Source organism: Brevibacillus sp. HB1.1 (assembly GCF_013332445.1).
GTDB lineage: Bacteria > Bacillota > Bacilli > Brevibacillales > Brevibacillaceae > Brevibacillus > Brevibacillus porteri.
This window is the reverse complement of the sequence record NZ_JABMIV010000003.1, coordinates 57,672-115,342: the sequence shown is the minus strand read 5'-3', so window position 1 is coordinate 115,342 and position 57,671 is coordinate 57,672. Positions and strand designations below refer to the sequence as shown.

Here is a 57,671-nt window from a genome sequence, read left to right as displayed (position 1 = left end):
CGTGGTCGATTATAACAACCGAGTTTGGCTCGGTGTACCAACAAGCAGAGAAAATTACTATAGGCACCTTTACCTTGGCTGTATTAATAGCGACGGAAGTTTCCATAAGGACTGGGTATTACACCATTCCACAAGTGGTGGAGAAGTATTCTATAAGTCTACCTCTCTTTGTGTAGACAAAAATAATCACATATGGTTCGGTTGGACATATGGATACTATGGCCTTTATATTGCCAAATTCGATAGTGAAATGAATACTTTGATACCAGCATTTCTTCTACCAGGAACAAACAGTAATGGTCTTTTGACCAGCCTTAGCCTTTTTTACGATAGTGATCAAGAGGCAATTGTATCCATACATCATACACAATATATAAGTGGAGTCTTCCTCACAAAAATAAGCCTTACTGGATCTCTCTTACAGTCTCCAAAGCAACTTACTATACAACGCTTCAATGACTCCCTAGCTACTTATTTTGACCCAGATACACGTAGAATTATTATTGCCGCCGTACAAAGTGCCAGTCCTAGCTCTATTTACGTTTGCACGATAGCTCCCCTCTCAGGTACCTTACTCCAAGCAAAAGCACTTCCCAGAACTGCCGATCGTATCAACAGCTTAGTCAAAGACGGAAACACCTATCGTTTCACCTACGATACCCAATTAACAGGAAAAATCTGCTCCTTATCAGTAAATGAAGACACCTTAGAGATCGCCGATGACGAGACTCTCGTGACGAATTTTAACGGCAGCCTCTCCTATGTATATAAGGATTCCAATCAAAAAATTCGCTGTGTCTACGCATCTACCGCCTACAGCAAAAATCTGACAATGATGCGGAGCGATTTTGTGTCTACCTCTTCGTCATTCACTATGGAAATTTCTCCAGACCATGGGGCACAGTGGCTACCTGCTCAAAATGGTCAAGAGATAAAGTTTTCATCCCCAACCGATACGATCACCCTTAGGATGAAGCTTGTAACGCCAACAGTAACCATGACCCCAGAGATAACTAAATTCAGCCTGACAATCGGTGGAGAATCAGGCAATCTCACACAAGAATTCGTCAGTAATCGTCTGCCAGCTGTATCTCCCATTCTTAATGCAGTGTTAACAGCGGAAGAGGATCAGAAGCATGGTACAATCAGTTGGTTTATTACCAATGACGGGGGATTTAATTGGATTCCCGCAACACTCAGTAATCAAGTTACCTTCCCGAATCCAATCAACTCAGATCTGCGAGTAAAAGCTGTTATTCATTCTCCGGATGGTGTTTTCGATAGTCCTGTCATCCAGAGCTTCACTATCGTCTCCTCTAATCTCGTTACCAATTTTACGGCAAAAACAGCCACAAACTTAACCGTCACTATGTCCGCCGACCAAGCCCTAACCGCCCCCGACACCTTTACCAAAATCAATTTCAACACACCCATCCACGACGAACTGCAACAATTCGATAAAAACCTAAATCGCTTTATCGCAAAGACACCCGGCGACTACTTAATTGTTGGCTCAGCACGAATCAAAAGCCCAACCACCTCACCAAACGGACTGCATTTAGAAATCCGAATCAACGGTGAACTCCATAAAGTACTCAGCAGCATCGTCTCCTATTCCAACCATGCCTGGTGTTTAAACGGTTCAAGCATCGTCCAGCTAAAGCCTGGCGACTACGTGGAGCTTTTCGGCTACTCGTTTTCTGCCAATGGCGTCATAGAAGCCCTCCCCGCTTATTCTTACTTCCAAATCAAGCAGTTGTGGTAGCATTTTCACTCAAAACACCGTGAGAAATCTCCCAAACTGTCTACTCTATATATAGACCTCACAAGAGAAAGCGGGTGAATAAACGGATGATCCAAACACTACTCAACTCTTCCACTCTCCCTTTGGTAGTATCCAGTGTACTGACAGCAATCGTCACCTATCTGGTTGCCCGCCACAACAACAAGAAAGAGTTGATGATTACAGACAGGCAGCAAATCTCGCAGGAAAACCAGCAAATTCGTCAGGAGCTTCGTCAGGAAATGGACAAGCTTCGGGAAGAACTCCACGTTTGGCGCAACCGTTGCATGGAGCTTGAAACCATCGTGCAGGAGTGGCGAGATAAATACACGACGCTGGTAGTAGAAAGACAACAGCTGGAGTACCGTGTCAAAGAGCTAGAAACCGAACTCAAAACGTACATGCAAGCGAGGATTTCCTAGATGTTGCATCGTTAACCACAAAGGTGACACCTACCTTCCTTGGGGCGAAATCTCGCCTCGCGAATTAACTCCCTTCCCAATGAATGACGGCTGGATGTTTGTTTATCAGCCTTGATCGCCTCTGACTCCCCGAAACACGCCCCGCTTTACTAACAAAAGGAGGAACAACCTTTGATTGACATGGACCAGTTCATTCACAGCCTGAGTTTGCTTACTTTTATGGCGATCTTGATCGAAGCCGTAACCGAAATTTTAAAGAATGCCTTCCCCCTATTAAAAGATCGCTCCACTTACATCCTCTCTATCCTCATTGGCATTTCGCTCTCCCTCGCTTTTCAAGTCAACCCCTTTGGTCTTGAAGGCAGCGGCTACTACGTTTCTGCCGTGCTGGCTGGTATCCTCACCAGCCGCGGAGCGAACTACCTCAACAGCTTTGTGAAAAAGCTGAATACATCCTCGAAACAATAACCTCTTCTTCCTCACACAAAAACAAAAGCACCTGCTCCGATGCAATCTCTTTCGCATCAGGGCAGGTGCTTCTTCTCTTTTTTCTCTATACTTCCTCTATCAACCGCGCCAACAAAGTAGCCCGCGTCGATATTTCTCCCAGTTCGATCCATTCATCCGGTGAGTGGGCGTAGCCACCTTTTACACCAAGTCCATCCAGTGTCGGGACTCCACAAGCAGCAGCGAAGTTGCCATCGCTTACTCCACCTGTACCCGATTCTTCCAAAGCCATCCCTAGTTCATTGATGCTAATCGATTGTGCAAGGGAAAATAATTTGCCTGTCTCTTCGGTACGCTCCATTGGCGGTCGGCGAATGCCTCCCTTTACGCTGATGTTTGTTCCCGCGAGCACTGGCGTGAGTTCACTCATTACCTTCTCAATACGTAATGCCTCTTCCATCGAGATAAACCTCACGTCTACTTCAGCTTCTGCCGAGTCGGCTACAACATTGGAGCCAATCCCGCCCTTGATGACGCCCACATTGACCGTGGTTCCTTTCTCGTAATCGGTCAGGGCATGCAGAAATTGCACCTGTCTCGCCAGCTCTTCAATAGCAGAGACACCTTTTTGATGATCGACACCAGCGTGTGAGGAAATACCACTGACTGCCACGGTAAAATGGGCGCTTCCCTTCCGCCATGTTTTGAGTGCGCCGCTCGGTTCGGTTGGTGGCTCCAACACAAAGCTTGCCACCGAACACGCGGCTTCTTCTTCTACAAGTCGGCGAGAAGTCGGGCTGCCGATCTCCTCGTCACTGTTTAATAGGAGCACGATTTTTTTATCTGCAGGCAGGCGATCCAGCTTTACCAATGCCCGCATCGCAAACATGGCTTGCAAAACGCCCGCTTTCATATCGTATACGCCCGGCCCGTACGCTTTCTCATCCCGGATCGCAAATGGTCGGCGAGCTGCCTCTCCTTCTAGCCATACGGTATCGTAATGGCCGATGATGAGGATTTGCTTTTCCCCGTTGCCCAGCGTACAACGCACCTGATCGCCATACGTCTTATTCGGGATCAGCTCTGCTACTCCCCCTGTCAGCCGTTGAAACTGCAAAGCGAACCAGCCCGCCATGCGGTCGCCCAGCTGTTTGTCACGAGAAGGCGAGTCCATGTTGACGGCCTCTTCGAGTAGCTGTAGATAGTGGGACATATTCTCTTGTACATAAGTGTGGATTGACATAGTGCCTCTTCCTTAGTGAGATTGTGAATTGAGTCCGAACAGGCGCTCTAGTCCGTACACTTTTTCCAACAAGACGATGAACACCAGACTCAACAGGATGACCACCGAGGAGATCGAAGCCACCAACGGGTCAAGTGTTTCCTGCATATAGGTGAAAATCGCGAGTGGCAGCGTCGTCGTATCCGGTGCCACCAAGAATAAGGAAACCGTCACATTGTCAAACGACGTCAAGAACGAAAAGATCATCCCCGACACGATGGCCGGACGCAACAGTGGCAACGTAATATCCCAGAACACCCGAAACGGATGGGCCCCCAGCATGTATCCCGCTTTTTCCAACGTATAATCGAACGAGCTAAGCCCTGTAAGCACCAGCCTTACGACATACGGAATCGAGATCAGCATGTGCGCCAGCAAAAGCCCCGTAAACGTCCCCGCGATACCAATTCGCGTGAAAAACAGCAGCGCGGAAATCCCGATAATGAGCGAAGGAACGGTAAGCGGTGAAAGCATCAGAGCGTTGATGATGCCGCTCCCACGAAACTTGTATTTGGACAGCGCGAATGCAGCCAATGTCCCTATGAGAGTCGCCAAAATTGCCGTTACCGTAGCTAGCTTAAGACTGAACCACAGCGAATCGATGAACTCCGGTCGATCCAAAATCATTTCATACCACTGCCACGAAAACCCTTCCGGCGGAAATCCGAGATATCCTGCTGCGGTAAAGGAGCTCGGGATGATGACCAGAAACGGCAGATTGACCAAAACAAGCACAAAGAATGTGATGAGTCCGAGTACGTTTATTTTTTTCATGACGCAAACACCTCTTTATACCGCTTGGTTTCAATCAGCTTCGTATACAAAGTCACCAATAGAATCGTGCTGCCCAGAAGCAGGAAGGCAAGTGCCGCACCCAAAGGCCAGTTCAGTGTCGCCATGATTTGCTCATAGGCAATGACAGGCATGACCTTCACGGACGTTCCACCCATCAAGGCAGGTGTTACAAAAGCACTCATCGACAAGCTGAACACCAGTGTCGTACCAGCAATCATCCCCGGCAAACACAAGGGCAATGTCACACTGAAAAACGTACGTGCGCGGGAAGCCCCCAAAATCGATGCCGCCTTATTCAGGGACGGATCGATGGCATACAAGCTGGTTGCAATCGCCAGAACCATGTAGGCAATAAAGGAATCCGTCAGACCGATCACAATACCCAGCTCGTTGTACAACAGCCGCAATGGTTGATCGATCAACCCCAGACTCATCAATGTTTCATTGATCCACCCTTTTTCCCCCAATACCACTACCCAACCGAAGTTGCGAATAACAACACTGATGAGGTGAGGGGCTAGGATCAGCATCGTGACGATTCCACGCATTTTCCCTGTAGCCTGCGCCATGTACATCGCTACAGGAAATCCAAGCAAGAGGCACGCCAGTACCGTCCAGAGACTCACGCGAATTGTCCGCCAAAGAATCTCCAAGTAGTACGGATCTTGTATAAATAATGAATAATTGTGAAAAGAGAACGCCTGATTCTCATCCTGAAAGCTGAGCAAAAGCATCATCAGCATCGGGAGGATGAATACGCCAAGCAGCAAAATCATCGCAGGTGCTGTCAACAATGTAACCGAGAGACGCTTGCTCATCCGTCATCCCCTTCCTGCGGGCATGACCAGTACGTCGTCCGCGTTCCATTGACAGTAAACCGTTTGACCTTCTTGGCGGTCCACCGAACTATCGGTCATTTGGACTTTTACCGAAAGCGTATGCTCCCCGACCTTGACCTCACATTCTGTGTACGAACCCAGGAAGGAGGCAAGCTGCAAATGTCCTTTTACCCGATTCGCTTCTTCACTGACTGCTGTATCAGTCAGCTTGATTTTCTCTGGTCGGATAAAAATGATCACTTTTTCATGGAGTGCCACTGTTCGCTGTTGCTTTGCCGCCTTCACGAGCATTCCACCAGTCGTCCGCAGCGTAAGTACATCCCCGTCAATTCCGATGACTTCCCCTTCCAAACGGTTCGTCTTACCGATGAAGGTATGTACGAATTCAGATGCGGGTTGATTGTAAATCTCCAGCGGTGTACCGATTTGCTCCACGAATCCGTGATTCATAACCACGATGCGATCAGAGAGCGCGAGCGCCTCTTCTTGATCATGTGTAACGAAAATAGTCGTAACGCCGATTTCGTGATGTAAGCGCTTTAACTCATCGCGCAGCTCTTCCCGAAGTTTGGCATCCAAGTTACTGAGCGGCTCATCCAAAAGCAGGAGCGACGGCTCAATAACAAGCGCCCGTGCAATCGCAATCCGCTGACGTTGTCCGCCAGAGAGCTGTTTCGGGTAGCGGTCTGCTACGTTTGGCAGCTTGACCAGGCCAAGTACACGATTCACACGCTCTTGCATCTCTTGCTTGCTCACTTTGCGTAATTTCAAGCCATAGGCGATGTTTTCCGCCACAGTCATATGCGGGAACAGCGAGTACGTCTGAAACACCATTCCCAGTTCCCGTTTGTACGGAGGCACGCCATTCATTCGCTGCCCCTTGATCAAGAGGTCTCCGCCATCCGGGTCCAAAAAACCGGCAATCATATTCAAGGTCGTGGTCTTACCGCAACCAGATGGGCCGAGGAACGAGATGAATTCGCCTTGCTCCACCTGCAGGTTGAAGTTTTGAACCACGACATTGCTTTGAAATTTTTTCATGATGCCGCGCAGTTCAACGTCAATCACCTTGGTCACGTGAATACCTACTTTCCTGTTTTAGGTGCGATTTCTTTGTTAAAGCGATCCAACCAAGCAGATGTTTCCTTGCTCACTACGCTATAGTCGAAGTCGACTACCTTTGTACGATCGAATTCCAATGTTTTCGCTACATCGTCTGGCAGCTTCACGGATGTTGCCGGATTGTAGTACAGCTTCGTTGCGTACATCGTTTGAATTTCATCTGTCAAAAGGAAATCGACGAATGCTTTAGCGGCTTTTGGACTCTTCGAACCTTTTACCAGCGTAGCTACGTTCGGTACGATGTTTCCGCCCTCTTCAGGGAAAACGAACTCCAATGGTACGCCTGCTTCTTTTTGTGTTAAGCTACGCGCCATTGTCCAAGTGGTGTACGCTGCGCTCTTGTTTTGCAGATTTTGCTGAAGCTGTGCTGCACTCTTTGCAAAGGTCGGCATGTATCCTGCAATCGTTTCCATTTGTTTGAAGCCCTGTTCCATATTTTTCTCGGACCCGCCATTTGCGTACGCCAGCATGATCATCGCAGAGCGTCCGAAGTTGCTCGCTACGTCTGTCATCGTGATGTAGCCTTTCACTTCCGGCTTCGCCAGATCATTCCAGGACTTCGGTACAGGCAAGCCTTTTTCTTTTACCAGGTCCGCATTGTAGGAAATCCCCATCGGCGTGAAGTTTACGACTACACCGCTATCCTCCGTCACATGCAAATCTTCCGGTACGTTTTTCATGTTCGGAATATCTGTTGCGGATACGGTTTCCCACAAGCCCTCTTGACGACCCTTCTCTTGCTCGCCGCCCTCAACGATGGTCAAGTCAATTTGCGGAGCATTTTTTTGTGCCTTAACCTTCGCTACGATGTCCGTAGAAACCCCGGAAACATAGGTCAGCTTTACATTCGGATATTTCTCGTTAAACTTTTTGAAGACTTCATCCTTCATCATCTTTTCAACGGTTGCGCCGTTTCCTGCTACTACCAGAGTGTCTTCCAGCTGAGCTTGTGCTTCGGTGCCGCTATTGTTGCCAGCAGCCGGTGCAGGAGCAGATGTTTGTGGTGCGGATGAGCCACATCCAGCCAGCAAGGAACCAGTCAAAGCGAAAATGGACAAGACGGATAATGCCTTTTTCTTCATGTAAGTTCGACCCCCGATTGTCTGTATTGTTCACGAATAGAGAACGTTGTTTCCTATTAGAGAACGATAATGTTATACTAGCATAAAGATACAGACTATTCAAGGTAGTCGTAATAGCATCATCATTGCCCGAATTGCGAGATTGTCAGCATTGTTTCTTACACGTAAAATAAGGCTAATGTAAGCAAAGGAGACGTTTGTATGGACCAAGTATTGTCTTCTGTTCGAAATGGCTGTCGGCTGTTAAAAATATTTCTCGATTCGCCAAAGGAACTCGGAGTAACGGAGCTCAGCAAAAAGCTGCAGCTGTCCAAGGGAGCCGTTCACAAGCTCCTGTCCACGCTGGAGTCTGAAGGCTTTATCCGCCAAAATGAAAAAACCAAGCAGTATACGCTTGGCTACACGCTTTTGGAGCTGGGCACTAAGGTGCTCACGAATCACGATATCGTTGATTTTTCCAAACCGTTCTTAGACCAGCTTGTCTCACGGACAAACGAATTGGCGGTCTTATGTGTACAGGATTCCAAGGACGCGATTTATGTAGCCAAAGAGGATTCACTTCACCCTGTTCGGTTTACCGTAGAATCCTTCCGGCGTTTTCCCCTTTACTCTACCTCCGCCGCCAGGGTTTTGCTCGCCTATCAGCCGGAGGAGTTTCAGGACGAGATATTGCAGGAACATCCCCTGAAAAGCTACACGCCTCATTCGTACACGTCGGTCGAGCAAATCAAAGAGGACTTGGTGACGATCCGTGAGAGAGGTTATGAAATCAGCTCGAATCGACGTAATACAGGGGTGACCGGAATCGCTGCCCCGATTTTTGATTCGACTGGACACATAACTGCATCCGTCAGTGTCATCGGTCCCTCTGACCGCGTGATGCCGAAAAAAGACGAGATTTTACAAGAAACGCTAGCGACGGTACGTGCAATGTCTGCTCAGTTAGGGTATCGAATGTCTTGAAATCTGCTTGAACTGCCATGAAAAAACCTCCTGTTCATCAGTCTGTTCTGATGACAGGAGGTTTCTCTTTGTGCTGACTCGCTTGTTTTGCCCATTGTAATGGCGCAGATCACCAACAAAAATTATGTAAAATTTTTCATCTTGAGGCGAAACGGTCTTATTCGTTTTTCGTCTTACTAATTATGAATCGTATTACATGTAATTAGAAAGGAAGTGACACCCTGTTATGAGAAAAACATATTTGCTGCTTACCTCTTTGATATTCTGTACATTGTTTGGTACTGACGCTCATGCAGGTTCACCCCAAGGAATGGCTGCACCTGTTCCTCCCCAAGTAATGGTTCCAACAAGTAGCAAGGACAAACACGGAAATACCATTGAAAAATCAATGGCATATGTGAAATCGCTACAAGTGAAAAATGGAAAACTAATCGTCTCGCTTGACTATGTTCAATGGTTTTTCGGTGAGGCAGGAGCAAAAGCTTATCGCCAAGATCATCCATTAGAAAAAGAGGACTATCCAATGCCCTATTACATTCGTAATAACAGTCCTAAAATTAGAACGTTTGAAGTTTCTCCAAAAGCTTCCTTTACTCTTCAAACCAACTCTATAAAAGATGACAATTTCAATTGGAATGAATCAGTAAACACCGATACTTTTAAAAAGTTCATGTTATCCAAGGGAATTCCTTATCATCTACCATTCCACATTGAAGTAACGAATGGAATCATCACAAAAATTACAGAACAGTACGTCCCTTAATTATTAGCAGCATTCCCTTTCTGGGATGCTGCTTTTCATTTTTTCTCTTTTGTTAAACCGGGATCGTTTGATCGCCGTTTAATAATCGATTAGCGCACGATTCGCGACTCTCCCTGTTCTATTCCTCGCCCATGTCCTTGTGCAAATAAGGCTCCCATGCACGTTTCAACAGACGAACGCCACCCTCAATCTCCTCGATGGTCTGCCCCCCGAAGCCGAACTGAAAAGCCGGAAGTCCATTTTCCTGCGGCTGAACCCATTTATGTGCGGTTGGATAGACACGAACGCCTGATGCAGCCGCAATTTGCTTCAACTGTTGCGGAGTGCTCTCACTTTTCACTTCTACCGTTACGGACAGCCCGGCATCCTGACCTTTGATCCGGATGTACGCCCCGAAGTGTTCCTGCAAGCACTGAAGCAGCGCCCCATGCTTTTTGCGGTAAAGCGTCCGCATCTTGCGTATATGCCGCTCCCAATCGCCATTTTTCATGAACAAGGCCAGCGTCTCCTGATGAATTCGTGATGCCGACTGGTCAAAATCCGCCAATTTCTCCTGAAACACCGCCAATAAAGTTTGTGGCAAAACCATATAGCTCATCCGAATCGACGGCAATAACGCCTTGGAGAACGTCCCCAAATAAATGACGCGTCCCTGCGTATCCAGCCCTTGAAGGGAAGGAATTGGCTTGCCATGATAGCGAAACTCACCATCGTAGTCATCCTCCATGATGTAGCTCCCTGTCTGATTCGCCCAGTGTAGCAGCTTTAGCCGTTTGGCATACGGCATGACAATTCCAGTCGGGTCCTGATGAGACGGCGTGATATAGACCAGCTGCGCTCCACTCTCATTGAGCGCTTCCACATCAATCCCATCCTCCGCCAGCCTGATCGGGCGTACATCATAGCCCAAATGAGAAAACACGGCACGAACACCGTGATAGCCCGGCTCTTCCATCGCAACAGCCTGTCCTCGTGTCCCGAATAAGAACCCCAATAAGCTGATCATCACTTGCGTCCCCGCACCGATCACTATTTGTTCCGGCGTAGCTTGTACACCTCGAGCACGTCCGAGATAGTGTGCGAGCTCCTCCCGCAGCTGCGGCTCGCCTTGTTGGTCACCGTAGTAGAGTACATGCTTGTTTTCTTCCTGCATGCATTGGTTGGTGTACTTGCGCCAACGGTCAAAAGGAAAATGCTCGGCATCTACGCGTGCTTGGTGAAAATCATATTGAACCGGGACTGGTGAGGTCGTAGGTGGAGGCGTTTGGACGTGAACCGTTTTAACTGGTGGCTGACCTTTCCCTGTGGATACAGGCATTGGCCCGTCCCAGTCCACATCGACCACATAAAATCCGCTGCGCTCCCGACTCTCGATATAGCCTTCTGCCATGAGCTGGTGATACGCGCTTTCGACTGTCGTTTTACTTACATGCAAAAATCCACTCAATGCCCGAACAGAGGGCAGACGCGTCCCGGAGATCAAGCGCCTCCCTTGTATTTCTGTACAAAAATAGCGATAAAGCTGTAGATAGAGAGGCTCGCTCCCTTCTACAAAGCGGGGACTAATATCTAGCAAGCTACATCCTCCTCGCTGACGAAATGAAAAACCGACGGAGACAAAAATCCCCATCGGTACTCACGTTTCTATTACGCCAAATACGCCTCTCTTACCTGTGGATTCATCAATAATGTCTGGGCGTCGTCTTTCAAAATAATTTCGCCTGTCTGAATCACATAACCGCGATGCGCGACAGACAGTGCCTGATTCGCATTTTGCTCGACCAAGAGAATCGTCATGCCTTCCTTGTTCAGCTCCGTAACGATGTCAAAAATCTGCTCCACCAGAATCGGCGCCAATCCCATCGACGGCTCATCGAGCATGAGAATTTTGGGCTTCATCATCAGTCCACGAGCAATCGCCAGCATTTGCTGCTCGCCCCCGGACATCGTGCCACCTTTTTGATTTACCCGTTCCTTCAGCCGTGGAAAGTAAGCAAAGGCACGCTCGATTCCTTCTTCGATCACCTTTTTATCAGATACACTGAAGGCACCCATCTCCAAATTCTCGCGTACGGTCAGCTTAGGAAAAATGCGGCGACCTTCCGGAACGTGGGCGATTCCTGCTAAGGCAATATCATGGGTACGCATCTGCGTAATATCTTTGCCATTAAAGATAACTTTTCCTTCTTTGGCACGGGTCTGCGCACATATCGTTTTCAACGTGGTCGATTTACCTGCCCCGTTGGAACCAATCAGTGTCACCACTTCGCCCTCGTTTACCGTCATGCTCAATCCTTTTAATGCGTGGATGCCGCCGTAATACGTATGAACGTTAGTCAGCTCTAGCAATGCCATCGATTTTCCTCCTTCTACGACACGTCCGACGCACTTTTTCCGAGATAGGCCTCAATGACGTTAGGGTTATTGCGGATTTGTTCGGGTGTTCCTTCTGCAATTTTTCTCCCGTAATCCAGCACGTGAATGTATTCGCTAAGTCCCATGACCAACTTCATATCATGCTCGATCAAGATAATCGTCAAATCGAGCTCTTTTTTCAGCCGACGAATAAAATCCGTCATCTCAACCGTCTCGCGAGGGTTCATCCCTGCCGCCGGTTCATCGAGCAAAATGATTTGCGGATTGGTCGCCATCGCCCGAGCAATTTCCAATCTTCGTTGTAACCCGTAAGGCAGACTCCCTGCTGCTTCATTGGCAATATGTGAGATCCCGACATACTCCATGAGCTGATAAGCTTCGACGCGCGTCCGCTCTTCCTCTTGGCGTACCCGTTTGGAATTGAACAGGATTCCGAGAATTCCAGCCGATAAGCGGCTATGCACACCCACCATGACATTTTCCAATGCCGTCATTTCTTTGAACAGACGAATGTTTTGAAAAGTACGGGTGATACCGCGACTCGCGATCTGATCAGGACGAAGCTTCTTGATGCTTTTGCCGTTCAGCAGGATTTCTCCCTCGTCTGGCTCGTAAAATCCGGTAATCATATTGAAAAAAGTCGTTTTTCCAGCCCCATTTGGTCCGATGACAGCCGTAATGCTACCTTTTTCGATCCCAATCGAGACGTCTTGATTGGCTACCAAGCCACCAAAGCGCTTCGTTAAATTTTTTGCCTCTAACAATGCCATGCCCATTTCCCTCCTCGTCCGCTATGACTGTTTTCCAGAAGCCAATTGGGACAGTTTACCGAGAATCCCCAGCTTTTCTTTGCCAAACTCGCTATTTTTGATCGCATCGAGATCGTTTTTCTTCCGTTTGGCCGGAATCAATCCGTTAGGGCGATACAAGGCAACGAGAATGAGCATAATTCCGAAAATGAGTCGCTGGAACTTGGATGGGTCCAGCTGGTTAGGCAAACTGATGATCCCCGCATTTTGCAGACCGTGCAGGAAGTTGGAGAATTCTTTTAACAGCTGTACCTGCAAGATTGTGACAAAAGCGGCACCAAGCACAACCCCTGGTATGCTGCCACTACCACCCAGAATGACCATGACCAATATCCCGATCGATTCCATCAGTGTAAAGGAGGTCGGATCGATAAACGTCTGCTTGGCCGCAAAGATAACACCGACAACACCAGCGAAGGAAGCACCCAAGGCAAATGCAGCCAGCTTGGTATTCAACAGGGAAATCCCCATAGACTGGGCAGCCAGCTCATCCTCACGTACCGCAATCCATGCACGGCCCAAACGAGAATGCTCAAAGCGTATATTCGCCAAAACGATAAAGGCAATCACAAACAACACGATGAAGTAAAAGTAAAACGGTGTCCCCATTTTGATCCCAAACAACTCTGGAGACGGAATCGGCGTGATTCCCTGCGGACCGTTGGTGATGTTGATGGGCTTATCCAGGTTGTTGAAAACAATGCGAATGATTTCACCGAAGCCCAAGGTCACGATCGCGAGGTAATCTCCTTTTACTCTGAGAACTGGCAATCCTAGCAATATTCCGAAAACAGCAGCCACAATCAAGCCGACTATGAGAAATGGCCAAAACCACTCACCGGATAGCGGGAACAGGTTCCCTGCAATAAACTCATTCGCTTGCGAAGTCGAGAAAATCGCGTACGCATAAGCCCCAGCAGCAAAAAACGCGACGTAACCCAAGTCAAGCAGACCAGCAAAGCCTACTACGATATTCAGGCCCAAAGCCATCGCTACGTAAATGCCTACCTGTGATGCTACCTCCATGTAGTAACGGTTTTCACCGGCTACCAACGGAATGATCAGGAGGAGAACGATAGCGCCAATCACCATCTTGATCGTCTTTGAGGTATTGGTGTAATAGACAAGCACAATGGAAGAAAGAATACCGAGAAACGCAATGACCGATTTATCCATAAGGTACAACGCGGCAGAAAAAGCTACAATCCAAATCAACGTGAATACCAGCGGAATGCCTTTAAACGATTTCCAAGCGAGATTTGCCATTTATTTCACCTACACTTTCTCTTTTACAGCTTCGCCAAACAGTCCTTCCGGCTTGAAGAGAAGCACGAGAATTAAAATACTGAACGCGAACACGTCTTTGTACTCTGCACCAAAGGCTCCGTTGGTCAACGGCCCCATAAAGGCACCGGACAGGGATTCCAGAAGACCGAGGAGTACGCCACCGATCATCGCACCACGCAGGTTCCCAATCCCGCCGAGAACGGCAGCTGTAAATGCTTTTAATCCAAGAATAAAACCGATATACGGATCGATCGTCCCGTAGTTTTGCGCAAACAGAACACCTGTAGCGCCACCCAGGCTGGAGCCAATCAAAAACGTAAGCATGATTACTTTGTTTACATTTATGGTCATCAGCGAAGCCGTACTCTGATCTTGTGCGACGGCGCGCATGGCGATTCCCCATTTTGTTTTATTCACAAATAACGTCAACGCAATCATCATGACGATCGCAATTACAATTACGATCAATCCTTTTGTTGGAATCGTAGCAATACTTCCTAATGGAATCGAACCTGTAAAAAGAGCGGGACTGTTCAGATAAAACTCATTACGAGCCAGTGCTTCTGTAAAACGTACGAGGTCTTGCAGCAAAAACGATACGCCAATCGCCGAAATCAACGGCACAAGACGAGGTGCTCCGCGCAATGGTCGATAGGCAATCCTCTCAATTCCTACCCCCAAAGCACCAGTTAATACCATGGCAATTATGAGTGTTATGAAAAGTGCGACAAATGGATTCATACCTTCAAGTGCCCCTAGCGCATCAGAGATCAATAATACCTCTGTACCAATAAAGGCTCCGACCATGAAAATGTCTCCATGGGCAAAGTTGATAATTTCCAAAATCCCGTAAACCATTGTGTAGCCTAAAGCCACCACTGCGTACATAAATCCAAGTGTCAATCCGTCAACCAACACCTGCGGCAAAATATTGATCATGCTTTCCCATCCCTCATTTCTCTTGTAGACTTGTACAAATTTTCTGCATCCATTCCGTTGACTGGACTTGTTTTCTCGTGGAAAAGGGGCCAACACCGGCGTGCAGCCCCCTATCCTGATATGAGGCATGGGAGTGTGTGCGCGTTGTGTGGTGTGATTACTCGGCCTTGCCTACGAAAATGGATTTGTCCTTGTCGAACTTATAAATGAATACATCTGCATTTGTGTTGTCACCTTTTTCATCAAAGGTAACCTTGGTGAATTGACCCTGAAAATCTTTGGTTTTGTGTACTGCATCGAGGACTTGCTCGCGGGTTGGTTTTTTGCCTCCGTTCGCTTTGGTCGCTTCCAAAACACCATTGAGGATGACGTTCATGGAGTCAAAACCGTAGACGGAATAGGTTTCCAGAGGCTTGTTTGTGGCTTTTTTGTACTCTTCAGCCCATTTCTTGCCCTCTTCGGTTTGCGTTACGTCCCCTGCTACTGACGTAAAGACTACACCTTCGACAGCATCACCGGCTATTTTTATCATATCAGAAGAATCCAAGCCGTCGCCACCCATAAAATAACCCTTAAATCCTTTTTCACGAGCTTGCTTGACCATAATTCCACCTTCTGGATAAAGACCGCCGAAGAAGATGATGTCCGGTTTTTTCACCGTTACCTGGTTAAGTACCGCGCTGTAGTCCTTTTCGCCCTGAGTAATGCCCTCAAAGCCAAGGATTTGGACTCCGTCCTTTTCGAATTGCATCTTCACTTGATCGCTCAGACCTTGGCCGTATGCTGTCTTATCATGGATAATATAGGCCGTTTTTACACCAAGTGTATTTTTTGCATAAAGAGCAGCCTTTGGTCCTTGTGCGTCATCGCGAGCACAAATTCGATGGACAGTTTTCTTGCCTTCCTCCGTGAGCTTCACCCCTGTATTGGCTGGGGATACCATGGTCAGCTTGCCTTCCTCGTACTTCACAGACGATGGAATCGCAACACCTGTGTTATAGTGCCCAACTACACCGTACACATCGGGATCAGAGATAAGCATCTCCGCATTGGATACCCCAATTTTCGGGTCGCCTTGATCATCCTGAGGGAAAAGCTGGAGATCAAAGCCAAGTGCTTTAAACTCTTCCTTGCGCTTTTCGAGAGCATAACCCGCGCCAGTCTTAATCGCATCTCCGACAGCGGAATTGCTCCCAGACAGAGGGGATTGTGTGGCAATTTTGATGAGACCACCCTCTGTCGTTCCGCCACCGCTGTTGCCTGGAGTTGATTGACTTTGCCCCCCGCTTGCGTTACTTCCGCCGCTTGAATTACTGTTTCCTGCGCAACCTGTTAATGCCATACTCGCCGCCAATACCGCAGATAAAACCCCGACATAAGAACGCTTTTTCATTCAGAATGAATCCCCCTTTTATCATTCTTTGTTCTTGTTACCCAGTCCATCTACCTCGTTAGCCAGGTTGCGACTTTCAAAAATGATGACTCTTCGGGGATAAAGATAGATGAGGCTTGGTTGCTTTTATTTTAAAATAAATCTGATAATTTACAAGAAGTAAAATATTTTTTATGTACATATATCATTGATGTACAAACAAAAAAACCCAAAAAAATACTCCCTCAAGGTAAAGGGAGTGCCGGAACGACAATTTGCCCACTCTTAATGTCGACAATGCCATCTGCCGTCAGACGCGCATATGGCAAGTGAGTAGCGGTAAAAAACAGAATTGAATAAATTGGATCGAGATGGACATGGCCTTTGACACGGAGCTGATTTACCAAATTTTCACCCATGCTGATCACTTCGTCCATCGGCGCAGACGTGTATTTTCCAGCAAGAGGCAATGGGCATTCGCATATCATTTTTCCTTCATCGATCAGGACGACTCCGCCTTTTATTTCCCGAATACGCTCCAATGCTTGCGCCATCGCTTGGGGATTGCGTCCGATTACGATCCAATCGCCAGACGCGGAATAGGTGCTGGCCAGCCCTTCAAGCTGCTCACCGAAGCCACGAAGCACTGCCAATGTTCGCTTGCCGCCAGTCGCATCGATGATGGCGATCAGCGCCAACTGCGGATCATGCTGCAAAGTTACATAACCATCCTTATCGACGGGCATGTCCTCTAGCGACAACCGCGTGATAACGGCATTCAGCATTTCCAAGACCGGGGCCTTCCTGTCTTCATCTGGCCGTAGACGGAACCATTCTGGATTGGCTCTCTTCGCCAAGGGATCTTGCAATCCCAACGAAGCTTCATCCCATTGTGGCTGAACCGTTGGAACAAGCAAGTTTCCATTTTCTGCTGCCAGTCGTCCATTTGCAATCACGATGGATGGTGTCGGTTGATCCTTTGCAGTCAACAACAGCATATCCGCGATTCGGCCTGGCGCAATTCCGCCGACCTCAGCGTCCAGCCCGTAATAGACAGCCGGGTTCAGCGTCGCCATGGCATACGCTTCCTCTGGTGGCATCCCCGCTTCGATGGCCACACGGATCGTACTATTCATGAACCCGTCACGATGCATCGGCGGCGTACTTCCATCCGATGTCAGCATCATCCGTGATGACCACGGCACCCCCAACGCAAGCCACCCTTTCACCAGCTCCGGCAGATCAGGGCGAATGGAGGAATGGCGCAGTGTCGCATACATGCCTAAACGGATGCGCGACAACAAATCTGCTGCATGGATGGCTTCATGACAAGCTGTTACGCCAGCTGCTGCGGCAATGTTCAAGGTCTCGTAAGAAGCTCCCGGATGATGCCCTTCCATCCTTTTGCCTAAATCCCGCGCATGCTTCAAACCAAAAAGCAGCGTCTCATCCTCTTGTAAAACCCCGCCCCAATTCGTCAACTCCCCACCCTGGATCACTCTTGGATGCTCCAACATTCGCGCCAAGCTTTCCTTGGTGAACGCCGGATGGGCCCTCCCTGTCTGCGGATCGAGTCTGCCCCAGAAAAATTGCTTCACCGGATGAGCTGCCAGAGAATCCATGATCGCTGCCGTTTGCGAAAAAGGAAGATGCATGAGCATCAGTGAGTCCGACACCATTCCAGTCGTTCCCGTTTGCAGTGCAAAGTCAGCCAACGTGTAAGGGTTATACCATTGAAACGGATGCGCGTGTGGCTCAATGTATCCTGGCACGAGATACTGCCCAGCCGCCTCCATGATCACGGTCTGGTCATCGATCAATGGCTCTTTTTCTCCTACATAAGCAATACGTTCTCCTGCCACTACGACGTGATGCTCTTGCCATTCTTTTGTGTACACATTGAGAACTCTTGCACCCTTTATCCAGAGGCTTGCCGGTGCCTGACGTCTGCTCACGCGAATCATGTTCAAGTAATCACGATCTGATATGGCTCGTACGCGCATCATTTCTTCTCTCCTTGCTGGTCTGCCGATGTTTTCAAAAAATGAACGATCATTCATTGCTCTTTACAGCTTCGCCGCCCATAAATCATTCCCCTGCAAGCTTGGTGATGGTAGTAACAATTCCCACGGGTGTCTTGTCGTCCTTCATCGCAGACTATCGAATAGAAGTCATTGCGACAGGAGGACAACTCTCATGCATAAAAACGTAGGTAGAACGGATGCCATGATTCGTATGACTGGCGGTCTGTTAGGCTTGGCATACGGCATCGGAAGAATGAGTCGCCGCCCATACAATGCTCCATGGCTGCTCATGGCATTTTCAGCAATGAAAGTAGCAGAAGGGGCTACGCGCTTTTGTCCGATGTACGCAGCGATGGGCATCAATACGACAAAAGGGAATGGCATGCAGGGCATGATGGATCAGCTCAAGAAAAAAGGCGTGCAGATGGCGGTCAATCAGTTCACGCGCTCCATGAATATTGCGCCCATCAAAGACTCGAACAATAGCCAAGATGATGCGAGCAACACTTCAGCGACAACGAATAAGGCAAACATACAGTATTCTGCAAGCCCACAATCATCAGCGAACCAGGAAAAACAACCTATCGACAATCAGCAAAACGCGCAGCTTACTCCCGAGGATCAACTTCTCGAAAAGGCGGCAAGAGAGTTCATTTCATTTCGTTCCCAAGATAATAACAACAGCAGCAATCGCTACCCCACGTACACATAAGGAGAGGAGGCACTGCATATGCTTGTCGGCTCCCAGATGTATGAATGGATGTCGCATAACTTCTTTGTCATTGCCATGATCATTGGCGTCATCGGCGTGATGGGATATTACTTCTTTCGAACGTCGAGAAGAAAAGGAAGGTATCGTCAGTAAAGGAGAAGCAACCAACCGCCTGTCATCGGGCGGTTTTTTCCATTTACACAATTACTTGTTATACATATAATTGTCATTGCAAGTATTTTTGAACGAAAGAGGGTCATTCCCCTGATCGATCATTGGCAAAAAGAACCGGTTGGATTTCTCATTGGAAATACATACCGGAGAATGATTCATTATGTCTCTCTTTTTTTAAAGGAGTTTGATTTGACCACGGAGCAGTTTGCCGTCCTTTATCGGTTACGAGAAGAAGAGGGCATCAATCAAAAAGAGCTGGCCCAGCGCTCGGCCAAGGATCAGCCTTCCATGACACGCATTTTAGACACACTCGCCAAAAAAGGCTTTATCGAAAAGACATTGAGCGAACAAGACCGCCGTGCCTACATCATTACCCTTTCCCCGAAAGGACGGGAATGGATTGAGCAGGCGATTCCCGTAGAGGCTCATGCCGTTGCAGACATTTTGGAAGGGATCTCTCCTGAAAAGCTGGCCTTCTTGCGGGAAATCTTGCTGGAGATTAACGAGAACATCAATAGAAAAACGACAGACTAGGAGTGACAGCATTGGGAGAGAGTAGAGAGAGACTGTGGACGAGAGATTTTGTCCTGTTAACGGTGTGTAATTTGATGTTGTTTCTCACTGTTCAAATGCAGACCCCAACATTCCCTGCCTATGTGAAGGAAGCGTATCAGGCCAATGATTTTGTCGTCAGCCTGGTCATTAGCTTGTTTTCACTTTCAGCAGTGGTCGCAAGGGTGTTTACTGGGGAAGCATTGAAAACGAAAAACAGTAAGATCTTGGCGATCGTAGCACTTGGATTCGTCGCGATTTTTAGCGCAGGCTATTACTGGGCGGGAAGCATTATTTTCTTTCTTCTGTTGCGAATCTTGGTCGGCATCGGCTTTGGGATGGGCAGCACGACCTTTCCAACGATTGTCTCCAATGTGATTCCTGCCAAACGGATCGGCGAAGGCATGGGGTATTTCGGCTTATCGACCAGCTTGGCTATGGCGCTCGGCCCGATGATTGGACTTGGACTGTTGAACTCGTTTGGGTTTGGCTGGATGCTCATGGTTCTCGTGCTACTCGTTTCTATTATTTTTCCGTTGATGCATTTCATTCGTGCGTATAATCGACTTCCTGTGTCGACCGAAAACACGCCATCCGTCACAGGCATTCGCCGGTTCTATGATAAAAAGCTGCTGCTTCCAGCTGGATTGAATTTTTGTCTATCCATTACGTATGGCGGGATTCTCAGCTTTTTGGCCTTGTATGGAAAAGAAGCCCACATTGAGAATGTTGGCTGGTTTTTCCTTACGAATGCACTGGCGATGGTGTTGATTCGTCCTTTTTCCGGCAAGCTGTATGATCGCAAAGGGCACATTGCTGTCCTGCCTCCTGGTGCGATTTTCGTCGGGGTCAGCCTTTTGCTCCTGTCCCTAACAACGACAGAGTCCTTGCTTCTCGTCTCTGCTGCCTTCTACGGGCTTGGCTATGGCATGATTCAGCCATCTATCCAGGCGTGGATGGTGAAGGTCGTCACACCTGAGCAACGCGGCATGGCGAATGGACTGTTCTTTAATTCCATCGATCTGGGTATCGCGGTCGGCTCTGTGCTCCTCGGTGTCATTGCGACACATTCGAGCTACTCTGTCATGTACCGCTGGTCGGCAGCGTGCTTGCTGTTGTTCCTCATCGTTTATTTCCTTTCGCAGCTGGCTGCTGCCAAGGCGAAAAAGGCGGCGCTGACGAGTGAAAACGTTGGTGTGTAGTTGAAACAACCTATTTTCCCCATAAAAAAGCTGCTCCCTATGAACAAATTTCTTCATGGGGAACAGCTACTTCGTTATAACACCTATGGACTAGTAACCAAACAACATTTGTAACCTTCTGCATCCGGCTCATGATGAAAAATAATCGTCCAGGTCAATGTAGAGTCAAAGATATACAGATCAAAAGTAAAGCGGGTGTATGATTGTAATAATCGCTTGGTACTCAGCCTGAATACTTTATTTCGAGTGAAGTCTCTTCCAATCGAACTAACAGAATCCCAGAAAAATAATACTTCTTCTTTGTCATGAAGATAATCCATCGCTTCTGAAACTGTTAACCCTGTGGTTCTGTCTCCCTGGATAAATCCCCATAAATAGCCTTTGTCTAGTTTTACGTACCGTTTGTAAAAAAACTCCCTTACACAATCACCCTTGACGTTAAAAAATGTATGAATGTATTGCTCTCTCAATTGGATTGACACTTCTTTAGAAAGGACAGGTATGTTACGAATGTTCAATACATCTTCTCTATACTCAACTGGACGATACATGTGCACAACAGTTGCCGTCTCGTCTTTTAGCATGAGAGTTCTAAATTCAATCTTTTCGATATCCTCATAATTCGTCATTGCAAACAGATCGTGTTCATTATTGGTTTGGCTCTTATGGATCATTGCAAAGGGACCAGTGGGAATGGTCACCACGACACACCCGTCAGGAACATGAGTGATGATACTTACTCGTCTACCTATCATTTTCTTTTCCGAAATCGAATTCCAAACTTCATAGTATAAATGACTGTCGACGACATTATTAATTTCACACAATCTGGAATCTGGCGCTTGCAAGAACTCGTCCCGATCATAGTAACAATCCACTTCAATACCAACTATAAAAAATGCTTCAACGTCAACAACCTTTAGTCGCATGGTATCTCCTTATTTTTCAGCAATCATATCAAGAAAGGGCGTAACAGAAAATAATGTTACGCCGAATCAGTTAACCTATATTTTTACCAAGGGAAGAAATGATGTCCGTCTAATCTTACCCACTGTCCACTAACCTTCTTTGTTAAATGGAAATGAGGAAGATTAGCTACCATCAATCTACCATGCCTATCAAAATAATGGGGATCTTCGTATTCAAATTTATAGTTCTCCTGTGTTACAACTTTTTCTGCATAATTTTTGCTAACACTGAAGGTTTCCCCTCCCCTTCTTGCTTCTAATTGAGCCTGACTGAGAGTTAAAGGTTCAGAAATTATTATTCCACCGTCTGAGTTTAAATAAGCCTTGAAATGTTTTACTTTTTTCTTTTTAATTTGATATTCAACTTCTTCACTCATTGTAACACTTTTAGTCACAAATTTAATAAAGGACCTGCCAAAATATTCCCCTATTTCCTTAGCAAGGGCACCCTGGTTTGCAACATAATCGCCTACAAATTCACCTGTTATTACCGCTCCTGTAACAAGAGCTATAAAATCCCCAACAGGTATTGGGCCATCAATCGCAGCAATAACCCCCAATGCTGCTAAGCGTTTAAGTAACTGTTTCTCAGTTATTTTAATCCCTATATCTTCTAATACTGTTAGAGCGTGGCTCGTCGTTATACTTCTGATCTCCACCTCTTCTGGGAATTCATTGTGGATCTGATAGTAATCATAATATTCTTTAGCAAGCGCATCTATTCGCTCAAAGTCCCTCTGTAAGGCTTCTTTATCTATTACCGGCATATTATTATCGTTGTTCTCAGACTGCGTTGTATTATCTGCATACTCATCAACAATTAAAGCAATTTTCTTCGAACAAGTAATATTCGTTATTTTCCAAGTACTTATCTAACTCAGCACTCAATTTTTTGGAATTATCTGTACCCTCTTCTGACAACATGTTTATATACTGTTCAATTTCATTTCGCTGAATATAGCCGTCATTCTCATCGCTCGTTTTTGCAAAAATACCACTAGCATTTCCAAATAACAATGCGATGACCATAAACACCGTTATCCACCTTTGATTCTTAAACATAAATTCAGTTGATACTACATATTGTAGCAATCAACCTTCCGCCCCCTTCAATAAATATTTTTGGTAAATATTACATATATTACCATAAACATTTATACTACATTCACTATCTTCGGTAAATAGATTCTATAACTTTTGGAAAATTAAGTTATTTAATTCAAGGATTTGAATAAATAAAAGTGAATGCTAACGTGAACTCACTTATCTTTCAAAAAAAACTGTTCCCTAGTAGAATTTCCCACTAAGGAACAGTTTCTTTTGCTGTTACGACTTTTGCTGATACTTCATCGCTCGTGCCGCAATATCCGTGCGGTACTGCGCCCCATCAAACGAGATCCCTTGGACCTTCGCATACGCTGTCTCACGCGCTTGCGCCAAATCCGCTCCGGTTGCCACGACGCCAAGCACACGGCCACCGCTCGTAACGATGCCTTCCTCGGTTGCCTTCGTACCTGCGTGAAACACCGTAGCTCCCTCGTTTGCCTGACCCAGTCCCTGAATCAACGCACCCTTTGGATATTCTCCCGGATAACCCGGAGCTGCCATGACGACACAGACAGCACTTCCTTTTTGCCATGTCACATCAACTGCATCAAGCTCACCATTGATCGTTCCGACAAAAATATCGAGCAAATCTGTTTCGAGCAACGGCAAGAGCACCTGTGTCTCTGGATCGCCAAAACGCGCATTGAATTCCACGACTTTCGGGCCTTGCTCCGTAATCATCAGACCTGTGTAGAGAATGCCTTTGAACGGAATCCCATCCTTGGCCATCCCTGACGCCATCGGCTGGACAATCGTTTTGACGATCTCGTCTACCAGCTCAGCAGACATTTGCGGTACCGGGGCGTATGTTCCCATGCCGCCTGTATTGGGGCCTCGGTCATCATTGAAGATTCGCTTATGATCCTGAGAAGTAATCATCGGCTTAACTGTCTCTCCATCGACGAAAGACAGCAGCGACAGCTCTTCGCCGAACATGCACTCCTCAATGACCACGCGCGCTCCCGCTTCACCAAAGACGCTTTCCTGCATGATCTGACGGAGTGCCTCTTCCGCTTCCTCCACTGTTTCTGCGACAACGACCCCTTTCCCCGCTGCCAAGCCGTCCGCTTTGACAACGATAGGAGCTCCCTGCTCTCTCACGTACGCACTCGCGGATTCGTAATCCAGGAACGATTCATAGGCAGACGTCGGAATCTCGTAGCGTTTCATTAAATTTTTCGCAAAAGACTTGCTGCCCTCGATCATTGCCGCTTTTTGGTTCGGGCCATAGATCGGCAGATTGCGCTCCTGGAAAAATTCCACAATCCCCGCCAGCAAAGGATCTTCCGGGCCAACGACTGTCAGATCAATTCCCTCATCTTTGACGAATTGAGCCAGTGCAGCAAAATCGAAAACGCCAATCGGCACGTTTTGTGCGATTTGGGCAGTGCCCCCATTTCCTGGCGCACAGTATACCTTTGTCACTTTAGAGCTCTGCAACAGCTTCCAGGCAATCGTGTGTTCTCGACCGCCACCGCCGATCACTAATATTTTCATCGTATTTCCTCCTGTGTGAGAGGTAATCCACTCGTAAGTACGTGATAAAAAAGCGAACGTTACTCCCAAATAGCCTCTTTTAGTGCTTGAAATGACGAGTGCCGGTAAAGATCATCGTAATGCCCGCTCGGTTGCAAGCATCAATCGATTCTTGGTCGCGAATGGAGCCGCCTGGCTGGATGATAGCGGTAATCCCTGCTTTGGCTGCCGCTTCCACGGTATCTCCCATCGGGAAAAAGGCATCCGAAGCCATAACCGCGCCACTTGCCAATGCACCTGCTTGCTCGATGGCGATTTTCGCTGCCCCAACGCGGTTCATCTGACCTGCACCCACGCCGATGGTCATATTGTCTTTTGCCAAGAGAATCGCATTCGATTTGACGTGCTTGACGACTTTCCAGGCGAATTTCAGCTGTGCCAGCTCCTCTTCCGAAGGCTTACGGTCTGTGACCACTTGAATCTCGCTTTCTTCGAGCTGCTTGTAGTCGAAGTCTTGAATGAGTGCCCCGCCTGCAACAGGAGCCACGCGGAACAGATTGTCCACTTTTTTGGCTGGTTCATTCAGCGCAGGAATACGCAAGAGACGCAGGTTCTTTTTCTCAGCCAGAACAGCCAACGCCTCTTCGGTGAAGTCTGGTGCAATGATAATTTCCAGGAAAATCTCTTTCATCGCGAGTGCCGTGTCACGGTCAATCGAGCGGTTTGCAGCCACGATCCCACCGAAAATAGAGACAGGGTCTGCTTCGTACGCTTTTTGGTAAGCGGCGCGAATATCAGTACCGATCCCTACTCCACAAGGGTTGGAGTGTTTGATCGCAACGACAGCAGGTTCAGCGAATTCGCGTACAATCGCCAACGCTGCATCTGCGTCATTGATGTTGTTATAGGAAAGCTCTTTTCCTTGCAGTTGAGTAGCATTCCCGATGCTCAACTGATCCGATAACGGCTCACGGTAAAATGCCGCACGTTGATGTGGATTTTCCCCATAGCGCAAATCCTGTGCTTTCTCGTAAGTCACCGTGTAGCTCTCAGGCAACAGTTCGCCCACCTGCTCACTCAAATAGCGAGAGATCAAGGCATCATAGGCAGCCGTATGACGGAATACTTTTGCAGCTAGCTTGCGACGGGTTTCTAGCGTAGTATCGCCATTTGCCTCAATTTCTTCTGCTACTTTTTCGTAATCGGCTGCATCGACTACGACACTGACGAACGCGTGATTCTTCGCAGCAGAGCGCAGCATCGTTGGTCCACCAATATCAATATTCTCAATGGCATCTTCATATGTCACGTCTGGCTTCGCTATCGTTTCCTTGAAAGGATAAAGATTCACGACAACCAGATCAATGGTTTCAATCCCAAGGTCTTTTAGTTGCTGCACATGTGCTTCACTGTCCCTTACAGCCAAGAGGCCGCTGTGGATATTGGGATGCAACGTTTTGACGCGACCGTCCAGAATTTCTGGAAATCCAGTCACTTCAGAAATGCCAATGACGGGAACTCCCTCTGCTTTTAAGAGAGAAGCCGTACCCCCGGTAGAAATGATCTGTACCCCGGCTGCTACCAATCGACGGGCAAACGGAATCAATCCTGTCTTGTCAGAAACGCTGATCAACGCTTTTTTCACACTCACGGATAGAACCTCCTGAATTTTAGTGAAAACATGGGTAACTATTGAACAAAACACGAACAATACTTATATATTATAAAATAATTGTACGCTATTATCAACAACTTCGTCAGGAAAACAAACGCAGCCGCCCATGCCTGTTCGGCACTTGCGACTGCATACACCTGCATTTGCTTTGATAAAGTTATCGTTTTTTCTTGCCTTTGCCTGATAGCTTTTTAATGCGACCTGACAGTGAGACTGATTTGCTTTTGGCATTCGCCCTGATTGGCTTGATCGGCTTCTTCGACTTGCGGCTCTTCGCCTTTACTTCTTTGGGCATTAAGTTCCCTAACTCTTCCATAGAGATGGATTCGCCGTCCTTTACACGATCCCTGACGCGCTCTTTCGTCTCCTCTGGCACTTCGAATCCCATGTTTCCCAACTCATCGAGCAGTGCATCTACATTGGCTCCGCCCTTCGGCATTTTTTCCGCTAGCTTCATAATATCGTTAAGCGTCCATTGCCGCCCTGTTTTTTGGCTTAGCTTATCGAGCAAGTTCGAAACAAAATCTCCGCTCAAGTCGGCCCCTCCCTTTGTGGGAATATCCCTCTCTTACTGTATGTCACAAGAGTTGATTTGGTTTGTCATGATTCGCGGAGGAAGGAACGCTGTCCAAATATTGACAATGATTTTCAGTTTCATATAACATTTAAATGATACCAACAAAATCCAACAGTCCGGGGGCCCATATGAACTTTATTCGAAATTCTCTGTTTTCTCCGCCTGTTGACGGTTCTTTGGGTGGCTTGTCGTCCTCTACCCTACATGAAACCCTTTTACAACCAATCTTGGAGCATATGGAAGCAGGGGTGACTGTTTACGGGCTTGACGGCAATGTCCTTTTTTTCAACAAAGCTGCCAAACACTTCGGCATGTCCGAAGCGATAAATCTGCACGAGCAAACATACGGCTCTTCTGCCTTTTATCATCCAGACGGCATTACTCCTGTAGCTTTTGGGGAGTTGCCGTCTGTTCGAGTATTACGCGGGGAAATCGTCAATGGCCAGGAATTATGGACACAACCGAGCGGAAAAGCCGTTTCGATTCTCGTAGCCAATGGGAAGCTCCTCACCCAAGCATCTGGTGAACCTGTTGGTGCCCTGATCGTTACACACGATATTACGGAGCGTAAATGGGCTGAGCAACGGCTGGAGGTTAGCGAGCAGCGCTACAAATCACTGTTTGAGCACAACCCGGACATCGTGTGCTGGCTGGATCTAGCAGGCAAGTTCTTGAATCTGAATCCGGCGTTTGAAGTCGTCACTGGCTACAGCCTGAACGATCTTCGCAACCAGTCCTTTCAACAGTTACTGGACAGAGAAGGCGTCAAGCGCGTCCTCTCCATGTCACGTCATACACAAAAAGGCGTATCCGATAATTACGATCTGTCTGTGCTCCATAAAAATGGAACGCGCATTGAGCTAAACGCCACCGTCGTCCCTATTGTCGTAAACGAGACCAATGTCGGCTATTTTGTCATTGCCAAAGATATTACCAAGCGCAAAGAAACCGAGAGAATGATTCACTACCTTGCCTACCATGATACACTGACAGGCCTGCCCAATCGCTCCTTATTCCAAAGCAAGCTGGAAGATTCGCTACTCCATGCCTCTCACCAAGCACAACCGCTTGCGATCCTGTTTCTGGACTTGGATCGCTTCAAATACATTAACGATACACTCGGCCATTCCACCGGGGATCATCTGCTTACGCAAGTTGCCGAGCGCTTGCGAGACAGCGTCGGTCCTCATGACACCGTTTGCCGTCTAGGCGGGGACGAATTTACCATCATCCTGCCAGGAATGGCTTACGATGAAGCGATGCATTTTGCTGAAAAGCTCATGCAAAAGCTCATCTCGCCGATCTTTTTGGGCAACCAAAGCTTCGTGGTCACTACCAGTATGGGCATCAGTCTCTTCCCTCAAGATGGAACTGACGCTGAAACCTTGATAAAAAATGCGGACACCGCGATGTACCAAGCCAAGGAACACGGCAGAAACAACTATCAGTTTTTTTGCCCCGAACTGAATATTGCTCTCGCCAAAAAAATGATGCTGGAAGCCGGTCTTCGAACCGCATTGGATCACAACGAGTTTCAGCTACATTACCAGCCGCAGTACGATCATGAAAAGATTGTCGGCCTGGAAGCCTTGATTCGTTGGCAGCATCCTGCATACGGAATTGTGTCCCCTCTTGATTTCATTCCCCTAGCCGAGGAAACGGGCTTGATCATCCCAATCGGTCAATGGGTGCTGGAAAAGGCCTGCCAACAATGCGTGGAATGGCAGCAGCAAGGCTTGCCACCTGTACGTCTCGCCGTGAACTTGTCCATGCGCCAGTTGCAAGACAAGCATCTGGTGACTATGGTCCAGCAAACGTTGCAGAAGACAGGTCTCGCCCCTGCTTACCTTGAGCTTGAAATTACCGAGAGCATCGCCATGCATCGACTCGATACAGTCATCCCGCGTCTTCAGGCACTTCAAGACATGGGGATCCATATTTCCATCGATGATTTCGGAACAGGCTATAGCTCGTTAAGTTGCTTGCAGTCGCTCCCGATCAACTCTTTGAAAATCGATCAGTCTTTCATGCGTAACATGTCCACCAACACGTCCATCGTGTCCGCGATTGCTGCCATGGCACATAGCTTGAGTCTTACGCTAGTAGCCGAGGGCGTGGAGACAGAAGCGCAGCTGGAATTTTTACGCTCACTTGGCTGCAGCACTTTCCAAGGATATTTTTTCAGCAAACCTATTTCAGCAACCGAATGTGAGTGGTTGTTGGCAAACCTCGCAGCAAAATAGGGTGAGTCGGTCATAGTTAGAAGCCGACACCGTATGAAAGGACATGAATAACATGCATGTAGGACGAGAAAACATGATTGACAAATATTAGTGACAGGAATACGATGACAAAGTCAATCATTCATCCTCGTTAGGTGAGGCTCCTATACAAACATAGGCCACTGCCCGGAAATATCGAAAGATGCCAATGGGTAGAACAGGAACTGCCGAACTAAGGCTTTTCTTAAGGTGGCTAAGGAATGTTTCCTTTACGTTGTATAGTGCCAAAGCTCTGGTAGGGGGAGAAAAAGTGGTGTTATTTTGTGCACTTTTCTAACCCTCTAGATTCCCGCTAGAGGGTTTTTATTTTGAAAGGGGGGAACGTTTTAATGGACAGTAGTCCAAGGTACCGAATGAATAACTGCAATCAAGATTGTGTACGGAGAATTTTCCGGCCTTGTGGCGCTGCGGCATGTTCCCCATACCTTATTTGACATTTTCCCTTTTTATGGGACGAGTGTATGTAAGTATCTTTATGTAGACATGCTTGCGCAACATGGTCGTATCCCTCCGATCCTTATTTGCGAAAGGATGAGAAAACCATGTTGAACATTTACAAAACGAATACCATGGGAAAAATAGAAGAACTGCATCAATTTGAAAAAGGCTGCTGGATCCATCTGACCGATCCTTCTGAGCAAGAAAAACAACAAGTCGTCAGGGAGTTGTCGATTGATCTTCATTTTTTGCAGGATGCCCTTGATGACGAAGAAATCGGACGGATCGACAAGGAAGGAAACCGCGTGAAGCTCTACGTGGACATCCCGATCTCCACGAAGGAAGCGACGAAGGACCACTATACGACGGTTCCGTTGGGAATTATGGTGATGGAAGATTATATCTTAACCGTTTGCCTAGTAGAAACGGCTGTCATGAATGAGTTCGTCAAAGGGAAAGTGAAAAACTTTCACACGCACATGCGAAACCGGTTCGTCCTGCAAATTTTATCGAATACTTCGCATGATTATTTGCATTACTTGAAAAAAATCAACAAGCAGACAGAAACGATGGAAAAATCGTTGCGACAATCGACGAAAAACAATGAACTGCTTACCTTGCTAGAATTGCAGAAAAGCCTCGTTTATTTTTCGACGTCCCTGGAAACGAACAGTCTGTTGATCTCCCTGCTTCGGAGCGGCAGTTATTTGAAAATGTACGAAGAAGATAAGGAACTGCTGGAAGAAGTAAAAATCGAAACCAAGCAGGCCATCAAAATGACGGAAATCTATACCGCCATTTTAGGGAACATCATGAATGGCTTTGGCTCCGTCATCTCCAACAATCTGAATCGCGTAGTGAAGCTGTTGACCGCCATTACCATCGTCATCACCTTACCTATGGTGATCGGCACCTTTTATGGCATGAACGTCCCGCTTCCTTTACAGGATCATCCGCACGCATTCACGATCATTATGGTCATGTCCACTGCTATTACGTCCGTAACAGCCCTCCTGTTTTGGAGAAAGAAGTATTTCTAAAACAGATGACCAAAAAACCGACATCATAAAAGGATGTCGGTTTCTTCTTTATCTCTCGATTTACGTCAGCTGGACAAGCCTTCCTTCCAGCTTCACTCTCTCTTCTGCTAAATAGCCAATGACCTTTACCAAAAGCTCATGCTCCACGGCATGGATACGAGCCGCCAAAGTCTCAGCCGTATCTGCATCTTGCACCGCTACGGGGATCTGGGCAATGATCGGCCCTGTATCCAGACCGGCATCAACCAGATGTACCGTTACCCCCGTTATCTTTACCCCGTATGCGAGTGCCTGACCAATCGCGTCTTTTCCTGGGAAAGCAGGCAAAAGCGACGGATGCAAATTGATGATTTTTCCTTCGTAGTCAGACAAAAGAGTGTCGCCCACCAACCGCATGTAGCCTGCCAGCACAACCAGCGATATATCGCGTTTTTGGAGCTGCGCCACTATTTCCTGCTCAAACGCAGCCTTGTCTGCATACTCCTTCGGTTGAAAAACAAAGGTGTCGATCCCTAAACGCTCTGCCCGTTCCAAAACCTTGGCGCCAGGCTTGTCGCACACGAGCAAGGCAACTTCTACACCTGGGAGCTTGCCGTCCTGTACAGCCTGCACGATCGCTTCAAAGTTGGAGCCGCTGCCTGAGGCGAAAATGGCCAGCTTTCTCACCATTCCACCCCGTTGTATACGACTTTGCGCTCTCCCGCTTGAATATGTCCGATCAAATACGCCTGTTCTCCCAGCTCTTGCAGCTTTTCCATCACACTCACTGCGTCTTCTGGCTTCACGACAAGCATCATGCCAACGCCCATGTTGAACGTTTTGTACATATCCGGATATGAAATGTTACCCGCATCCTGTACCAGCTCGAAGATCGGCAGCACCGGCCAGGAACCAACGTTGATCACAGCCTGCATTCCTTCTGGAAGCACGCGTGGAATGTTTTCAGTAAAGCCGCCGCCTGTGATGTGTGCCAGAGCTTTCACTTCATGTGACTCAAGAACGGATAGCACTTGCTTCACGTAAATGCGGGTCGGTGTCAGCAGCTCTTCGCCGAGCTTTTTGCCTAATACGTCAACATGATCATGCAGGGACATGCCTTTGTCTGCCAAAAGAACCTTGCGAACGAGCGAGAAACCGTTGCTGTGCACGCCGCTGGAAGCCAGACCAATCAGTACATCGCCTGCCGCCACGGACGCTCCCGTAATCATTTTGCTCTCGTCCACGACACCTACGGTGAAGCCTGCGATGTCGTATTCGCCTTCTGCGTACATGCCAGGCATCTCGGCAGTCTCCCCACCAATCAGCGAGCAGCCGGACTGGGAGCAGCCTTCCGCGATCCCTTTGACAATCGCTTCGATTTTTTCCGGAATGACCTTATCTACTGCCAGATAATCGAGGAAAAAGAGCGGCTCTGCCCCTTGAACCACTACGTCATTGACGCACATAGCGACAGCATCGATGCCGATTGTATCGTGTTTGTCCATGGCAAAAGCGAGCTTCAGCTTGGTTCCTACTCCATCTGTGCCAGAAACGAGAATCGGTTTCTCGTATTTTTTGGTATCCAGGCGAAACAGCGCTCCGAACCCGCCCAAATCCGTCATAACTTCCGGGCGGAATGTTCGTTTGACGTGCTTTTTCATGCGTTCGACGGCTTCGTTGCCCGCGTCGATGTCTACACCAGCTTGTTTATATGCTTCACTCATCGTTTCTCCCCCTAGCAAGAGGTGCTTGTATTAGCATTTGAGCGCAGGAAGCGCTTCTTCGAATTCAATCTCAGTCGGATATTCTCCGTTAAAGCATGCGAGGCAGTGTCCTCTATTAGGAGCCGAATCGGTGCGGCCAATCGCATCGATCATTCCTTCAACAGACAAGAACGACAGCGAATCTGCCTCAATGATTTGACGAATTTCCTCTACGGATTTGGTCGATGCAATCAGTTCCTCACGCGACGAGGTGTCGATGCCATAAAAGCAAGAATTCATAACAGGCGGAGAGCTGATACGCACATGCACTTCTTTGGCGCCAGCCTCACGCAGCATGCGAACGATCCGATTACTCGTCGTACCACGAACAATGGAGTCGTCAATCATAACTACGCGCTTGCCTTCCACTACCTTGCGAACCGCAGACAGCTTGAGATAGACAGCACGCTCGCGCAGCTCCTGACTCGGCTGAATGAAGGTACGTCCGACATAGCGGTTTTTGATCAAGCCGATTTCGTACGGAATTCCTGTCGCTTCCGCAAATCCGATAGCAGCAGAGATACTCGAATCCGGTACACCTGTGACGACATCCGCATCAATCGCGGATTCCAATGCCAGTTGCTTGCCCAGACGTTTGCGCGCCATGTGGACATTGATTCCGTCGATGTCACTGTCTGGTCTGGCAAAATAAATGTATTCAAACGTACAAATCGAACGTTGTGTCGTTTCGGTAAACTTGCTTTCGGTAATGCCATCCTTGTCGATGACGATCAGCTCACCCGGTTGCACGTCACGCCAATATTGGGCGCCAATGATATCGAACGCACAAGTCTCGGACGCGACAGTGATCGCATCTCCGAGTCGTCCCAATGACAGCGGACGCAAGCCATTCGGATCGAGGGCGATCACGAGCTGATTCTCGTTCATGACGAGAAGGGCATACGCTCCCTTAATGTATTGCAGGGCGTCCTTTACCGCTCCCGGCAAATCCTTGCACTCAGAGCGGGCGATTAGATGTGCGATCACTTCTGTGTCACTGGTCGTCTGGAAAATGGAGCCTTTTGCTTCCAGCTCTTTTCTAAGCACGGCGGCATTCACGAGATTTCCGTTGTGGGCAACAGCCATACTGCCTTGCGCATAGCGGAAAAAGAGCGGTTGGGCATTTTCAATCTTGCTCGAACCAGCAGTCGTATAACGGGTATGACCAATCGCGATATGACCGCTGAACTTCTCCAGATCGCCCTTGCCAAAAGCCTCTGACACAAGACCCATTCCGCGGTGCTTATACCATTTCTCGCCGTCGGAGGCGCAGATACCTGCGCTCTCCTGACCGCGATGTTGAAGGGCGTGCAGACCCAGATAGGTCAATTGGGATGCTTCTTTGTGGTTGTAGATGCCAAAGACGCCGCATTCTTCGTTCAATTTGTCCCAGATTAGCCGATCAAACATGGAATCGCATCCTTCCAGGCTGCTTTCACCTCTTGAGTCGAAGCGTTGATCGCTTCTGTACCGTTCACGTTTACTACCAGACGATTGCCGCCGACCGTACCGATGTTTTCAGCAGGTACGCCATGTTCACCTGCCAATGCGAGAATCGCCGCTGCTTTCTCCCCAGAAGCACTGAGCAAGATGCGAGATTGAGATTCACTGAACAAGAGCACGTCAGTACGCAGCTCGGACGTAAGAGCCACCTGCGCACCGAAGCCTTTGCCGAAGCAAGATTCAGCCAGCGCAACACCCAGACCGCCTTCGGACAGATCGTGTGCGGAGTTCACCAGACCTTGGCGAATCGCTGTGAGAACCAGCTTTTGTACTGCCGCTTCCTTAGTCAGATCGATTTGTGGAGGACGTCCGGAAATGCTGCCGGTAGCCATCTTTTGATACTCACTACCGCCCAACTCAGCGAAGGTCTCACCCAACAGGATGATCGCGTCGCCTTCATTTTTGAAATCCTGCGTCGTAATATGGTCAACATCAGTGATCAAGCCGACCATTCCCACCGTTGGGGTTGGATAGATCGCGTCACCGCTGCGCTCATTGTAAAAGGATACGTTTCCGCCGATGACCGGAGCATCGAGTGCTACGCACGCTTCGCTCATGCCCTCGCACGATTTTTCAAATTGCCAGAACACCTCAGGCTTTTCCGGGCTTCCGAAGTTCAAGCAGTCCGTAATCGCCAGCGGTTCTGCACCGGAGCAGACGACGTTGCGCGCAGATTCTGCAACCGCAATGGCACCGCCCACTTTTGGATCGAGGTATACATAGCGACCGTTGCAATCCGTACTCATGGCAAGAGCCTTGCGAGTACCGCGCACCATGACAACAGCAGCGTCAGAACCAGGCTTTACAGCTGTGTTTGCACGCACGATGTGATCGTATTGCTCATATACCCACGCTTTATTCGCCACTGTTGGCTGAGCCAGCAAGCTTTTCAGCGTAACATTCAGATCTTTCGGTTCACTGATTCCAGCCACTGCATCTACATTCGCGTTTGCTTCATAGTAAGCTGGCACCGCAGATGGACGATGGTAAACAGGCGCATCATCTGCCAAGCTGTCTACTGGCACTTCGGCTACTACTTCACCTTGATGCAATAGGCGCAGCTTGCTGTCTGCCGTTACTTTTCCAACTACCGCGGACGCCAGACCCCATTTGTCAAAAATCGCGATCGCTTCTGCCTCTTTACCTTTTTCCACGACGACGAGCATACGCTCCTGCGATTCAGACAGCATCATTTCGTATGCAGACATGCCAGATTCACGCTGTGGCACCAGGTCCAGATTCATTTCGATACCATTGCCCGCCTTAGACGCCATCTCGGAGCTGGAGCTGGTCAAACCAGCCGCTCCCATGTCCTGAATGCCGACAACGATACCCGTGTCGATCAACTCCAGGCACGCTTCCAGCAGGAGCTTTTCCATGAATGGATCGCCGACTTGTACCGCCGGGCGTTTTTTCTCCGACTCTTCGGTGAGCTCCTCAGACGCAAAGGTCGCCCCGTGAATACCGTCGCGCCCTGTGCTGGAACCAACGTAGATAACAGGGTTGCCGATACCGGACGCTACCCCTTTTTGAATCTTTTCGTGGTCGATCAAGCCGACGCACATAGCGTTGACAAGCGGATTGCCTTCATACGTAGGGTCGAAATTCACTTCGCCACCCACAGTCGGAATCCCGATGCAGTTCCCGTAGCCTGCGATACCTGCAACGACGTTTTCGAACAAATATTTGACACGAGGAGACTTGAGCTCCCCGAATCGAAGCGAGTTGAGCAGCGCAATCGGACGCGCGCCCATCGAGAATACGTCACGGATAATACCGCCCACGCCAGTCGCAGCCCCTTGGTACGGCTCGATCGCAGATGGGTGGTTATGGCTTTCGATTTTGAAAACAACCGCCTGATTGTCACCGATGTCGACAATACCCGCACCTTCCCCTGGTCCTTGCAAAACGCGAGGTCCTTTTGTCGGGAAACGACGCAGGACAGGCTTGGAGTTCTTGTAGGAGCAGTGCTCCGACCACATGACACTGTAGAGACCAGTCTCGGTCCAGTTCGGCTTGCGGCCGAGAATTTCTACGACACGCTGATATTCTTCGTCAGTCAGACCGATTTCTTTGTATAGTTTTTGATCGGCAATTTGTTCGGCTGTCGGTTCTTTATGCGTGAGTTGTGACACTGTTCTGCTCCCTCCAAGTCTTCAGGATCGAAGTAAACATGCGGCGTCCGTCATCGGAAGTCATCCATGAGTGGACGGCACGCTCCGGGTGAGGCATCATGCCAAGTACGTTTCCACGTTCGTTGCAAATGCCTGCGATATCTTCCAGTGAGCCATTCGGATTCTCGCCATGATAGCGGAAAACGATCTGCTTGTTCGCTTTTAGCTTCGCCAGCGTTTCTTCATCACAGTAGTAGTTTCCTTCGCCGTGTGCGATCGGAATTTGGATGACTTCCCCTGCCGCGAAATCACGGGTAAAGGAGGTATCGTTGTTTTCCACACGCAATTCGGACAGCTTGCAACGGAATTTCAGTGAACGGTTGCGCAAGAGTGCTCCTGGCAACAGCCCGACCTCGGTCAGGATCTGGAAGCCGTTGCAGATTCCCATGATCAGCTTGCCTTCTTCTGCTGCCTTCACCACTTGCTCCATGACGGGTGAAAAACGAGCGACTGCACCACAGCGCAGATAATCTCCATAAGAGAATCCGCCTGGCAAGAGAATCGCATCATATTTAGAAAGATCCGTATCGGAATGCCATACGTAATCCACTGGCACTCCCATTACATCTTCAACTGCGTTAAACAAATCAATGTCGGCATTCGAGCCTGGAAAGACAATAACGGCTACTCGCATGTCCTTAGCCCTCCACGATATCAAAGCGATAGTCTTCTACCACCGTATTGGCCAGCAGCTTTTCGCACATTTCACGTACACGTTCTTCTGCTTGCGCACGGTCAGAAGTGTTCAATTCCAGCTCCATGTACTTCCCGATGCGCGCATTGTTTACTTCATCAAAACCCAAGGTGTGCAGAGCACCTTTTACAGCGTGTCCTTGCGGGTCCAAAACACTCTCGCGCAATGTTACATAAACAACAGCTTTAAACATGTACGTCTCCTCCTAGTCTCGTAAGCATTTCTTTGTAAGCTTCCTCCACATTGCCTAAATCGCGGCGGAAGCGGTCTTTGTCGAGCTTTTCATTTGTTACCGAATCCCAGAAACGGCATGTATCTGGGGATATTTCATCGGCGAGGAGAATCTCCCCGTCCGTTGTTTTTCCGAATTCCAGTTTGAAATCGACCAAAGTAATGTTGCGCTCGCTCAGGTAAGGCACGAGGACCTCGTTTACAGCAAGACCCATGCGCTCCAATGTCGCTTGGTCACTCTCACTCGCAATCCCCAACACTTTGATATGGGAGGCATTCACCAATGGATCTCCCAGTGCGTCATCCTTGTAGTAAAACTCGACAACGGGCTGCGGAAGCACAGTTCCTTCTTCCATGCCAAGACGCTTGGCCAATGAGCCTGCTGCGATATTGCGAACGACTACCTCCAAAGGGATAATCTCCACTTTGCGAACAACTTGCTCTGTGGCGGACAGCAGACGGACAAAATGGTTGTCGATGCCCCGCTCCTTCAGCATGGTGAAAAAGATTGCCGTAATGCGGTTGTTCAGCTCACCTTTTCCAGTGATTTGCGCCCGTTTCTCTCCATTGAATGCTGTTGCGTCGTCTTTGTACTCTACCCAGTACAGATCAGGCAAAGATGTCCGATAAATACGTTTTGCCTTACCTTCGTAGAGTTGTTCCTGTTTTTCCACCGTAGGAGTCACCTTCCCAGTCAAAAAGGTTGAGTTTCGGTTAATTCACGAACGTTTCAACTACATTAAAACACAAACATACGCATTTATCAACGAAAAATGATGGAATACACTTCGACAAACGTTCGGGATTTACTGTATGTTTTTCTTCTCAACCTCACTAACATTCGCAAACTCATTATCCAAACTACCTCATATGCACATAGAGCCCGCCCACGGAGCAGACTCTTCTCTTTTGTTTATGATAAACTTGTCGTTGGTACAACCAATACGTGAAAGAAGGAATTTCAGATGTTTCCATTTGAAGTGTCTTTTCCTACCAAAATTTACTTTGGCATGGGCGAACTGGAACGTTTGGGCCAAGAAGCAAAATCGATGGGCCAAAAAGCATTGCTCGTCACAGGCGGCAATGCGGCCAAACGTACAGGACTTTTGGACCGCGCCAAGGCTCTATTGCAGGAAGCTCAGGTGGCGTATCTTGTTTTTGACAAAATCGAACCGAATCCACGTACGGCAACGGTTGATGCTGGAGCTGCTCTTGCTCGTGAGCATCAGTGTGACTTCATCCTGGCTATCGGTGGCGGCTCCGTGATGGATGCCTCCAAAGCGATTGCGGCGGCAGCGGTTTCCGGACGACCGATTTACGATTACATGCGAGGAAATCCGAGCGGCTCTGGTCAATTGCTGGTACCCGTTCAGGAAGCACTGCCGATCATGACCGTCCCGACAGTAGCCGCTACAGGTTCGGAAGCAAACCATATCAGCGTCCTGACTCATTGGGACACGCATGAAAAATCTTCGATCAACGGTCCAGCACTTTACCCGAAGATTGCCATTCTTGACCCGTCCATCACCTTTACCGTTCCTGCTCGTGTCACAGCGGAATCTTGCGCCGATATCTTTTCGCATCTGTTTGAGAACTATTTGATCAGCGCAGAAGGAACCCACGTTCAGGACGGTATTTCCGAAACACTCATTCGTCTCGTCGTCGAGCACTCCATCACAGCGATTCAGCAACCAGACCATGCAGAAGCACGATCCACCCTTTTGTGGGCGAGCACGCTGGGCATCAGTCCATTCGCCGCTGGTGGTCGTGGTGCTGGTATGCCGTTGCACGGTGTTGAACATCCGCTGAGCGGAATCTACGATATGGCTCACGGTCGGGGACTGGCGATCCTGTCCCTTCCTTATTTTGAACAGGTGATTTTGCAAGACCGTCCCGAGAGACTAGCCCGTATGGGACGTTATTGCTTTGGCGTTACCGTGGAGGACGACGGCGAAGCAGCACGAGCAACGATTGAAGCCGTTCGCCGTTGGTATGAGCGCATGGGAATCACAGAACGTCTGTCTGACTTCGGCGTGACCCAACAATCGTTGGCACAAATGGCTGAAGAAGCAGTTCGCATCGGCGGACGCGGAATCGGGTATCTGCCTAGCTCACGAAAATTGAATGAATCTGATGTAATCGCGATCTACGAGGCTTGCCTGTAATCGAAGCATCAAACACACTGGCGAGCCCTCGTTTAGTTGTGTAATAATACAAATTAATCATTAATCAAAATTATTTTACTACGGAGGTTACCACCTATGGCAGATCCACGCATTAATGAACTGGCAAGCCGTCTCGTCCGTTACTCGCTCCATTTGCAAAAAGGCGAAAAAGTTCTGATCGAAAATACAGGCCTGCAACCTGAACTCGTTCGTGCACTTGTGCGTGAATCATTTGCAGTTGGGGCTCTGCCTTTGGTCACCTTGAAAGATCAGGAAGTCATGCGTGCACTCTATCAAGGCACGAGCGAAGAACACATGGCCCTAATGGCAAAATACGAGTATGACCGGATGAAAGACATGGACGCTTACATCGCCATCCGCGCTTACGACAACATCAACGAGTATGCCGACGTACCGGAAGACAAAATGGGCATTTACGCTCGCGTCCTGTATCAACCTGTACATACGAACGAGCGCGTTCCGAACAAACGCTGGGTTGTACTGCGCTACCCGAACAAGTCGATGGCGCAGCTGTCCAAAATGAGTCTCGAGGGCTTTGAGGACTTCTACTTCTCCGTCTGCAATCTGGACTACGCGAAAATGTCCGCTGCCATGACTCCGTTGAAAGAGCTGATGGAGCGCACCGATCGTGTACGCATCGTCGGTCCAAAAACAGACCTGCGCTTCTCCATTAAAGGAATCAATGCCATCAAATGTGACGGCAAGCGCAATATCCCGGATGGCGAAGTATACACCGCTCCTGTGCGCGATTCCGTTGAAGGAACGATTTTCTACAACGCGGCATCGATCTACAACGGCATTACCTTCAATGATGTTCAGTTTACTTTCAAAGAAGGCAAAATCGTGGAAGCGATCAGCTCCAATACAAAAGCATTGAACGACATCCTCGACACTGACGAGGGCGCACGCTATATCGGAGAATTCGCGATCGGCTTCAACCCGCACATCCTCCACCCGATGCTGGACATCCTGTTTGACGAGAAAATCGCGGGCAGCTTCCACTTCACGCCAGGAAATGCTTACACAGTAGCAGACAACGGCAACCGCTCCTCCATTCACTGGGACTTGGTCCAAATCCAACGCCCTGAATACGGCGGCGGCGAAATCTGGTTTGACGATGTGCTGATCAGAAAAGACGGGCGCTTTGTGTTGCCAGAGCTGGAAGGCTTGAACCCGGAGAATTTGATTTAAACGAAATGAATGAAAAAATGGGTTAGGGAATGAGGTTCCCTAGCCCATTTTCTATCTCTGCGAAAAACCGACAGCTAGTTTTATACGCAAAAAGGAACAGCCACTATTGCTGTTCCAAAGTAAAATACATTTCATTTATTCAGATTTACTTCCCATTTCTAGTTGGTTTGTCTTTTCTTCATCCACCGATTCCGCACCTTCTCGAATTTTTTCTACAACTTCTTCAGATTTGAGTTGCTTGTGCGAAGGAAGATCTAAGAATGTAGACGCACGTTGATCGAGCCACAAGCTTTCCTCACCTTCACTATCAGTTGCAACGAAAATAAACCCACCTGAATAACTAACGTACGTAATGTTTACATCTTTCCCTAGTGTATTTTTAATGTTCTCGTAAAGGTCAAACAATTCAGGGCCACTTTTTTCACCACCAGCCATGATTGGCTCTTTATCTGTTGCTATAACGATACCTTTTACTTCATCCTCTTCCATAATGAACGAAAGTTTTTCATCCGTTGAAGATAGTAGTCCTTGCATATTCGTATCGTTGTATTTACGTATTTTATCCGCTTCTGGTAAAACAGCTCCCTGAATCGAAAAGTCTGACAGGGTTACATTACTACTCGATTTGCTTAAGGGTTGGTTCTCTTGGTTACGTGCCTGTTCCATCTTTTTATATGCATGTAGTGCTTCCTTATCCCCTTGGTTAATGGCCCCAGCCCAAGTAGCCAATGATATTCCAGCAACAACTACAGCACCTATCAATGTCCATGTGTATTTATTCATAACTATCCCCCAAAGTTAATTTTTTTCGAAGACATACAATGAGTCAACCCACGGTATAGTTATAGGAACATTCTACCAAAATACGGTAAATAGTTGCGCACGCCAATCGGAATTTAGATCTCCATGAATGAGGAATTCCATTTGTCGTTGATAGATAATATCTGCAATAAAAAAATGGAGACTTTGAAGCGTCTCCATTTTTTATTTATGCTGGAAGTTTATATACCTATTGCTTGAAATAGAATTCGGTACGAGAGTTGTTCTTTGGCATATTTCATCCATACGGCAACCGCACCTCAAAACACGTTCGAATCACATCACTTTGAACAGAAATCGTTCCCCGATGCTTCTCAACGATATTTTTTACAATAAACAAGCCGAGTCCAGTGCCTCCCCCTTGATGAGCTCGCGCTTTGTCGCCCGTAAAAAACATTTCAAAAATATGCGGCAGCGCCTCTTCAGGTATCTGGTCACCGTAATTCATGATTTGAACAACTACTTCATCGCCCTCCCGGTAAGCGTTCAAATCGATAAAATGGCCATCTCCCCCGTAGCGTATCGCATTGGTCAGGATATTCTCAAATACGCGCGCCAGCAGCTCTCCATCTCCCACGATCACTAATTGAGCAGCAATCGTACACCGTGCGACCAGCTCATTTTTCTCAAAGGAAGGATACATCTCTTCATTTAACTGAACCAACAATTCACTCAAATCAATGACCTTTTGCTCGATGTTGACCATGCCGTAATTCATTCTCGTAATTTCGAACAGCTCATCAATCAACTTTTCCAATCGTTGCGACTTGGTAAAAGCAATCGTCGCATAATGCCGCATCTGTTCTTGTGGCATCTGCTCGTCTCGTAAAACTAAATCTAAATAACCCAGCACGGATGTCAGTGGTGTGCGTAAATCGTGTGCCAGATTCAAAACAAGCTGATCCTTGCTGCTTTCCGCGAAGTCTCCTCTTTCTACCGCCTTTTGCAGCATTTCACTTGCCAGATTGATATCCTTGGCGATATCTGCGAACTCATCATGGGAAGAAATATGCACATTGTGCGTAAAATCTCCATTTGCCAGATAATGAATGCCTTTGGAAATCTCCTGAAAATAGCCAACATACCGTTTGGTTAGGAGATAGAACAACAAGATCGCAATGGGAGCAAAAACAAGCAAAAAGAAATTGATATCTCCCATTTCCTTGATGTAACGGCGAACCAGGGCAAGCGGATCTTCGTACTTGACCTCCGCCCGATAGTAAAACTGGAGCACTTTATAGAGCAGATAGGTTACGAGACCGGCCAAAAGCATGCCAAACCCAAGAAGCTCAATCATTTTGGAACGAAAGCTATATCTCCTCTTCATCATGGAAAAAATGAACCACTCCCTCTACTCGCTTCCGTCCAGTGCTCAATCATGATAGACTCTTTTGACACGTTCTCCCAAACGGCTAACCAGCTCGTTCGTAATGGTTTTACATGGAAGGGCCATTTCCTCGGCAGTGATCCCCTCTTCTTGATCTCTGCCGATAAAGGTCACCACATCCCCTTTTTGCACCTCTTCCATATCTGTAATATCTACAATGAGTTGATCCATGCAGACAAAGCCAATAATCGGTCGCCTTTTTCCTCTGATCAAGCAGGTAGCGCCCGCTTGAGACAGCATACGTGGAACCCCGTCAGCATACCCGATAGATACGATGGCAATCTTACTGTCTTGCTGTGCTGTGTAAGCTCGGCCATAGCCCACGGAGGCTCCTTTTTCCACCTGTTTCACCTGCACAACTCTTGCTTTTAGTGATAACACAGGACGTAGGTCGACGCTTGTTTTTACCGTGTCTCCCTGCTTGCTCAACATTCCGTAGAGAGCAATCCCAATCCGAGCATAATCGTATTGCAGCTCCCCATAATTGAGAACGCCGTAACTGCTTTGAACGTGCAGCCTCTGTGGATCGATTCCCTTTTCTTTCAACTGCTCGATCACTTTCTGGAAACGAGCAATTTGATTTTTCGTGTATGCGATATCCGAAGCTTCCAAACTGTCAGCCACACTCAGATGCGTAAAGGTACCGCATACCTGCAAATTTTTATAGCGATACATAGCCGCAATTTTTTCCGTGTGTTCCCAAGATTCTCCGAGTCTCCCCATTCCCGTGTCGATCTTGATATGAACAGGGATTTTCACGTTGTAGCTATTCAGTTTTTGGGCATATTCGTCATCTACTACGGTTTGCGTCAGTCTGAAACGGGCGATTTGGCGTATCCGTTGCTCATCGGTATAGCCAAGCACCAGGATCTCCCCTTTTACTCCCTTCTTTCTTAGCTCGATTCCTTCATCGATTGTGGCAACAGCAAAGTGATCAATCCCGAGCTTGTTTAAATACCTCGCGACTTGCCACCCGCCGTGACCATATGCCTGCGCCTTCACGACTGCCATCACCGCACAATCCTTCGGGAGAACCCGCTGGATTTCCCTGACATTATGTTGGAGATGAGGAAGATGGATATCCGCCCATGCCCGTCCTGTTTGATCCGATTTCTCACCTCGAAAGCGCTGGATCACCTTCATCGCCATCACAGAAAAAACAAACGACAGCACCGTGACTAGCGTAAAATGAACCAAGCTGTTTTCAACAAGTAGCCATGTCAGTCCCGTTACTTTGGCCGCCGCGCGAATGAGCACAATACATAGCGGATGAATGACATAAACATACAGACTCAGCTTTCGTAAGGCTGGGCGATTTCTACCTTTCCAGAACAACAGAAGTTGAAAAAGAAAATACATGCACGGTATCAAAAAAATATACATACTGTCATGGCGTTGCAGCTGAAAAGCGTGTAAAAGCAAGCCTTCTATAACTAACATGCTTCCGAACAAAACAAACCCGATGGCATACGGTGCAACCTTTTTCTTTTTCCGTCTGCGAGTATTGGCAATCATCCCTCCCATGACTACAAAAACCGGGGCAAAAAAAATACCGTTCCGCGTGTAATCAAACAGGGTAAACATCGATTGATAGAAACTATCCACATACGGATTCATCTGGGCAAATCCAAAGTAACTGTCTCCCAACAGCCCGATGCCATACAGCAGCATGGTCACCCAAAACGTTTTCCATACGGATAGTCTTGTATACAAAAAGGTACTGATACACACCCCCAGCATGATGCCTGGGAAATACCACAGATGATACAGGGTCCCGTTAAAAAGGAGGTCTTTTACCACCGAAAACACGGTCAATTGATCCGTAAAATAGCCTGCGTACACATTCACTGGAAGATAGAGAAGAATCGAAAGCAAATATAGCTTTCCTACTTTCCATAAAAACGGCTTCAGCAAGTACGCATTTCTGTTGCGATCTGTGCCAAGCTTTTGCAAGAAGAAAAATCCTGTGCACATAAAGAAAAACGGAACCGCCACCCTGGCTATTGTTCGTGTCAGTGTAAAGTCAGCCCATTCGCTTATGGACAGCAGAGGAGAAGTATGGATTGCGATGACAAGGATCGCTGCGATGATTCGGAATTGATCCAGCCCGCCATACTGCTTTTCACTACCCACGTTCATTACGTGCCTCCTGATGAAACACCGTAATGATAAATCCATCCACATTGTTGCCCGATATTTCGTATCTCTCACCATCCACAACCGGGATGTGCGTAACAGTATCGGTAGCTTTTACATAGTAGATTTCAATGCTCTCTTCATCCACTAGCAAATGCTCCTGATGGAATTCGTAGTTTTTCACATACTCGATATACTCTTCCAGACAGAGCTGAAGCTTTTCCATTAAAACGGCATGCGGATAGCCCACATATCGAAAATGCCACGGCTCATCCGAAATGCCTGTCAGCTGTTCCTTGTCTTTGTCGTAGCGTTTGATAAACCCATATTGACTGGCACGTTGGCGAAACAGTTGGCATACGCCATGATCGGGAAAAGAAGGGCAAATAAAATCGATCTCTTCCTTCTTTTCCCCTACATCAATCGCAAGCCCGGTCTGATGTTCACTTTCATTCGGACGTGCTACAAATTTACTGGTAAACACCTGTCCATTTTCGAGCAAGGATTGATCATAGATATCCGTTTGTTCGGCCTTGCTGCGAAAGCCACTGACTGGCACGATTGTCTGCTGTGCGTTGCAGGCTTTCAGCAGCTTGGCAAGCATCTTCGCAGCCGTGTTTTCCAGCATAATATGGTTGTGTGTTCCATCAATCAGCCTCATGCGGTTTAGTAGAATACTGTCGTCTGTTTGCCAGCGGATCGGGTACTGGCGATTCACCAGAATCAGATGGCCGTGATGCAGATTTTCGCTGTTCAAAGAAATCGTAGAGACGTGAAGTTGTGTCATCGATTAGTCCTCCTCCAACGCTAGCATAATCAACGTATCAAGAAGCTCTTTATAGGAAATTCCCGCTGCACGCAGCATGCTTGGATATCTGCTTTTCGAGGTAAAGCCGGGGATTGTATTCACTTCGTTAAACACAATGTCTCCGTCTGGCGTGACAAACATATCTACGCGAGCAAAACCACGACAACCTAAAACCTGATAGAGATGGGTGGCTGTTTGCTTGATTTTTGCAGCGAGTTCTTCGTCAATTCTTGCTGGGACGTGGATGTGGGCAGTCTCCAATGAGTACTTTTCCGTATAATTGAAAAAGCCTTGGAGCAACTCGATTTCATCCACTTCTCCCACAAGGATCTCACGATTTCCTAGTACCGCACAGCCGACCTCAAATCCCACGATGTTTTCCTCGATGACTACTTTGTCATCATGCAGAAGGGCGTTTTCTATACCGAAAACCAATTCTTGCGTGTTGTATGCCTTTGTAATCCCAATCGAGGACCCTGCCTTTGCAGGTTTGACATACAAAGGGAATTCCAGTGCTTCAGTGGCAGATTGAACAGTGGCAAGATCAGTATTTGGATAAACGGTAACGGATCTTGGTGTTTTTACACCGGAGCTTGCCGCCAGCGTGTGAGCGATATCCTTGTCCATACAAATCGCAGAGGATAGTGTCTGACAACCGACAAACGGAATTCCGGCGAGCTCCAACAGCCCTTGCACCGTTCCATCCTCTCCGTTTTTGCCATGCAAAATTGGGAACGCCACATCAACCTGCGTGATCATCATGGCACCGTTCTCCTGTGTAACAATTCCCCGCATCTGTCTGCAAGGAGAGAGAAAGGCAGGCACGCACTTCTCACTTTGATGCCAACTGTCATTCCGAATGCTTTCGATGTTGCCGGTATATCGCAGCCATTGCCCTTCCCTCGTAATTCCTAGCAAAATCACCTCATACTTTTCCAGACACAAACTCTCCAGCACCGAACTCGTAGATTTAAGAGATACTTCATACTCCGAAGAACATCCCCCAAACAATATCGCTACAGTCAATTTCTTCATACTCATTCACTCCTTCTTTCTTTGTTCACGTAGCTTGTTACAATCACGCCGCCCATATTGTCACCCGAAATCTCATAGTTGCGAGCAATCGGTACTTTGAGCGTCATCTCTTGATCGACAGGGTAGTAGTTAATTTCATAGATCTTCCCATCGTTTGTCACGGAGATGCTTCTTTCGTCTTTTAGGTAATCCAGGTATTCCTCGAGCGAAAAGTTATTCTGCTTCATGATCGCGCTATGCGGCAAGCCAACATATCGGAAATGCCAAGGCTCGAATTCCGTTCCTGTAATGGCTACCTTGTCCTTTGGGTAGCGCAAAATAAAACCGTATTTCCATGAATAATCTTCCAACCACTTGCCTTCAGGAGCGCGCTCCATTTTCATTTGCGTCGATCCAATATCAAGCGCGGAGCCTACATTATGTTCGCTATAACCGCTCGGCATCGCATACGCTGGCCCCATTTCTGCATATAGCTGATCTTGTTCTTCCTTGCCTCGATAACCGCTGTTCAGGATAAAGTGGCTCACGTTATCTTGCTGCGCAGCTTTGATCATCTCCAAAAATTCTTTGGCTACACTCTCTGACACTTCGATTCTTTGATCTTGCAAACGATAGCCTTGTAACAGTTCTTCATTCTCAGACAATCGAACCACATCGTTTTTTACCCCTGCCTCATGAACCGGATACTCTTTATTGACCAAGAGAAGGTCTCCTTGATAAATTTGATCTTTTGTTATTTGTATCGATTGGTGCTCCACCTCGGTAGCCTCTCCCAACGTTTCAGTGTGTCCCCCAACATTAGGTGGTCCATCTGCTATTTTTTGAATCACGATATATCCAAACAGCAAAAGCATCACAAGCCAAAAAACCCTCTTTTTCATTTACAGTTCCTCCTTCACTTACACATGTAGGATAGGGAAAACTGTTAAAATAAAAAGTAGGGTAAATATAAAATAATTTTAAAGTTGGCCATTCATTTTTATAAAGATGCTAGCTGGATAGAGAGGGGGTCAGAGCATGAACAAAACAGACCGTTTGTTGGCAATTGTTCTGGAGCTGCAGCGCAAAGGTACGTTGCGCGCAGAAGATTTGGCCGCGACCTTCGAGACGAGCGTTCGGACGATTTATCGTGATATGCAGGCATTGAGCGAAGCAGGCGTCCCCATCGTTGGGGCACCAGGGCAGGGCTATTCGTTAATGGAAGGGTATTTTCTGCCGCCCGTCAGCTTTTCGGTAGAAGAAGCCGTTGCACTCTTGATCGGTGCAGACATGGTTGAGCAAGTATTTGACCAAAACTTTGGCAATAGTGCAAGAGCTGTACAGCGCAAAGTAGAAGCAATCCTGTCAACGGATGTAGGTGAACAAGCAAGACGTATCCGTTCAACCTTTCGCCTCATAAGCCCCAGAGCAAACAATCTGCGCGAGCAGGAAAAGGCGCATGCACAACTCCTCCACGATGCGATCATCAATGAGCGGAAGGTACGGTTCCGCTATCGGAGGGGCACACCTGGGCATGATGACGATCGTGAGACAGTGCGTGACGTTGCTCCATATGGTCTGGTGCTGGTTCGTGGTTCTTGGATACTTCTCGCTCATTGCGATCTGCGACAGGATATTCGTCGATTCCGCCTGTCACGCATGAGCGGCCTGATCGTATTGGAAGACCGCTTTATCCTCCCTGACCATTTCCATTTTGATGATTACACGCCTCTCGACGATCGGTCCCTGGAGGTGCAGATCGTTATCAGTGCAATTATCGCTGATCGGGTAAAAGAATCGGGCTATTTTTATATAGAAGAGATTACGGAGCATCCGGACGGCTTTCTCGTCAGATTGCGCGTCAGACAAATCGAAGAAATATTGTCTTGGGTACTTGGGTTGGGGGCAGATGCGGTTGTTCTTACGCCTGAATCCTTGCGTAGCCGAATGCGAGAAGAAGCCAAAAAATTATTCGAACGCTACTGACATACTGCTGTCAGTAGCTTTCTACTATGATAAAAGCAAGAAAACCAAGAGGAGCTGATTCGCCCATGAATACAAAGGAAATCTTGAACAAATTTGAAGACGTGACAAACCACTACCTGCATGAATTAGAAGGCTTCACCATGGAACAACTCTTGCAAAAACCAAGTGAAGAGGAATGGTCGATCGGTCAAATGTACCTTCACTTGATCCAATCTGCCCGGTATTTTCAACTGGGAAGTATCGAGAAGTGTAGACAAGGAGGTCCTACTGTCACAGAAGCAGGTACCGAAAAATCCGAGATCGGGCAGACGATATTTGCTCAAGGCTCCTTGCCGCCTATTCGCGTGAAAGTCCCTGCCTCCCCGGAGTACACACCTGCACAGCCAGAGAGCAAGGAGCAATTAATTGATGGACTCATCAGCGTGCTCACACAAATGAAAGAGCTGGAACCGATTCTGGACGAAATTCCTGCGCATCACACGGTGGCTCACCCAGCCTTCGGTCCGCTGACGGCAAAGGAATGGTTTGCCGTCGTAGAAATGCACTATCGCCATCACCTGCTCCAGCTCAACCGACTGAAGGGTTAGTTTTTTTCTCCAAACATCCCCGCAAGCTTCTGATAAGTCGGCGGAAACTCTGCCTGATAGCGCAAAAAGGACGGGATCGGGTAGCGGATTCCGCCTTTTTGCGTTCCCACTAATCCCTCCACCAGCTCGGCGGCATCGCGAAAATGAAAGCTGAAGGCCATCTCGTGATCCTGTGTCTGGGCAAACAATCTGTCTCCATAACACGGTACGATCACTTGCGGCTGTCCCGTCTGGATCGGCTTGATTGCGATGTCTGCACAGTCAGCCCGACTGGAAAAGGTGGAAGGAATCGATCCACCACGCTTGTACAGCATCCCCGCCACCAATCGCATGACTTGTGCCGCATTGCCGTAAATCACGACGACATCTGGCTCGATCCCTGCCCGCTCCAGCGGAAATGATACGTAGTAGCCGCTTTCTTCTGCTGAAAATTTCGGGACATCCAGCTCGCTTTTCGCCCCATTTTCCAATGAATCTGTATACATCCCACAGGCGAGATGCCCCTCTGTATAAAACGCAGGCTGCTCTTCATAGCCAAAAGCCACCTGCGCGATCGGACAGGACAGATCGGCTCCATTCATCGCGATACTCCAGCCATAACGCCGTGAAAAACCGACAGCTTGGCAAATGGTAATCGGATAACCCAGATCACGAACAGGTCGCTTTGCCTTTGACGGCAGAGCGGCTTCTTCTTTTCGGATGCTAACTCCTACAGGAAAGGTCTCGGTCCTCACATACATTTGAAGCGCTTGATTTAGCTCGATGGCGTTCATTCCATTTGCCCCCTCGTTTTCACTTACATCACTCATACTCCGAATTTTTCGTCTTTTTTGCCCAAAGTCCTGTCCTTCCCTACATTTTTCTCAAAACTTACAACATCGTAAGGTAATGGAAAGGTTAATCGATAGGGAGTCGAAACAATCCCTGTTAGGATAAAAAAAGATTACACGTATGACTTGGGATGGCTGGAGGGTTCACAATGAAAAAGTTCACATGGCTGGGCACGGCGCTTCTCGTCTTTCTGTTAATGGGATGCTCCTCCAGCTCACCAGATGCAGTGCAAGGGCTCGGAAAAGAAGAAGCGGCGCAAATCGCTGCAGCCGCTGTTAGACAATATTATCAGATGGATGTTGATACAACTGATCGGGAAATCACGCTGGAGGACCCAACCAATTCGGTATACAGAGGAGTCCCTGTTCACGCCGTACTGAAACGCGAACCTGTGAGTGGCGATGTCCATGGCTTTCACGCCATCATCGAACCGAGATCTAAGCAAATCCTTTCCCTGTCGATTGACGTTATTGGAATAAACGGAGAAATGGCGACAAAAACGATGACAGAAGCAGATTTGGAAAAGACGGCATCCGATTTCATCCGCTCGAAAAACCTGCTTGCGACGAACGACTTCCAATTGGTTAAAGCTTCTGACGCTCATTCCAATGACGCCAAGCGTTACTTTTATTACACAGATGGCTTACATGATGTGGCAATCGGAGTGGACCCAGGCCTGCAACAGGTCGTTACGTTCACCTATGATTGACGCACCCTAATCCTTTACATTTACAGTGGGTTCTCCGTTGCGACCGCAATCGCTTTTGTAACGGAGAACCCATTGTTGTTAGTTTCCGCTGTATTTATCCTCAATTTCCTCTCTCATTTCCTGATAGGTCTCGGTTGTGAGACTTACCAAGTAATTGGTAAGCTCCTCCTTGGACTGTGTAGCCAACGCTTCTCTTGCTTGCCTTTTCCCAGTAAGGTACTCCCTCGCTTGATTGCCAATCTTGCCACTTGCAGACAAATGCTCAATCGCCATTCCGATGTTCAGACTCTCCCGCCAGTTTTTCTCGTACCAGTCCCGGTCGTAAGCATCCACCCATTTTTTGCGGTCGATCAGCACAGCGTCTGCTTCTGTCAAAGCATCCCGTTTCCACTGCTCCCACTTCTGGGCAATTTCTTTCGCGCGTTCCAGCTCTTGCTTGAACTGCTCACGGTTCGTCACATTTGCATACAGACCTTCTGACGCGTGGGCAATTTCCTTCAATTGCTTCTGCCCTTCTGCATTCACGTCAAAGCCAATGACGTTCAACAACGGCATAATTTTGGACTGGGACAATTCCTTGGCTACTGCCACCGGATTGCCATCGCACGTCTCGATGCCGTCACTAACTAGATAGATGACATTCGTATTTTTATCCGCTTCGAATCCCGCCAAATCCTCCTGAGCGAGACGCAAGGAGTGCGCAATGGATGTCCAGCCCGTCGGCTCAAACATGCCAAGTGCTTGTTCAAGACCTTTCGCATCGTAGGCTTGCAATGGATAGACCATCTCACTGCTGCCACAGGAGAGCTGTTTATGCTCATCTGCATTGCTACCCTTATGTCCATACACGCGCAACGAGATTCTCGCCTCTTCTGGTAGTGCTTCCGCGAATTCCTGGATCGCTTCCTTGGCGAGCTGCATTTTCGTTTTGTCCCCGATTTTCCCAGCCATGCTGCCGCTTGCATCCAGGATGATTTCTACGTTGAAATTTTCCCGAAACTGAAAGCGGGCGTCCTCGATGTCAGGACTCCCATACGAAGCCATTCTCCAACGGTCGACAACCATTTGGGGACTGAGGTAATCCTCGGCAAACAGGGTGAGCAATTGATTCCAGTACAAATCCAAGTAAGCATCATTCATCCCATCGACCAAGGTAGGCATTTTATCCAAAACCTGTATGATCTCAGCTCGATGCGGATAAGCTGCATGGAAAAATTGTGTGCCAGCAAGCGGTCCGGGCTGTGAAGCAATCAACTCCTGTGTCGTCTGCGGCCATTGATTTTGCTGGATCCCTGTACCCGCTCCTATTGCGCCCAGTGAACAGCCAGAAAGCAGCAGCATGATCATGATGCTGTTGATCAAGAGCGACATCCGTATTTTAGTGTTACGCATTCGGTCATATCCTCCTTGCCTTGTTGCCCTGTTGATCAGATCGCCGCGTTTTTCTTTCGGATGAACGCCAGATGGTTTCTTTTGATAAAAGGCATACCGATGGCGAGTATGAGCAGTTGCAACGGAAACTCTTCTCGATAAAATGCGCCGATGACCGTAGCCGGTACGATCAGGGCGTAAAAGTAAATCATCATGTATCGCCAAAAGCGCTGCCAGTTTCGTTCCTGTCTGGACATGGCCTACACCTTCCTTCTCATCCACTTGATCATCACCGACTCATTTCTTTTCGACGCAAATGGTCCATGCCAGCCTGTTCAATATAAGGAAGAGCAAACATAAAAAAGAGCAGTGCATACGGGAGCTTTTCACCCAACGCCATGAACAGACAGGACAGCGGCAGGAAAACGCCATAGATGATCACCGTCATTCCATTCCAGAACCACTGCATTTTTTGTAGCTTTCTTGTCATGCCATTTCCTCCAATGCTCGCCGTTCCTACATAGGGATGTGCAGATTCGCCCATCCGCTTACTTCATCAATAAAACCGATCCGTCTGCTTTCCCCTGTCTGGTAGATTTGCTCGGAATAGGCAGGAATGAAGTCAAAGCCCATCGATTCCGATTCGTACTTTACAGAAGTTGTTACTTCAATCCGATTGTCACTGTTGAACAATTGGACGGACGAGCCGCTGAGCGTTGCATTGTTGTCTGATAGCACTTTGGCAACCACCCCAGTAATTTTTGCTGTTGCCGTTTGCAAGCCAGCGTAGACATAAGTCTGCAACTCAACATTGCTTGGTAATTCGTTGCTCAATACCAAGTCAATCGCGCCATATTCAATTTCACTTTGAGACCAATCGGCGTGCGATGCTCTCATCTGGCTCTTGGCAGCTCCTAGTTTGAGCGTGAGATAATTTTGGTCATAATACCGCTGGGGTGACGCATCATGTATTTTAATAGCCCACTCCATCTCATCATAAATATCCTTCACCGCCGCAATACTCGCCTGCTGCGCACTGTTCGACGCCTGCTCCTTGTCTACAAAAATGGTCGAAAAGTTGAACAGCGCAACAAACACCAGCATGAACATAAACCAGTAAATCGTCAGGGTGAAGATCGTCATATTTCCACGTTCATTTTGCAAGTGACGCAGTATACGTACCATCTAGTTCATCACCCTGCTCTTCATTTCCCGATCAAAGGAGATATATCGGTCTTCCTTTTTGATAGAGAGCCAGTCAGGAAGGAACCCCAGCTCCATCTGGACGCCGACCTTGGCTGTAAAATATCCGTCACCATCCCACCTGATATCGCCGTCACTGAAGGAAATATAGCCTCCTGCCGCGTTCACCACATTTCTGGCAGCTTGTATGGCTTCACCCGAATTCCCCGTTATGGCGTACACCTTCGCTGCCTCATTTGCTGCCGACTGAGAGATGATGACGCCGTAGACGCCCACAAGAAACTGCCAGCAAATCAGCATGATCAGAAAGACGAACGGCAGTATGGCGATAAACTCTACGGTGACCGAACCCTTTTCATTGGAAACGATCTTCTTCAGGCGCATTCTTCGCTCATCTCCTCTCGAACTTATTTGCAAGCTATCTTTCATCGAGCAGCAATCCCCCTGCTACAGCTGCTTCCGCTCCTGCCGCCTCGTCTTTCCATTTATTCACGTACATCATGAACATGACCGCAAAAAACGGGAGAACAATCACATTGAGCAACAACTCAATAAACATAACCGCCCCAAAGGTCGCCGTAATAGACGTGACGAGGAACAAGCCCGCCATACTGATTAGCCATTCCACCACGCTCACCATTAGCAATAGGCCAAAGATTGGGAAGAAATGCTTTTTGCCCATTTCCATGGCAGATCGCCAGCAACGCCAAGCCGATTGTTTTTTCAGCACTACAAAAAACGGCGTCAAATAAAACAAGATCATAAGAATCAACCCGGGTATCATGAACAGCATCATTCCTGTAGAGACAAGAAAGCTAAACACGATCCCAAATACGAATACAGAAAAGCTGTGTTCAAAAAAAGTCCGAAATGCTTTTCGAATCGGACGCTCATCGCCGTCCAGATCACTTTGGACATACTGGGCAAAAGGGATCTGGAGGATCAGCAAAAACAGAAAAAGTAAAAACAGATTGAAAAAGCTTGCTACGAATTTGGCGCCCGTGATCGCGGCAATCAGATTCAAGTAGTTCAGCGTAAAGTTGTGGATGATAAAAAATGGAACCACGAGCACGGCGGACAAGAGCAGCAAAGATTCGATGTTCCGTGCATAAAACCGAATGCTTTCTTTGAAGGGATGCATATGGGTTTCTCTCACCTTTCCTGTTAAGGGTTTCGCAGTTTATCCATCAGCCCGTTTTCCAAGATGGTCCTATTCAGCTTCTCGTGGGCTTCCCGCAACTGTTCAACCGAATGGAAAGACTCATGCTTCCCTGTCGTATGCGTCTCAAAGCTTTTCACGGATTCATCGGCAATATTTCGCAGTGTTTTGTCTTTGTATACAGAGAGCAAGTCGCTCAGCTTTTTTCGTTTCTGCTCCTGTACCCGATCTAGTTCTACTCGATCAGATTGGAAAAACTGGTAAAGTCGATCCACCGAGTCTTTGATCAGCACCTGCTTGCGAATGCGATCATACAAAATATAGTCAGATTCAAATAACACATCCCGTAATGCCGTTTCTTCTCCCGCGATGACGTAGTTGCGCGCGAAAAATTGATTGAGCAGATCCATCCCTCGATCATAAATGGCACGCAGCTGGTCCCGGCTTTCCATCATGGTTTGGCAAACGTCGATCAGCTTCTCTGCATCTTGCCGAAGCACCGTGTCCATCTTATCCTGGTAGCTGGGCAAAAGCGCCGTCAAAAACTCGTATTTTTGCTCGTACATCTCGATCGGCTTATCCTTATCAATGGCCAGATTGTTCTTAATCTTGCGCCCCGCATGTGCATGCACCAAAAATAGTTTCACGACGGGCTCTGCTTCCTTGCGGCGAACCACTTCACCATCCGGTCGCAACACCAAGTACCCGACAGCGTCTTTTTTCCCCCATCTCCAGTACGCGACATGGTAGTAATATTCTCCGTCTACGTAGGCCGGGTAATTATACAGCTCTGTCCTCTCTAAAAAACGCTTATTCCGCTCGATCTGAGCCTGAACCTGTGGTGTATTCACGACTTTCATAAGCAAGGACCTCCGTTACGCAAATAAGGATTTTACCCAGCCAACAGCTTTTCCGACTCCATCCCGGATTCCACGGGTAATCGCTCCTCCGGCTAGCTTATCAGCGTACTTCACGAGTTTGCTCAACCCCCACAAAACCGCACCGGTGACAACAAGCACACCGCCTACCGCCTGCCCACCTGGTATGACGGCAGCAATGACCCCTCCATCCATCAGCACACTGCCGAAATTACCGACGCCATCCACGAATTTTTCATTTTGTGTCGCTTCATTCTGGCTCGGATCAAACGCCATGCCAAAGCTGCCGATCGTATCCATGATGTCAAACGGAAGGCTGATCGCTGCTACGCCCACATTTAAGCCTTTTACGATCCCCGGCATTCTGACGCCGGATGGATTTGCCGAATTCGTCAGCTGACCGCCTTGGAAAATATCTCGAAAACTGTTATTCGGCAATTGTGCCAACACAAATTGATAGTTGGCCCACGCATTCATCCCGTCGAGTGAATCGACACCTAAGCCTGTTACTGTGTTTACATACGGCGTATTCTTGAAGGCAAGATCAAGGCCTTTTATCGCCAGATCTCCCAAGAACAAGCCTTTGCCACGAAGTCCCGCTGCCATGTCTACTTCGCCATTCATAAGCAAATCAGCGCTATATGCCAGCGTTCCGCCCATGACGTCCTTGAACGTCCATTTGACTGCACCGTATTCAAGCGTCTCCGTCATCGGCTTCGAGCTATCTGGATCGACGCCAGGCTGCTGAGAAGCAGGCATTTGTACATTTGGTGCAGGTGCGGTTGCATTTGGCGCTTGCGGGTTCGAGTGATTGACGCTTGGCCCCTGCAAATCAGGTGCCTGCGGATTTATCCGATCCCAATTTGGTGCTTGCGGATTCGTCCGATCCCAGCTCGGCGCCTGCGGGTTCAGCTTTTCCCAATCAGGAGCCTGTGGGTTTATTTGTTCCCACTGCGGCGCTTGTGGGTTGAGCTGCTCCCATTGTGGTGATTCCAGATTTGGCTGATCCCACTTCGGGGCCTCGTATTGTAACCCTTGATACTGAATGGAAGCTGCCAGGCCCACCAGCGGAAACAGATTCATCATAAGAATCAGAAAAGCGAAAGTCGCCGCTGCCATTGGGCCTCTTACCCATTTTCTCACTTTACAAACCTCCTTTTGGAGATTTCGTCTCTAGTTCGTTTTCGTATGTTGAGCAAACTTCTGGTTGATCGCATCCACGGCTTCCTTATAGGACTTCTCGTTCAAGGTATCCAGGAATTGCTCCAGTTCATCTGCCTTTTTCTGTGCGATTTCCAGCTGCTCATCGTTCAACTTCCGCAGATGATCAGCGAATTCATCTGAAATGATATTGTTTGCATCCATAGTCATGATCGCAGATGTGAGATCATGATTTTCCCGTTTGGCGATACGGCTCCATTTCAAAGCAAAGTGACTAATGTCGATCGATCGAGAACTACGAGTGGATACAGCTTGATGGGATGCATTGGCTTTCCACTCTTTCCACTTGTTCGCGATTTCTTTCCCACGATTGAATTCTTCCTGTAGCTCCTTCTGATCTTGAATCAGGACATAGCGGCCTCCCGCTGCCTTTGCGACTTCTTTCAACTGCTGCTGTCCCGGACCATCTACACCAAATCCAATCACGTTAATAATCGGCGTAATCTCGGAATGGGCCAACTGTTTGGCAGCTTCGACAGGGTCACCATCACATGTTTCGATTCCGTCACTGACGAGGAAGATCATATTGGTGTTCTTATCTCCAGGCAATTTGCTTAAATCCTTTTTCGCTTCCTGCAAAGAGTAGCCAATCGGAGTGTATCCGGTAGGTTGGAACTGATTCAAAGATTGCTGCAATTTTTCTTTGTTGTAAGGCTGCATTCCGTATACCAGTTCACTGCTGCTGCAAGATAGTGCTTTATCCGACTCTTTCCCGCTACCCTTGTGCCCGTATACGCGCAGAGCGACATTCGCCTGTTTCGGCAAAGATTCAGCAAAGGCTTGAATCGCTTCTTTAGCAGCATCCATCCTCGTCTTGCCATTCGATTTTGCCGCCATGCTGCCACTCGCATCCAAGATAATTTCAACATTGTAGCTTTCCTTAAACTTGAACCGCGGATCATCGATGTCCGGATTCCCAAATGAGGCCATTTTCAGTTCATCCATGATCTGTTGCGGATCGGGGTAGCTCTGGGCAAACAGCCCCAACAAGGCAAGGTAGTATTGGTTAATCATTTCTTCGTCTGGGTTTTCAACAGAAGGAAACTTTTTAAGTTCAGGCAATACTTCTTCCCTGTTGTTGTCATACGAAACCCCAGAAAAACGTCCTGGTGGGGAATTGACGAAGTCCTCTGTCGTTTCCCGCTTTAGCGGCATTCCTTCCTGTGCCATCGCCTCCAACGCTTTTACTTTTTCTTCTCGCGTCAGTTGGGCATTTGTTTCCCCTGTTTGGTCTGGCGGCTGGCTTTGCGTAGGCGGTGTTTCCGTGCCTGGTGGAACAGAAGGATTTTGACCCTCTGTGTTCTGGGGAGTCTCCGGTTGATTGTCCGCCTCT

General features: G+C 48.0%; 57 protein-coding genes and 1 riboswitch (2 of these 58 cut by a window edge). Of the genes, 16 read left to right on the top strand and 41 right to left on the bottom strand.

Features of this window, described 5'->3' with window-relative positions:
- The 3 genes from HPY27_RS10470 to HPY27_RS10460 all read left to right on the top strand — a co-directional run.
- Positions 1-1,765, top strand: the 3' portion of a protein-coding gene (locus HPY27_RS10470) for a hyaluronate lyase N-terminal domain-containing protein (RefSeq protein WP_174224930.1). The gene continues 728 nt to the left of window position 1, outside the view; the window shows 1,765 of its 2,493 coding nt (coding positions 729-2,493); its start codon lies off the left edge, out of view; the stop codon is at positions 1,763-1,765.
- Positions 1,766-1,851: 86 nt separating this feature from the next.
- Entirely contained in the window at positions 1,852-2,205 is a 354-nt protein-coding gene (locus HPY27_RS10465) for a hypothetical protein (RefSeq protein ID WP_017249740.1), read from the top strand.
- 180 nt (positions 2,206-2,385) lie between these two features.
- Positions 2,386-2,673, top strand: a complete 288-nt coding sequence (locus tag HPY27_RS10460; protein ID WP_174225125.1) for a hypothetical protein — start codon at positions 2,386-2,388, stop codon at positions 2,671-2,673.
- Positions 2,674-2,758: 85 nt separating this feature from the next.
- On the opposite strand, the gene HPY27_RS10455 is transcribed toward HPY27_RS10460, so the two are convergent.
- The 5 genes from HPY27_RS10455 to HPY27_RS10435 are packed head-to-tail and all read right to left on the bottom strand — an operon-like array spanning position 2,759 to position 7,772.
- Positions 2,759-3,895 (bottom strand): M20 family metallopeptidase, encoded by a 1,137-nt coding sequence (locus HPY27_RS10455; RefSeq protein ID WP_174224929.1) that lies wholly within the window; start codon positions 3,893-3,895, stop codon positions 2,759-2,761.
- 12 nt (positions 3,896-3,907) lie between these two features.
- On the bottom strand, positions 3,908-4,708 hold the full coding sequence (locus tag HPY27_RS10450; RefSeq protein WP_048031089.1) for an ABC transporter permease: 801 nt from the start codon (positions 4,706-4,708) through the stop codon (positions 3,908-3,910).
- Positions 4,705-5,547, bottom strand: coding sequence for an ABC transporter permease (locus tag HPY27_RS10445; protein ID WP_017249736.1), 843 nt, complete (start codon positions 5,545-5,547; stop codon positions 4,705-4,707). The genes HPY27_RS10450 and HPY27_RS10445 overlap by 4 nt, the downstream gene beginning before the upstream one ends.
- A gap of 3 nt (positions 5,548-5,550) precedes the next feature.
- A complete protein-coding gene (locus HPY27_RS10440; RefSeq protein ID WP_017249735.1) occupies positions 5,551-6,645 on the bottom strand; it encodes an ABC transporter ATP-binding protein in 1,095 nt (364 codons plus the stop codon).
- An 8-nt stretch (positions 6,646-6,653) separates the two neighbouring features.
- Positions 6,654-7,772: an ABC transporter substrate-binding protein gene (locus tag HPY27_RS10435; protein ID WP_017249734.1), complete on the bottom strand. Its 1,119-nt coding sequence runs from the start codon at positions 7,770-7,772 to the stop codon at positions 6,654-6,656.
- 201 nt (positions 7,773-7,973) lie between these two features.
- On the opposite strand from HPY27_RS10435, the gene HPY27_RS10430 reads away from it, so the two are divergent.
- Both HPY27_RS10430 and HPY27_RS10425 read left to right on the top strand, forming a co-directional pair.
- A complete protein-coding gene (locus HPY27_RS10430; RefSeq protein ID WP_017249733.1) occupies positions 7,974-8,735 on the top strand; it encodes an IclR family transcriptional regulator in 762 nt (253 codons plus the stop codon).
- Between the two features lie 226 nt (positions 8,736-8,961).
- The gene (locus HPY27_RS10425) at positions 8,962-9,498 is read left to right on the top strand and encodes a hypothetical protein (RefSeq protein WP_174224928.1); all 537 of its coding nucleotides are present in this window, start codon (positions 8,962-8,964) and stop codon (positions 9,496-9,498) included.
- 118 nt (positions 9,499-9,616) lie between these two features.
- On the opposite strand, the gene pdxR is transcribed toward HPY27_RS10425, so the two are convergent.
- From pdxR to HPY27_RS10390, 7 genes are all read right to left on the bottom strand, one after another.
- Positions 9,617-11,074, bottom strand: coding sequence for a MocR-like pyridoxine biosynthesis transcription factor PdxR (gene pdxR / locus HPY27_RS10420; RefSeq protein ID WP_174224927.1), 1,458 nt, complete (start codon positions 11,072-11,074; stop codon positions 9,617-9,619).
- A 71-nt stretch (positions 11,075-11,145) separates the two neighbouring features.
- On the bottom strand, positions 11,146-11,853 hold the full coding sequence (locus tag HPY27_RS10415; protein WP_069847329.1) for an ABC transporter ATP-binding protein: 708 nt from the start codon (positions 11,851-11,853) through the stop codon (positions 11,146-11,148).
- 14 nt (positions 11,854-11,867) lie between these two features.
- Positions 11,868-12,644, bottom strand: a complete 777-nt coding sequence (locus HPY27_RS10410; RefSeq protein WP_144617864.1) for an ABC transporter ATP-binding protein — start codon at positions 12,642-12,644, stop codon at positions 11,868-11,870.
- 21 nt (positions 12,645-12,665) lie between these two features.
- Complete coding sequence (locus HPY27_RS10405; protein ID WP_106834489.1) at positions 12,666-13,949, bottom strand: branched-chain amino acid ABC transporter permease; 1,284 nt, start codon at positions 13,947-13,949, stop codon at positions 12,666-12,668.
- A 9-nt stretch (positions 13,950-13,958) separates the two neighbouring features.
- Complete coding sequence (locus tag HPY27_RS10400; protein ID WP_017249727.1) at positions 13,959-15,005, bottom strand: branched-chain amino acid ABC transporter permease; 1,047 nt, start codon at positions 15,003-15,005, stop codon at positions 13,959-13,961.
- A gap of 61 nt (positions 15,006-15,066) precedes the next feature.
- Complete coding sequence (locus tag HPY27_RS10395) at positions 15,067-16,302, bottom strand: branched-chain amino acid ABC transporter substrate-binding protein (RefSeq protein WP_017249726.1); 1,236 nt, start codon at positions 16,300-16,302, stop codon at positions 15,067-15,069.
- A 224-nt stretch (positions 16,303-16,526) separates the two neighbouring features.
- Positions 16,527-18,284, bottom strand: a complete 1,758-nt coding sequence (locus HPY27_RS10390) for an adenine deaminase C-terminal domain-containing protein (protein WP_174225124.1) — start codon at positions 18,282-18,284, stop codon at positions 16,527-16,529.
- Between the two features lie 193 nt (positions 18,285-18,477).
- On the opposite strand from HPY27_RS10390, the gene HPY27_RS10385 reads away from it, so the two are divergent.
- From HPY27_RS10385 to HPY27_RS10375, 4 genes are all read left to right on the top strand, one after another.
- The gene (locus HPY27_RS10385) at positions 18,478-19,017 is read left to right on the top strand and encodes a YgaP family membrane protein (RefSeq protein WP_173622586.1); all 540 of its coding nucleotides are present in this window, start codon (positions 18,478-18,480) and stop codon (positions 19,015-19,017) included.
- Positions 19,018-19,035: 18 nt separating this feature from the next.
- Positions 19,036-19,170: an EYxxD motif small membrane protein gene (locus HPY27_RS30350; RefSeq protein WP_017249723.1), complete on the top strand. Its 135-nt coding sequence runs from the start codon at positions 19,036-19,038 to the stop codon at positions 19,168-19,170.
- Between the two features lie 171 nt (positions 19,171-19,341).
- Entirely contained in the window at positions 19,342-19,725 is a 384-nt protein-coding gene (locus HPY27_RS10380) for a MarR family winged helix-turn-helix transcriptional regulator (RefSeq protein WP_017249722.1), read from the top strand.
- A gap of 11 nt (positions 19,726-19,736) precedes the next feature.
- A complete protein-coding gene (locus HPY27_RS10375) occupies positions 19,737-20,945 on the top strand; it encodes an MFS transporter (protein ID WP_017249721.1) in 1,209 nt (402 codons plus the stop codon).
- Positions 20,946-21,028: 83 nt separating this feature from the next.
- Here HPY27_RS10375 and HPY27_RS10370 read toward each other — a convergent pair whose 3' ends face one another.
- The 6 genes from HPY27_RS10370 to HPY27_RS10350 all read right to left on the bottom strand — a co-directional run bounded on the left by HPY27_RS10370 (position 21,029) and on the right by HPY27_RS10350 (position 26,706).
- A complete protein-coding gene (locus HPY27_RS10370) occupies positions 21,029-21,874 on the bottom strand; it encodes a hypothetical protein (protein ID WP_173622584.1) in 846 nt (281 codons plus the stop codon).
- A gap of 83 nt (positions 21,875-21,957) precedes the next feature.
- Positions 21,958-22,680, bottom strand: a complete 723-nt coding sequence (locus tag HPY27_RS10365) for a hypothetical protein (protein WP_254612869.1) — start codon at positions 22,678-22,680, stop codon at positions 21,958-21,960.
- 46 nt (positions 22,681-22,726) lie between these two features.
- Complete coding sequence (locus tag HPY27_RS30100; protein WP_254612868.1) at positions 22,727-22,948, bottom strand: hypothetical protein; 222 nt, start codon at positions 22,946-22,948, stop codon at positions 22,727-22,729.
- Between the two features lie 291 nt (positions 22,949-23,239).
- Entirely contained in the window at positions 23,240-24,517 is a 1,278-nt protein-coding gene (gene purD, locus HPY27_RS10360) for a phosphoribosylamine--glycine ligase (protein ID WP_106834482.1), read from the bottom strand.
- Positions 24,518-24,596: 79 nt separating this feature from the next.
- Entirely contained in the window at positions 24,597-26,147 is a 1,551-nt protein-coding gene (purH, locus tag HPY27_RS10355; RefSeq protein WP_174224926.1) for a bifunctional phosphoribosylaminoimidazolecarboxamide formyltransferase/IMP cyclohydrolase, read from the bottom strand.
- Between the two features lie 181 nt (positions 26,148-26,328).
- Positions 26,329-26,706 (bottom strand): hypothetical protein, encoded by a 378-nt coding sequence (locus HPY27_RS10350; protein WP_017249716.1) that lies wholly within the window; start codon positions 26,704-26,706, stop codon positions 26,329-26,331.
- A gap of 170 nt (positions 26,707-26,876) precedes the next feature.
- Here HPY27_RS10350 and HPY27_RS10345 point away from each other — a divergent pair, with 170 nt between their 5' ends.
- Together HPY27_RS10345 and HPY27_RS10340 are read left to right on the top strand one after the other, a co-directional pair.
- On the top strand, positions 26,877-28,991 hold the full coding sequence (locus tag HPY27_RS10345) for an EAL domain-containing protein (protein WP_174224925.1): 2,115 nt from the start codon (positions 26,877-26,879) through the stop codon (positions 28,989-28,991).
- A 119-nt stretch (positions 28,992-29,110) separates the two neighbouring features.
- Positions 29,111-29,279, top strand: a riboswitch (M-box (ykoK) riboswitch).
- Between the two features lie 293 nt (positions 29,280-29,572).
- Entirely contained in the window at positions 29,573-30,508 is a 936-nt protein-coding gene (locus HPY27_RS10340) for a magnesium transporter CorA family protein (protein ID WP_017249714.1), read from the top strand.
- A gap of 60 nt (positions 30,509-30,568) precedes the next feature.
- Here HPY27_RS10340 and purN read toward each other — a convergent pair whose 3' ends face one another.
- The 7 genes from purN to purC are packed head-to-tail and all read right to left on the bottom strand — an operon-like array spanning position 30,569 to position 37,526.
- On the bottom strand, positions 30,569-31,177 hold the full coding sequence (gene purN, locus HPY27_RS10335) for a phosphoribosylglycinamide formyltransferase (RefSeq protein ID WP_017249713.1): 609 nt from the start codon (positions 31,175-31,177) through the stop codon (positions 30,569-30,571).
- Positions 31,171-32,211 carry a phosphoribosylformylglycinamidine cyclo-ligase gene (purM, locus tag HPY27_RS10330; RefSeq protein WP_017249712.1) on the bottom strand — a complete coding sequence of 347 codons (1,041 nt, stop codon included), beginning with the start codon at positions 32,209-32,211 and terminating at the stop codon, positions 31,171-31,173. The genes purN and purM overlap by 7 nt, the downstream gene beginning before the upstream one ends.
- A 30-nt stretch (positions 32,212-32,241) precedes the next feature.
- Positions 32,242-33,660, bottom strand: a complete 1,419-nt coding sequence (gene purF / locus HPY27_RS10325; protein WP_017249711.1) for an amidophosphoribosyltransferase — start codon at positions 33,658-33,660, stop codon at positions 32,242-32,244.
- Entirely contained in the window at positions 33,645-35,888 is a 2,244-nt protein-coding gene (gene purL, locus HPY27_RS10320; RefSeq protein ID WP_174224924.1) for a phosphoribosylformylglycinamidine synthase subunit PurL, read from the bottom strand. Before purL ends, purF begins: the two co-directional genes overlap by 16 nt.
- Positions 35,869-36,561 (bottom strand): phosphoribosylformylglycinamidine synthase subunit PurQ, encoded by a 693-nt coding sequence (gene purQ, locus HPY27_RS10315; protein ID WP_017249709.1) that lies wholly within the window; start codon positions 36,559-36,561, stop codon positions 35,869-35,871. The genes purL and purQ overlap by 20 nt, the downstream gene beginning before the upstream one ends.
- 4 nt (positions 36,562-36,565) lie before the next feature.
- Positions 36,566-36,814, bottom strand: a complete 249-nt coding sequence (gene purS, locus HPY27_RS10310; RefSeq protein WP_007717324.1) for a phosphoribosylformylglycinamidine synthase subunit PurS — start codon at positions 36,812-36,814, stop codon at positions 36,566-36,568.
- Positions 36,807-37,526 carry a phosphoribosylaminoimidazolesuccinocarboxamide synthase gene (gene purC, locus HPY27_RS10305; protein ID WP_174224923.1) on the bottom strand — a complete coding sequence of 240 codons (720 nt, stop codon included), beginning with the start codon at positions 37,524-37,526 and terminating at the stop codon, positions 36,807-36,809. Before purC ends, purS begins: the two co-directional genes overlap by 8 nt.
- 291 nt (positions 37,527-37,817) lie before the next feature.
- Between purC and HPY27_RS10300 the strand changes: the two genes are divergently transcribed.
- A complete protein-coding gene (locus tag HPY27_RS10300; RefSeq protein ID WP_174224922.1) occupies positions 37,818-39,017 on the top strand; it encodes an iron-containing alcohol dehydrogenase in 1,200 nt (399 codons plus the stop codon).
- Between the two features lie 96 nt (positions 39,018-39,113).
- Positions 39,114-40,229, top strand: a complete 1,116-nt coding sequence (locus HPY27_RS10295) for an aminopeptidase (RefSeq protein WP_017249706.1) — start codon at positions 39,114-39,116, stop codon at positions 40,227-40,229.
- A 135-nt stretch (positions 40,230-40,364) separates the two neighbouring features.
- On the opposite strand, the gene HPY27_RS10290 is transcribed toward HPY27_RS10295, so the two are convergent.
- The 6 genes from HPY27_RS10290 to HPY27_RS10265 form a co-directional block, all read right to left on the bottom strand.
- The gene (locus HPY27_RS10290) at positions 40,365-41,012 is read right to left on the bottom strand and encodes a hypothetical protein (protein ID WP_174224921.1); all 648 of its coding nucleotides are present in this window, start codon (positions 41,010-41,012) and stop codon (positions 40,365-40,367) included.
- 274 nt (positions 41,013-41,286) lie between these two features.
- Positions 41,287-42,378: a sensor histidine kinase gene (locus HPY27_RS10285; protein WP_173622576.1), complete on the bottom strand. Its 1,092-nt coding sequence runs from the start codon at positions 42,376-42,378 to the stop codon at positions 41,287-41,289.
- 42 nt (positions 42,379-42,420) lie between these two features.
- A complete protein-coding gene (gene vanT, locus HPY27_RS10280; protein ID WP_174224920.1) occupies positions 42,421-44,574 on the bottom strand; it encodes a serine racemase VanT catalytic subunit in 2,154 nt (717 codons plus the stop codon).
- A complete protein-coding gene (locus HPY27_RS10275) occupies positions 44,561-45,358 on the bottom strand; it encodes a M15 family metallopeptidase (protein ID WP_174224919.1) in 798 nt (265 codons plus the stop codon). Before HPY27_RS10275 ends, vanT begins: the two co-directional genes overlap by 14 nt.
- A 3-nt stretch (positions 45,359-45,361) precedes the next feature.
- Positions 45,362-46,414, bottom strand: a complete 1,053-nt coding sequence (gene vanG, locus HPY27_RS10270) for a D-alanine--D-serine ligase VanG (protein ID WP_173622573.1) — start codon at positions 46,412-46,414, stop codon at positions 45,362-45,364.
- A 2-nt stretch (positions 46,415-46,416) separates the two neighbouring features.
- The gene (locus tag HPY27_RS10265; RefSeq protein ID WP_017249700.1) at positions 46,417-47,295 is read right to left on the bottom strand and encodes a D-Ala-D-Ala carboxypeptidase VanY; all 879 of its coding nucleotides are present in this window, start codon (positions 47,293-47,295) and stop codon (positions 46,417-46,419) included.
- Between the two features lie 136 nt (positions 47,296-47,431).
- Here HPY27_RS10265 and HPY27_RS10260 point away from each other — a divergent pair, with 136 nt between their 5' ends.
- Positions 47,432-48,379, top strand: a complete 948-nt coding sequence (locus HPY27_RS10260) for a helix-turn-helix transcriptional regulator (protein WP_174224918.1) — start codon at positions 47,432-47,434, stop codon at positions 48,377-48,379.
- A 65-nt stretch (positions 48,380-48,444) separates the two neighbouring features.
- On the top strand, positions 48,445-48,966 hold the full coding sequence (locus HPY27_RS10255; protein WP_174224917.1) for a DinB family protein: 522 nt from the start codon (positions 48,445-48,447) through the stop codon (positions 48,964-48,966).
- Here HPY27_RS10255 and HPY27_RS10250 read toward each other — a convergent pair.
- A complete protein-coding gene (locus HPY27_RS10250; protein WP_174224916.1) occupies positions 48,963-49,739 on the bottom strand; it encodes a DUF169 domain-containing protein in 777 nt (258 codons plus the stop codon). The two genes, HPY27_RS10255 and HPY27_RS10250, sit on opposite strands and share 4 nt — an antisense overlap.
- A gap of 206 nt (positions 49,740-49,945) precedes the next feature.
- Between HPY27_RS10250 and HPY27_RS10245 the strand changes: the two genes are divergently transcribed.
- On the top strand, positions 49,946-50,506 hold the full coding sequence (locus tag HPY27_RS10245; protein ID WP_017249696.1) for a hypothetical protein: 561 nt from the start codon (positions 49,946-49,948) through the stop codon (positions 50,504-50,506).
- Between the two features lie 78 nt (positions 50,507-50,584).
- Here the strand turns inward: HPY27_RS10245 and HPY27_RS10240 are convergent, their stop codons facing one another.
- The 9 genes in view from HPY27_RS10240 to HPY27_RS10200 are tightly spaced (at most 35 nt apart) and all read right to left on the bottom strand, a layout consistent with a single transcriptional unit that may run on beyond the window.
- Positions 50,585-51,898 carry a VWA domain-containing protein gene (locus HPY27_RS10240; protein WP_174224915.1) on the bottom strand — a complete coding sequence of 438 codons (1,314 nt, stop codon included), beginning with the start codon at positions 51,896-51,898 and terminating at the stop codon, positions 50,585-50,587.
- A gap of 35 nt (positions 51,899-51,933) precedes the next feature.
- Positions 51,934-52,134: a hypothetical protein gene (locus HPY27_RS10235; RefSeq protein ID WP_017249694.1), complete on the bottom strand. Its 201-nt coding sequence runs from the start codon at positions 52,132-52,134 to the stop codon at positions 51,934-51,936.
- Positions 52,135-52,166: 32 nt separating this feature from the next.
- Positions 52,167-52,367: a hypothetical protein gene (locus tag HPY27_RS10230; RefSeq protein WP_254612867.1), complete on the bottom strand. Its 201-nt coding sequence runs from the start codon at positions 52,365-52,367 to the stop codon at positions 52,167-52,169.
- A gap of 26 nt (positions 52,368-52,393) precedes the next feature.
- Positions 52,394-53,062 carry a Tad domain-containing protein gene (locus tag HPY27_RS10225; protein ID WP_017249692.1) on the bottom strand — a complete coding sequence of 223 codons (669 nt, stop codon included), beginning with the start codon at positions 53,060-53,062 and terminating at the stop codon, positions 52,394-52,396.
- Positions 53,063-53,509, bottom strand: a complete 447-nt coding sequence (locus HPY27_RS10220; RefSeq protein ID WP_017249691.1) for a TadE/TadG family type IV pilus assembly protein — start codon at positions 53,507-53,509, stop codon at positions 53,063-53,065. It abuts the gene before it with no gap.
- Positions 53,499-54,221 carry a hypothetical protein gene (locus tag HPY27_RS10215; RefSeq protein ID WP_174224913.1) on the bottom strand — a complete coding sequence of 241 codons (723 nt, stop codon included), beginning with the start codon at positions 54,219-54,221 and terminating at the stop codon, positions 53,499-53,501. Before HPY27_RS10215 ends, HPY27_RS10220 begins: the two co-directional genes overlap by 11 nt.
- 23 nt (positions 54,222-54,244) lie before the next feature.
- The gene (locus HPY27_RS10210; RefSeq protein WP_017249689.1) at positions 54,245-55,099 is read right to left on the bottom strand and encodes a hypothetical protein; all 855 of its coding nucleotides are present in this window, start codon (positions 55,097-55,099) and stop codon (positions 54,245-54,247) included.
- Between the two features lie 15 nt (positions 55,100-55,114).
- Positions 55,115-56,260 (bottom strand): hypothetical protein, encoded by a 1,146-nt coding sequence (locus HPY27_RS10205; protein ID WP_017249688.1) that lies wholly within the window; start codon positions 56,258-56,260, stop codon positions 55,115-55,117.
- Positions 56,261-56,290: 30 nt separating this feature from the next.
- Positions 56,291-57,671, bottom strand: the 3' portion of a protein-coding gene (locus HPY27_RS10200; protein ID WP_174224912.1) for a vWA domain-containing protein. 65 nt of this gene lie beyond the right edge of the window; 1,381 of the gene's 1,446 nt are visible here — the last part of the coding sequence; the start codon falls outside the window, past its right edge; the stop codon is at positions 56,291-56,293.

What these genes read in the sequence shown, in the direction of transcription:
- HPY27_RS10455 (WP_174224929.1), bottom strand. Translation starts at nt 3,895, where the DNA reads ATGTCAATCCACACTTATGTACAAGAGAATATGTCCCACTATCTACAG.
- HPY27_RS10365 (WP_254612869.1), bottom strand. Translation starts at nt 22,680, where the DNA reads ATGCCGGTAATAGATAAAGAAGCCTTACAGAGGGACTTTGAGCGAATA.
- HPY27_RS10370 (WP_173622584.1), bottom strand. Translation starts at nt 21,874, where the DNA reads ATGCGACTAAAGGTTGTTGACGTTGAAGCATTTTTTATAGTTGGTATT.
- HPY27_RS10275 (WP_174224919.1), bottom strand. Translation starts at nt 45,358, where the DNA reads ATGACACAACTTCACGTCTCTACGATTTCTTTGAACAGCGAAAATCTG.
- vanT (WP_174224920.1), bottom strand. Translation starts at nt 44,574, where the DNA reads ATGAACGTGGGTAGTGAAAAGCAGTATGGCGGGCTGGATCAATTCCGA.
- HPY27_RS10445 (WP_017249736.1), bottom strand. Translation starts at nt 5,547, where the DNA reads ATGAGCAAGCGTCTCTCGGTTACATTGTTGACAGCACCTGCGATGATT.
- purS (WP_007717324.1), bottom strand. Translation starts at nt 36,814, where the DNA reads ATGTTTAAAGCTGTTGTTTATGTAACATTGCGCGAGAGTGTTTTGGAC.
- HPY27_RS10380 (WP_017249722.1), top strand. Translation starts at nt 19,342, where the DNA reads ATGATTCATTATGTCTCTCTTTTTTTAAAGGAGTTTGATTTGACCACG.
- HPY27_RS10385 (WP_173622586.1), top strand. Translation starts at nt 18,478, where the DNA reads ATGCATAAAAACGTAGGTAGAACGGATGCCATGATTCGTATGACTGGC.
- HPY27_RS10215 (WP_174224913.1), bottom strand. Translation starts at nt 54,221, where the DNA reads ATGCATCCCTTCAAAGAAAGCATTCGGTTTTATGCACGGAACATCGAA.
- HPY27_RS10340 (WP_017249714.1), top strand. Translation starts at nt 29,573, where the DNA reads ATGTTGAACATTTACAAAACGAATACCATGGGAAAAATAGAAGAACTG.
- HPY27_RS10225 (WP_017249692.1), bottom strand. Translation starts at nt 53,062, where the DNA reads ATGGTACGTATACTGCGTCACTTGCAAAATGAACGTGGAAATATGACG.
- purD (WP_106834482.1), bottom strand. Translation starts at nt 24,517, where the DNA reads ATGAAAATATTAGTGATCGGCGGTGGCGGTCGAGAACACACGATTGCC.
- purN (WP_017249713.1), bottom strand. Translation starts at nt 31,177, where the DNA reads ATGGTGAGAAAGCTGGCCATTTTCGCCTCAGGCAGCGGCTCCAACTTT.
- HPY27_RS10210 (WP_017249689.1), bottom strand. Translation starts at nt 55,099, where the DNA reads ATGAAAGTCGTGAATACACCACAGGTTCAGGCTCAGATCGAGCGGAAT.
- HPY27_RS10450 (WP_048031089.1), bottom strand. Translation starts at nt 4,708, where the DNA reads ATGAAAAAAATAAACGTACTCGGACTCATCACATTCTTTGTGCTTGTT.
- HPY27_RS10465 (WP_017249740.1), top strand. Translation starts at nt 1,852, where the DNA reads ATGATCCAAACACTACTCAACTCTTCCACTCTCCCTTTGGTAGTATCC.
- HPY27_RS10295 (WP_017249706.1), top strand. Translation starts at nt 39,114, where the DNA reads ATGGCAGATCCACGCATTAATGAACTGGCAAGCCGTCTCGTCCGTTAC.
- HPY27_RS10265 (WP_017249700.1), bottom strand. Translation starts at nt 47,295, where the DNA reads ATGAAAAAGAGGGTTTTTTGGCTTGTGATGCTTTTGCTGTTTGGATAT.
- HPY27_RS10235 (WP_017249694.1), bottom strand. Translation starts at nt 52,134, where the DNA reads ATGTCCAGACAGGAACGAAACTGGCAGCGCTTTTGGCGATACATGATG.
- HPY27_RS10425 (WP_174224928.1), top strand. Translation starts at nt 8,962, where the DNA reads ATGAGAAAAACATATTTGCTGCTTACCTCTTTGATATTCTGTACATTG.
- HPY27_RS10345 (WP_174224925.1), top strand. Translation starts at nt 26,877, where the DNA reads ATGAACTTTATTCGAAATTCTCTGTTTTCTCCGCCTGTTGACGGTTCT.
- HPY27_RS10260 (WP_174224918.1), top strand. Translation starts at nt 47,432, where the DNA reads ATGAACAAAACAGACCGTTTGTTGGCAATTGTTCTGGAGCTGCAGCGC.
- HPY27_RS10255 (WP_174224917.1), top strand. Translation starts at nt 48,445, where the DNA reads ATGAATACAAAGGAAATCTTGAACAAATTTGAAGACGTGACAAACCAC.
- purF (WP_017249711.1), bottom strand. Translation starts at nt 33,660, where the DNA reads ATGTTTGATCGGCTAATCTGGGACAAATTGAACGAAGAATGCGGCGTC.
- HPY27_RS10285 (WP_173622576.1), bottom strand. Translation starts at nt 42,378, where the DNA reads ATGATGAAGAGGAGATATAGCTTTCGTTCCAAAATGATTGAGCTTCTT.
- HPY27_RS10410 (WP_144617864.1), bottom strand. Translation starts at nt 12,644, where the DNA reads ATGGCATTGTTAGAGGCAAAAAATTTAACGAAGCGCTTTGGTGGCTTG.
- purQ (WP_017249709.1), bottom strand. Translation starts at nt 36,561, where the DNA reads ATGCGAGTAGCCGTTATTGTCTTTCCAGGCTCGAATGCCGACATTGAT.
- HPY27_RS10415 (WP_069847329.1), bottom strand. Translation starts at nt 11,853, where the DNA reads ATGGCATTGCTAGAGCTGACTAACGTTCATACGTATTACGGCGGCATC.
- HPY27_RS10245 (WP_017249696.1), top strand. Translation starts at nt 49,946, where the DNA reads ATGAAAAAGTTCACATGGCTGGGCACGGCGCTTCTCGTCTTTCTGTTA.
- HPY27_RS10430 (WP_017249733.1), top strand. Translation starts at nt 7,974, where the DNA reads ATGGACCAAGTATTGTCTTCTGTTCGAAATGGCTGTCGGCTGTTAAAA.
- HPY27_RS10390 (WP_174225124.1), bottom strand. Translation starts at nt 18,284, where the DNA reads ATGCGCGTACGAGCCATATCAGATCGTGATTACTTGAACATGATTCGC.
- HPY27_RS10460 (WP_174225125.1), top strand. Translation starts at nt 2,386, where the DNA reads ATGGACCAGTTCATTCACAGCCTGAGTTTGCTTACTTTTATGGCGATC.
- HPY27_RS10395 (WP_017249726.1), bottom strand. Translation starts at nt 16,302, where the DNA reads ATGAAAAAGCGTTCTTATGTCGGGGTTTTATCTGCGGTATTGGCGGCG.
- HPY27_RS10290 (WP_174224921.1), bottom strand. Translation starts at nt 41,012, where the DNA reads ATGAATAAATACACATGGACATTGATAGGTGCTGTAGTTGTTGCTGGA.
- HPY27_RS10405 (WP_106834489.1), bottom strand. Translation starts at nt 13,949, where the DNA reads ATGGCAAATCTCGCTTGGAAATCGTTTAAAGGCATTCCGCTGGTATTC.
- HPY27_RS10230 (WP_254612867.1), bottom strand. Translation starts at nt 52,367, where the DNA reads ATGACAAGAAAGCTACAAAAAATGCAGTGGTTCTGGAATGGAATGACG.
- HPY27_RS10435 (WP_017249734.1), bottom strand. Translation starts at nt 7,772, where the DNA reads ATGAAGAAAAAGGCATTATCCGTCTTGTCCATTTTCGCTTTGACTGGT.
- HPY27_RS10220 (WP_017249691.1), bottom strand. Translation starts at nt 53,509, where the DNA reads ATGAAAGATAGCTTGCAAATAAGTTCGAGAGGAGATGAGCGAAGAATG.
- HPY27_RS10240 (WP_174224915.1), bottom strand. Translation starts at nt 51,898, where the DNA reads ATGCGTAACACTAAAATACGGATGTCGCTCTTGATCAACAGCATCATG.
- HPY27_RS30350 (WP_017249723.1), top strand. Translation starts at nt 19,036, where the DNA reads ATGCTTGTCGGCTCCCAGATGTATGAATGGATGTCGCATAACTTCTTT.
- vanG (WP_173622573.1), bottom strand. Translation starts at nt 46,414, where the DNA reads ATGAAGAAATTGACTGTAGCGATATTGTTTGGGGGATGTTCTTCGGAG.
- HPY27_RS10250 (WP_174224916.1), bottom strand. Translation starts at nt 49,739, where the DNA reads ATGAACGCCATCGAGCTAAATCAAGCGCTTCAAATGTATGTGAGGACC.
- purM (WP_017249712.1), bottom strand. Translation starts at nt 32,211, where the DNA reads ATGAGTGAAGCATATAAACAAGCTGGTGTAGACATCGACGCGGGCAAC.
- HPY27_RS10300 (WP_174224922.1), top strand. Translation starts at nt 37,818, where the DNA reads ATGTTTCCATTTGAAGTGTCTTTTCCTACCAAAATTTACTTTGGCATG.